This window comes from Blautia sp. DFI.1.216 (assembly GCF_020594215.1).
GTDB classification, from domain to species: domain Bacteria; phylum Bacillota; class Clostridia; order Lachnospirales; family Lachnospiraceae; genus Blautia_A; species Blautia_A wexlerae.
The window spans coordinates 1-57,671 of the sequence record NZ_JAJDML010000010.1; the positions used below are offsets into that span (position 1 = coordinate 1).

The window sequence follows — 57,671 nt, forward strand, 5'->3', positions numbered from 1 at the left end:
CATTGGAGGCTATTTGCTAATATGTCCCTAAGTTGACGCTAGGTTGACCACATTGAGGTCTGACCGATGTTACATCCGTCAAGACGTGCTGCCTCTTCCAGATCTTTCGGAAGTCCCATATAAGCCTGTTTGAGGAGAAATGTACCAAATGCAGTAACAATACCGGGAAATACCAAGGCAAAAATGGTATTGAGCATTCCCATTTTGCTTACCATTAAGTACTGTGGGATAATGAAAATCTGTCCAGGAACCATCATCTGGAAAAGGACCAGAGAGAACATCAGGTTTTTCCCCCTGAAGTTCAGACGTCCAAATGCATAGCCTGCCAGTGTTGCTGTCAGAACCGCACATACAACACGACCCAGAATCAGAAGTAAGGTATTGATATACAGATGTAAGAAATCCATATTTGCGCTTACTTCTCTAAAACTGTCCCATCTCCATGTAGACGGGAGGATTACGAACGGGTTGACAGAGGTTGCCTCTGTCATAGTTTTGAAAGCTGTCAGAATCATCCATAAGAAAGGAACCAGCATGGTAATAGATACCAGTATCAGGATAACATGGATCAGAACTCTGTTTGCTTTATCTCTTGCTGACATAATTATCCCTCCTTAGTTATAATGAACCCACTTCTTCTGCGCAATATTCTGGAATACTGTCATGATCATAATTACAACCAGAAGAAGTACGACGATTGTTGAACCATAACCTTTGTTATTCTGTACAAAGGAATTCTGGTAGAACAGGTAAACAAGTGACTGTGTTTTGTAAAGTGCAGGACTGTTTCTGTCCATAACCATGAAGATCAGGTCGAATACCTGCATGGCACCGATGACACGGGTAACCATTACAAAGAAGATGGTCGGTGAAAGCAGCGGGATTGTAATGTGGAAGAACTGTTTGATTCCGGTTGCTCCGTCAATGCTTGCTGCTTCATAATAATCTCTTGGGATTTCCTGCAGACCTGATAGGAAAAGTACCATATTGTAGCCAATGATGGACCATACACCGATCACTGCGATCGCATAGACTGCAATCTTCGGATCAGAAATCCAGTTAATCTTTGTATGAAAAATGTGATTGAGAAGACCAAACTCTGAGTTAAACAGCCATCTCCATACCATGGCGATCGCAGCCGGAGCAGCAACCATAGGCAGGAAGAAAATAGTTCTGTAAACAGCACGGCCTTTCATTTTACGGTTTAATAAAACTGCCAGTACAAGTGCGATAGCAATGGAAAACGGAACTTCCACAATGGCATATTTAAATGTATTTAATAATGCCTGCCATACTTCCGCATCGTGGAACAGCTTTACATAATTGTCAAAACCAATGAAGATATTTCCCTTACCGAAATCTCCGGTCTTGAAAAAGCTCTCATAAATGGTCTTAAAAATCGGATAGATATTTAAGATGATCAGACCAAGCATTGTAGGAAGAATGAACGCCCATCCCCAGATGAATTCATTCCGCGCCTGACTGGTACCTTTTTTTGGATTTGCCACGGCTCTCACTCCTTCTTATCATAGAATTTTGTTGCTGATTTGAATGGAAAACTGCCGCATATGAGCATACCCTTTGTGACTCCTGTGGTTATCACATGATCGGAATCTTTTCTGCGGCAGCTTTTCCGTTTCTTATTTTTTATGAATGGTTTTGTTAAACATTAATTAATAGGACTCTTCTGCGATGGCATCGTTCATAATAGTAACGATATTCTTGCATGCATCATCCATGCTTTCCTCATCATTCCATGGTTTCTTCAGTTCTTCGCACATTGGGTTCCACCATGCAAGTGTTGCATTTGTGTGTGGTCTGAATACGATATTGTCCATTGCATCCATGTATGGCTGTAAGTTAAAGCAATCAACACTGTTAACCCATCCATCGGACATTCCTTCGTAAGCTGCCATTGTTACACCAAGATCAGCCTGTTTCTTCTGCATATCTTTGGAACCGAACCACTCAATAAGCTGGAAAGCTTCGTCCGGCATATCTGTGTTTGCAGATGCTGCCCATCCAAGACCATTGTAAAGAGATACGCTCTCTCCTGTTTCAGCATCTTTCGGAAGTCTTGCCACATCACAGTGTTCTTTGATATAATCGTTGTCTTTGAAAGCAGATACCATCCAGGATCCCTGAGAAATCATAGCTACCTTGCCAGATCCGAAGAGTACGTCTGTACCTGTTTCGGACATTGTAGATGCAGGAGGCATTACATTTTTAACGCATTTGTCAACGAATTCCATTGCTTTGATAGTGTTTGGATCATCAAAACCGGATTTGTTGTCATCTGTCAGTACACGTCCGCCCATGGAGTAAACAATATTCATCCATGTATCCTGCTCGTTAGACGGGTTTGCTGCAAAACCGTACTGGCTTCCGTCTTCTTTTGTAAGTTTCTCTGCAATATCATAGAATTCATCCCATGTCCAGCTTCCGTCCGGATAGTCGATTCCTGCTTCATCAAACATATCTTTGTTGTACCACATAGCAATTGTATCGATGTCCTTCGGTACTGCGTATGTTTTTCCGTCCCACTGATACATTTCTTTGATATCTTCCGGGAATTTGTCCATTTCCAATTTGTCGCTGTCTGCAATCTTGTCTGTCAGATCAAGTAAGATATCATTGGACATATATCTTACAGCTTCATTGGAATGCATCCAGAATACGTCCGGCATGTCTCCGCCTGATGCACCTGCTTCAAGAAGTGTCCAGTAGCTGCTCCACTCTACTACCTGAAGTTCAGTTTTGATTCCGGTCTCTTTTGTAAACTCATCCATAATTTCCTGAAGTCCGGCTTTCTGTCCGTTATCCCAGATTGCAACTGTCAGAGTTTTGTCTTTCGCCTGTGCGCCTACTGGTGCAAGTGCAGTAACTGTCATAGCACCGATCACTGTTGCGACTGTGAGTTTTTTCATGTTTTTTCTCATATACATCCTCCTTTATTCGTCGTTTCGACGTGTTCCTTGTGATTCTTATTATACGTTTTTGTCTATTTTTTTAAATGGACTAATGAAATGAATTTATGTCATAATCGTTATGGAAAAACCGCTGAATTTATGGTAAAATGTCAACAACGACTTGAATTTATGCGTATTTGCAGGATATCAGTCCTTATGTCTTTATATCAACAATATCTGCAATCAAAGAAAATAGAAAAAGGAATTACCCAAATGCCAAATGTAAAATATACGGACAGCGCTACTTTCCGCTGTCTTGAAAATCTGAAAGAAGGCTCCCTTGATATCAGTCTGATCCATACGGGCAAAGAACACTGCCCGCCCGGACATATCTGTTCCATGCCAAGAGATGAGTTCATCATCCATTTTGTGCTGGACGGTACCGGATTCTATTCTGCCGGAGGTCAGACCTGGAGCCTTACTCCCGGACAGATGTTTGTAATTTATCCAAATGAACCAGTCACATACGGTGCTGATGAAACCAATCCCTGGACTTATGCCTGGATTGGTTTTCGCGGAATCCGAGCTCACTCAATGGTAAAAGAATGTGGATTTTCCAAAAATCAATTAGTACTTCCTGCACCGGATCAGAAAATAATCCTGAAACACATCGATTATATGCTGAATCATAAGCAGCTTTCCAAAGCCAATGACCTGAGGCGCCAGGCTTATCTGATCCTGTTGTTAGCCGAGCTTGCCGGCTTTCATGAAAAGCAGTCTGCACAGAACAAAAAAAATGCCAAATATGCCTACAGCACCAGTGTCTACGTGGAGCTTGCCATTGAATATATTAAAGATATGTATCAAAAGGGAATCGGGATTTCTGATATTGCAGATAATATCGGAATCAGCCGTGCCTATCTGAACAGTTCCTTTCAGAAAGAGCTTGGAATGTCCGCACAGACCTTCCTCATTGATTATAAGATGCATAAAGCAGCCAGTCTTCTGGTCAGCACCAGTCTGTCTGTTAAAGAGATTGCTAATAATGTGGGCTATGAAGACCAGCTTGTTTTTTCCAAGGCTTTTAAGAAGAAGTTTGGAATGAGTCCGAAGAATTATAAGACCCATAAAGAAATGATGGATAAATTTAACGAAAAGCAGGTAGACGATCCCGTGTGATCGTTCTGCCTGCTTTTTGTTGATTTTTTATTTCTGTCTATTGCTTTTCGCAACCTCCATAAGGAGCTTACCTGATTCGGTTATTATTTTGCAGTTAAAACATAAATTCTGGACTCATAGTCTGTGCATGGTTCGTCTTCACTTGTAGGTTCACCTGCTGTACAGTCTGTGGTGAGCAGTCCCAGATTCATCAGCTCATCCCCGTAGTTTTCTGTTTCATTATACTCATTTCTGTAGATAAGATCCGGATCCAGTCCCTGAAGCCGCACTCTGGTAAAATCTGCGTTTACTACATTTCTTTCCCTGTACCAGAATACCAGCGCTGTTTTTTTGTCCTCGCTGACTGTCATCCACACAGTTTCATTGCCCTCAAAAGGACTCTTCAGTCTGTAAAAAGTTCCAAACTGGATCAGTTCTCTGTATTCTTTCATAAAGGTAATCTGCTGTTTTACTTCACTGATTTCCTCATCAGACAGTTTATTCAGATCCAGCTCATATCCGAAAGTTCCAAAATAAGCTACATTTGCTCTTGTATGTAACGGAGTTTTGCGGTTTAACTGATGGTTTGGTACTACAGAAACATGACTTCCCATGGAGCTTACCGGATAACACATGCTTGTGCCGTACTGGATTTTCACACGCTCTGCCGCATCTGTATCATCACTGGTCCATCCCTGTGGCGCATAATAAAGGATTCCCGGATCAAAACGTCCGCCACCGCTTGCGCAGGACTCAAAGAGAATCTGCGGAAATGCAGTATTTAACCGCTCATACAGATCATAAACTCCGAGAATATATCTGTGGAACACTTCTCCCTGACGGTCTGCTGGAAGTGCAGCTGAGTAACATTCCGTAATACTTCTGTTCATATCCCATTTGATGTAGGAAACCTTTGCTTCTGAGAGGATTTTGTACATCATCTCATAAATACAGTCCACCACTTCTTTTCTGGAGAAGTCCAGCACATACTGATTTCTGCCATGACAGGAATGCCTCTGGGGTGTCTGCAGAATCCAGTCCGGATGTGCACGGTAAAGGTCGGAATCCTTATTCACCATCTCCGGCTCAAACCACAGACCAAATTTCATACCCATCTCTTCAATCCTGTCTGCGATTCCCTTGATTCCCTGCGGAAGACGCTCTCTGTTTGCCACCCAGTCACCAAGTCCTGCATAATCGTTGCTTCGTGCACCGAACCATCCGTCATCCAGCACAAATAATTCAACACCGCATTCCTTTGCCTTTGCAGCAATTTCCACCAGACGGTCCTCTGTAAAATCAAAATAAGTAGCTTCCCAGTTATTGTTCAGGATTGGCCTGGGACGGTCTCTCCAGTAACCTCTTGCCAGTCTCTTCTGATATAATTTATGGAAGGTCTGGCTCATTCCATTCAGACCCTTATCAGAAAATACTACTACTGCTTCCGGAGTCTGAAAGCTCTCACCACAGTCCAGCTTCCAGTCAAAATTCTGCGGATTGATTCCCACAGTGATACGGGTTGTATCATGAGTATCCACCTCTGCCTGCATTCTGTGATTTCCGCTGTAGATCAGGCTGAATCCCATCACTTCTCCTGCATTTTCTGTTGCCGACGGACGTCGGAGCACAATAAAGGGATTATGTTCATGGGAAGAATTTCCTCTGATGCTTCCCACAGACTGGATTCCCTGCTCTAATCTGCGTTCTTTCACATGACGTTCTCTGGACCATGCACCTGAAAACTGCATCCACACATAATCCTTGTCCGGCAGATCAAGACTGAGGCTCATTGCATTTAACAGATGTACTGATGATGTACCCTCGTTTGTAAATCTGGCACTTCTGGTGATGATTCCCCTCTGTGTAAAAATAGTATAAAGCAATTCCAATACCATTCCTGTTACTTCATCTTTCAATTTTACACATAAGGTCTGGGCTTCTTCGTCTTTCTCAGTATATGTAGCCGGAAGCCCCTGAAGTTTTGGTTTTCCAGCTGCAATTGTATAACTTACATAAGTAAAATCAGAAATCCTGCTGCCGTTTTCCTGAAGGATCTCCACTGCCGGATAACGGTAATCAGAACTACCATACACCGGATATTCCAGTTTCAGATGCTCCAGCGAAAATTTGCGGTTTCCCTCATAAACACAGGCTGTCATTGGTCGCTGCTTCATCTCAAGAAGATATGAAAAATCTTCTCTGTCATGGATTCTTTTCCCAAAATAGAGATTTCCAAGATGTCCATTTGAAAGTACGGTCATAATATAACTGATGTTATTGTTGTATAAATGGAATGTCTTTGAACTTTCGTGAAAAATAATACTCATAACTGTCCCCTTTCTATAATAAATTCAATATACATGAAGTTAGGGGCAAAAGTTTTTTTGACCCTAACTTGATATCACGGATTGCTCCGCGGCTGTGCTGATATCATATACATTATTATAGAGAAAGTTATCCTGAGGCGTTATGGCATTATGTTTGTCTGAACCTTCAAAATGTTAACTGTTGATCAGCTTTTCCAGCCCATCCTCTGACACTTCCAGGTTTCTTCGGTTTTTACTTCTGTCCTGCCTGCGAAACTGAGTTGGTGTCAGTCCTGTTTCATGTTTGAATGCCCTGGCAAATCGTTCTGCATTTCCATAGCCACAGGATTTTCCAATTGATTCTACAGACAGTTCCGTAAGAACCAGCAATTCTCTTGCCCTTGTAATACGGTATTTCTGCAGAAAGTCCTTTGGTGAAATATGAAGTTCATTCATGAAGATTGTGTACAGATAACTGCGGTTAACATTCAAATGCTCTGCCAGTTCCTGTACTCCGATTCCACAGGCATATTCATTTTTTATAAATGCCATGGCTTCTTTGATATATTCTCCATATCCGTTTTCTCTTCCATATTTCTTTTCTCTTGAATTACCCAGATAAGTGTCAATCACTACATCTTTTGTAAGAACTGAAAAGAAATCATATAATCGGCCCTGCAGATAATACAGATTTGAAGTAGTACTTTCTGTATGTTTCAGAATATCCAGCACAATTTTCTTTAACTCTTCTCCACTTTCCGAACGGAAGATCAACTGCTCGCTGTTTAATCCGATATCTCGAATATATTTTCCTGCATTGGTGCCGCCTACTCCGATCCAAAGATAACTCCAGGGATCATCTTTATCTGCCTGATAGAAAGTCTGTGTACCCGGCTCGATCAGAAACCCCTGTCCGGCAGTGAGATAATGTTTTTGTCCGGACACCTGATACATTCCTTTTCCTTTCACTACAAAATGGATCAGATAATGTGGACGGGATGCCGGGCCATAGCAATGCAGCGGCCCGCATTGTGCGTAGCCGCTGTAGCTTAGATAAAATTCTCTGAATTTTGGTTCCTGTAATTGTAAGACATATGAATCTTCCATAATATATAGTCTGCTCTCCTATTTTATAAACAACCATTAACTCCCGGCTATATCATAAGGCCAGTGAACACTCATCTATCTTCTTTAATTCCTCTTCACTGAAGGATGCACTGTCCAGCACTTTCAGATTCTCAAGGATCTGCTGTGGACGGGATGCCCCGATGAGAACGCTGGTTACGATTCCGTCGCGGAGAATCCATTTCAGTGCCATCTGAGCAAGACTTTCGCCTCTCTCTGCTGCAATTGCATTCAGACTGCGGATACTGTTAAGACGTTCCTCACTGAACTGGTCTGCATGGAGAAAACGTCCGTCTGTGTTGACACGGCTGTCTTTTGGGATTCCATTCAGGTATCGGTCTGTGAGCATTCCCTGCGCCAGAGGACTGAAAGAAATAATCCCCTTTCTCTTCTCTGCAGCAGCCTGCTTCAGACCATTTTTCTCAATCGTTCTGTTAAAAATATTATATGAATTCTGATTAATGATAAACGGACAGTGCAGTTCCTCCAGAATATCTGCGGCGCGTTTCATTGTCTCACCATCATAGTTGGAAATTCCAACATACAATGCCTTTCCGCTTCTGACAATCTGTGCCAGAGCCTCCATGGTCTCCTCAAGAGGAGTCTCCGGATCCATTCTGTGATGATAGAAGATATCTACATAATCCAGACCAAGACGTTTCAGGCTCTGGTCAAGACTGGCGATCAGATACTTACGGCTTCCCCAGTTTCCATAAGGTCCCGGCCACATATCATAGCCTGCCTTTGTGCTGACGATCAGCTCATCTCTGTATGCAGAAAATTCCTCTCTCAGGATTTTTCCAAAATTTTCCTCCGCACTTCCAGGCTGTGGGCCATAGTTGTTTGCAAGGTCAAAATGTGTAATTCCATTATCAAATGCTGTGAAGCACATCTGCTTCATATTCTCATAAACACCGGTGTCTCCGAAATTATGCCATAAACCCAGAGATAACTCCGGCAGCATCAGTCCACTGGCACCACAACGGTGATATTTCATAGTTTCATAACGTTTTTCATTTGCCTGATACATAAGATAATTTCCCCTTTTCGTACAGTATGTCAAATCTGAATATTATTGTTACTATTCTCTATCTAAATAGCTCGTCTACGCAATTAACACAGTTATTTACGCAACAATGCATTTGATTTATTCTTTCTCTGTAATCATACATCCTGTTCCACTTATTTTCAACAAATGTATCAGCATTATTTAAAAAGCCACTTTCTGACTGAAAATGGCTTTTTTAACAAATAAACTATATTAAATTCCTTTAAAGCTAAAGGAGAACTCCATCTTTCCGTCTGCATTCAGCAGATATTCCTGATGGGTATATGCTCCCCAGCTGTCGTCACCGCCGATTCCCATCTGGCCTTTGGCTACGCGTACTACTGTGTAATGAATCTGTGGGAGTTCATATGGATGCATGGCATTTTCCATCTCATGTGGAGTGTATGGGAGTGCAGAGAACATCATTGATTCTCTATCCATTTCAAAGTACATTCCTCTGCCCTTGCGATCTGTGACTTTCGCCCAGCGTACTTCCTCTTTTGCTCCACATTCCTGCGGTACCATGTATCTTGCTATGTTGTCCACAATTTTATTCTGGTAAATGCCCAGTTTTGCACCTTTTTTGCGATCTGCATAGGTCTCAGCTTCGCCCAGTCCATACCACTGAACATTGTCGTAATCTGCATTGAATTTGAAAATCACCCCAAATTCCGGCATATCACCAAGTTCTTTTACAGGATCATAAGTTAAAGTTGTCTTCACTTTTCCATCGCCGAATACTTCGTAGGTGAGCTGACACTCACTGGCTGGTGTGGTTGGCATCAGATAGGTAAATGTTACTTTTACAGAGTGGTCTGTTTCTTCTGCCTGTGGTAAATTGGATGGGCCATATGCACCTTTTCTATATTCTTTGTGGCTTAAATACATGCTGGCAATTTTCCACTGTGCGTAGCGCATCTGCATAAGATTTCCACAGTCATTATCTGTTGGTGCACGCCAGAAGTTTGGTTTCGGGATTGCCTCGATCATCTCTTTGCCCGCATATTTGTAAGAAACCAGACCACCATTGAGAACGGAGAATATTACTTCAAAGTGCTCGCCGCGGACACCAATGTTGTGTGTGCTTCGGATGATCTGTGGCTTCTTTACAAACGCATCTGATACACATACATCTTTTTCCGCTGTAATCGCTGTTTCTGCTGAATCTGATTTTCCATCCGGAACATCCTCTTTCACCTGATATACATACTGTCCAAATGCGATCTCATGGCCTGCAGATGCCCACACTTTTTCCTCTTTCAGATGGAAGGAAACAGTGACTGTATATTCTCCGACTGCTTGAGCCTTTCCAAAAGGCAGTTTATATTCTTTCGTACTCAATGGCTCAACTGCTGTTTCCAGTGCTTCTGTACAAATCACTTTTCCATTCTTTGCAAGTATTACCTTACAGTCAAAAATATTTGTGTTTACAAACAGATTCTTGTTAATCACTTTTACTGTATCCGCAGTTACTTCTGCAGTAATATTCTGATAATTAAATTTCACTTCCTGCATCTTTGGAGATGGCTCTCTGTCACCGCCATATGCGATTCCGTTACCACTGAAATTATAGTCTGTAGGGCGTTCTCCGAAATCGCCACCATATGCCTGAAACTCTTTTCCATAGCGGTCTTTCTTATAAATAGACTGGTCAATGTAATCCCAGATAAATCCGCCCTGATATTTGGGCTCTGTATCTGTCAGGTCAGTATATTTGTGCATGGCACCGCAGGAATTTCCCATGGCATGTGTATACTCACAGCAGATAAACGGTTTACTGTCATCCTTTGCCAGAAACTCTTTGATTGCTTCTACAGACGGATACATCTGGCTTTCCATATCACTGGTATCATTATAACTGCGGTCATGGAAAAGTCCCTCATAATGTACCAGACGGGTAGAGTCATTCTTACGGAAAAGCTGAGACATTTCATAGATATCTTTTCCGCCAAAAGATTCATTTCCACAGGACCAGATCAGGATTGCTGGATGATTCTTGTCTCTCTGATACATGGAGTTGGCACGGTCAAGCATCATATACAGCCATTCCGGTTTGTTGTTAGGAACAACATGAGTATAATCCTTTGTAAATTCCGCCACATCCCAGGAGCCATGGGATTCCAGGTTTGTCTCATCGATCATATAAATACCATATTCATCACAGAGTTGATAGATCAGTGATGTATCCGGATAATGACAGGTACGGATGGCATTGATATTATTCTGCTTCATAATGCGAAGATCCTTGCGAAGTTCTTCCTCTGAAACATGTCTTCCGCTGACAGAGCTGAACTCATGACGATTTACGCCCTTAAACACGATACGTTTTCCGTTCAGAGTCATAATACCGTTCTTCATTTCGAAACGGCGGAATCCAACCTTCTGAGGAATCACTTCCTGAATATTTCCTGCTTCGTCATAAAGTTCAATTGTAAGATCATAGAGTTGCGGATCTTCTGCACTCCATAATTTTGGATTATTGATTTTCCATGCAAAACTGTTCTGTACAGTCTTGCTGCTATTTGTTTTCTGAATATAAAATGGCTCTGCATTTGCTTCTTCATTTCCAGCTTCTGTAAGAGATTTTTTCTCTTCCAGCACACATTCTCCATCTTGCTCAAGTCTGAAAACAATGCTTCCTTTTCCCCATGTCTTTACCTTAATTTCAAGATCTGCTACATCCAGATTCTCTTCCGGGATTGCACGGATCTGGAGATCATATGCATGGGTATCTGGAACTGTATAAAGATACACATCTCTGTAAATTCCGGAGAAACGGAAGAAGTCCTGATCTTCGCACCAACTGCTGGAGGTCCATTTGAATACCTGTGCTGCCAGCTTATTCTGTCCATCTTTAAGATAATCTGTCAGTTCAAATTCAGATGGGGTGAAAGAATCCTCACTGTAGCCAACAAAGGCTCCGTTCAGCCACAGTGCAAGTCCGCTCTCTGCTCCCTGGAAAGAAATAAACAACCTCTTTCCCTTCATATGTTCCGGCACTGTAAAATATTTCGCATAGCTTGCAACCGGATTAAATCTCTCAGGAATCTGACCCGGATAAATTTCCTCATGTCCTTCCCATGGATACTGGACATTAGCATACTGGGGTGCATCATATCCTTCCATCTGGATATGTGCAGGTACATGAATGTCATCCCAGTCATAACAGCAGTAGTCCTCTTTCTCAAATCCCTGAACTGCACTTTTGTAATTGCGCGCATAATGAAACTTCCATAAACCGTTCAGACTATAGCGAAAAGAAGTTTCCGTCCCATCCTGCACAGCAGTCTGCATTTCATTCCCATCTCTATAATATACATGATCTGAATGAGCTTCCATTCGGTTATCGCAGAAATACTGTGGATCTTTTACCAGTGAATAATCAAATGCCTTCATACTCTTATGTTCTCCTCATGATTTGTTTTTTTATAACTGTTCTCTCTGCCTGCAATATTACATTTCGCCATGCATTTGTAAAATACTTCCAGCAAAATACTTTATATATGACTTTTTTCATAAAAATATCTTATACGATATTGCCAACAGCCAGTTATCTTTCATAAACAAAATTATAACATTATACCAATCCGCATAGTTTGCATATTTGACTATATAATATTCATTTTCGACTTTTATAGATTGATCCTTCGCAGCATTTTCTCAGCCTGCACAACACTCTCCCAGAAGAGGAATAATCGGACTTCTCTTTTATCCGAAAACTCCCTATACAAAAAAGGCAGGTGATCTTCACCTGCCCCACAATAGCACTGCATTTATTCAGCCTTCCGCTATCTTATTCCCCTTTAGTTTCCTTCTCTGCCATTCTTGAAAACACCATCTCATATCCGTCATTTCCATAATTCAATGAACGATTCACACGACTGATCGTTGCTGTGGAAGCTCCGGTTTTCTCCGAAATATCAAGATAGGTTCTCTTGTCCATCAGCATCTTGGCAACCTCAAAACGCTGTGATAAGGAAAGAAGTTCATTGATCGTGCATACATCTTCAAAGAAAGTATAGCACTCTTCTTTATCCTTCAGGCATAAAATCGCTTCAAAAAGCTGATCTACAGCCTCTGTTCTGATTTTTTTACTCATTTTCATGCTCCTTTTAGAACTCTGTACTTCACTGGACGGACATTTGTCTTTAAAATGTCCGTGTTATATTTCTAACAGTGATATTTTACCACGTTAAATTATAGGAAGCAAGCCTTTAACCTAAAAGAAATTACAGATTTTTTTATTTTCTCACAAAAACCTCTTTCGAAAAGTAAGGCAGATAAAATCATTCTCTTTGCGACACGGCTTTACACCAAATAACTGCTTCTCAGTTTATCAGAATTTACGATTCACATACTTCCTTATTGCATCCACAGACCGATTAAGAACCAGCTCTTCCGGAAAATCCAGTTTCTCCAGCAGATCTCTCGCCCGATCAAACTCCCCGATCAGAAGATCAAAATGAGCATCACTGTCCATCACCACCGGAACCTGATATTTCTTACACAGATTCAGCATCACAGTATCATTCTCCACAGCATTCTGCCGGTTACAGTCCGGATCCATAGAATGATTATTCAATTCCAAAACCTTCCCATATTCCTTCGCACCCTGAATCAGTGCCTCATAATCGATTTCATATCTCCCATCATCCGGATGCCCGATAATATTTACATACGGATTCTTCATCACATTCAGATAGCTTTCTGTATTCTCCAGCTTAGATCCCGGCTTCATGCATGGCATATGCAGACTGGCGATCACCACATCCATCCTCTCCAACGTCCGCTGCACCAGATCCACAGTCCCCTGTGCATCCAGAATATTCACCTCAGACCCCAGAAGAAGCTGAATCCCATACATCTCCCTGGGCACAATTTTCAGATTCTCAAAATAATACTTATGACAGGTCCCCGGCATAGCAGGCGCATGCTCCGTAATCCCCAGAACCTCCAGTCCCTTATCTGCAGCCGCTTTCGCCATCTCCCTCAGAGAACAATATGCATGACCACTCACCAAAGTATGTGTATGCAGATCCAACACTGAATTATATCTCATAACAACCCACTCCTCACTTCGTACAATATTCCCCCTCATTATACGACCATCCTTCTACCTCCACAAGCAAATTTTCCGTCCACCCATTTTTATCGTCCATTTTTACTCAATCCAATACCCCAAAAATCGCCAGCAGCCAGCGCAGAAAAATAGTGTGTTTGATGTGCATTTGCAGGTATCTTAGATATTCTTAGGTCAAAAAAATCTGCGTTATGAGCCGGCTGCATCACTGTCTGAGCGGAGTCTGCGACGGAGCGAGTTTGAGAAGCCGGCTCATGCCTTTAGCAGATTTTCTTGGCCTTAGAATATTTTAGATGCCGAAACCGCACATCAAACACACTATTTTTCTGCGCGTCCCCTGTCAAGTCAAACAGATATTCGCAATTAAAGCAGGAGACTTACTTGATTCGGTAAAAAAACAGGGCCTGCACCCTGCAAGCCCTGCAAAAAATTTCCATTTAAGAATGAATATACAATTTTTATTTTACGATAAAAGATTTTCTCTTACTAACAACATCAAAGATAACTGCTGCCAGCAGAACCAGACCTTTAACAACCTTCTGCAGGTTCTGGTCAATACCCATGATACTCATACCTAAGTTCAGAACACCCATCAGCAATGCACCAATGATAACCCCCGGAACTGTACCGGTTCCGCCATAAGCAGAAGCACCACCAATAAAACAAGCACCGATAGCATCCATCTCAAAGTTTGTACCTGCCTGAGGATTGGCAGAATTCAGACGGGCCATAGTAACCATACCTGCAATAGCAGCCAGAAGACCCATATTCAGATAAGCAAGGAAATAAACCTTATTTGTATTAATACCGGAAAGCTTTGTAGCCTTCTCATTACCGCCAACTGCATAGAAATAACGTCCTGTAGTTGTCTTGGAAGCAATATATGTATAGATTGCAATAATCACAGCTACCCAGATCAGAGAATTCGGAATACCTTTATACTGAGCCAGACGGAACATAAAAGCAATAACAACTGCACAGATCAGAATCATCTTAACTGCAACGCCACCAAAAGCATCTACACTGTACCCTTTCTTCACACGATCTGCACGATTCTTCAGAACAAGCAACACATATACAATACAAACAATAATACCAACTACAAAACAGATAAGATTAAATCCCTCTTTCCCAAATGGATCCGGAATATAATTGTTAAACAGTGCCAGGTAAGAATCAGGCATTGGTGCCAGTGTCTGTCCCTGTAAAACTACGTTTGAAAGACCACGGAACGCAAGCATACCAGCCAGAGTTACAATAAACGGTGGGATTCTTACATATGCAATCCAGAATCCCTGCCATGCACCGATGGCAATACCTGTAAGCAACATAACCAGCATTGTAAGATATGGGTTCATACTGTTGAGAACCATCATCTTACCGCCAACTGCTGCTACAAAACATACAACAGAACCAACAGAAAGGTCAATATTACCACCAGTCAGAATACAGAACAACATACCTGTTGCAAGGATAAATACATACGCATTCTGGGCTACAAGGTTATTCACATTCTGAGGAAGAAGCATAACCCCCTTTGTGTTTACAGCAAACATGATAACTACCAGAACAAGAACAAGCACCATGGTATATTTCTTTAATATCTCTGAAAAACTAATCTTTTTTTCCATCTTTATTACGCTCCTTTTCCTGATTTTACGATCTTGGACATGATCAGTTCTGATGTGGCCTCTTCTTTGCCGACCTCACCTACGAACTTGCCCTCATTCATGATATAGATTCTATCTGACATTCCAAGTACTTCCGGAAGTTCAGAAGAAATCATGATGACAGATTTTCCTGCTGCTACCAGATCGTTAATAATACAGTAAATTTCGTATTTCGCACCTACGTCAATACCACGGGTAGGCTCATCAAGGATCAGAATATCCGGTTCTGTAAACATCCATTTTGCAAGAAGGACTTTCTGCTGGTTACCACCACTTAAGTTGCCTACATTCTGCTCGACAGACGGACATTTTGTTTTCAACTTCTTTCTGTAATCCTCTGCCACCGCATATTCTTTATCTGCGTCAATAACCTTTCCATTACTGACTCCCTTCATATTTGCAAGAGAAGTATTCATCTTAATGGATTTGGAAAGGATCAGACCATTTCCTTTTCTGTCCTCTGTGACATAAGCAAGCTTGTTATCGATTGCTTCCTGTACAGTATTCAGCTTTACTTCTTTTCCGTTCATAAATACCTGACCGGAAATCTTAGTTCCATAACTTTTTCCAAAAATACTCATTGCAAGCTCTGTACGTCCTGCACCCATAAGTCCGGAGATACCTACTACTTCGCCCTTATGCACCTTAAATGATACATTATCTACTACTTTTCGCTCTGAGTACAGCGGATGATAGACATTCCAGTTCTTAACCTCCATGGAAACATCCCCGATCTTTACATCCGGACGTTTCGGGAATCGATCTGTCATCTCACGACCTACCATACCCTGAATAATACGCTGCTCGGAAAAGTCATCTTTTTTCTTATCCAGAGTCTCGATAGTAGAACCATCACGGATAACTGTAATCTTATCCGCAACATAAGAAATTTCATTTAATTTATGGGAAATGATAATAGATGTCATACCCTGTTCCTTAAACTTCAGAAGCAGTTCCAACAAAGCCTGAGAATCATCCTCATTTAAGGATGCAGTAGGCTCGTCCAGGATCAGAAGCTTAGCATTTTTTGCCAGTGCCTTGGCGATTTCTACCAGCTGCTGTTTACCTACGCCAATATCCTTGATCAAAGTTCTGGAGGATTCTTCAAGTCCTACTATTTTCAGATATTTATCTGCTTCTCCGTAGGTTTCATTCCAGTTAATAGATAATGAACTTCCTCTTTCATTGCCCAGATACATATTTTCACCGATCGTCATATATGGGATCAGCGCCAGTTCCTGGTGAATGATTACAATTCCTTTTTCTTCACTGTCTTTAATTGTATTGAATTTACAGATTTCACCGTTATAAATAATATTACCATCGTATGTTCCATACGGATAAATACCACTTAATACATTCATCAGGGTAGATTTACCGGCTCCATTTTCACCGACCAGAGCATGGATCTCGCCCTCTTCCACCTGAAGATTAACGTTATCCAGTGCTTTTACACCTGGGAAAGTTTTGGTAATATTTTTCATTTCCAGAAGTATCTTAGCCAATTTTGTTTCCCTCCCTTTTATAAATCATGCCTGCGACGGGCAGCCCTATAGCAATCCCAGGAAATACTGAATTACATTATTTTCTGGGATTGCTATAGATTAACACAGGCGGGTGGTATTCCCGCCTGTATGATCAATTTTTATTACTTAATCTGATCTTCTGTATAGTATCCGGAATCGATCAGCATTTCTTTGTAATTGTCAACCGTGACAACAACCGGATCGCAAAGGTATGTCGGGATAACACCTGTGCCATTATCATAGGATTCTGTATCATTAATTTCCGGTTCTTCACCTTTCATGATGGAATCAACCATTCCAACAACTGCTGTTGCAAGAGCACGTGTATCCTTGAATACGGACATAGCCTGTTTTCCTGCTACAAGGTTCTTAACATTTGGTGTATCACAGTCCTGACCTGTGATGATCGGATATTCTCCTGTGTAGGAAGCTGCAAGAGCATTTTCTACGCCAAGTGCTGTAGAGTCATTGGAGCAGAGAACTGCGTCAAGGTTGGAGCCATCTGAGTAGTTACCTGCGATAATTGTATCCATTCTGTCCTGAGCCTTTGCACTGTCCCAGTTAGCAGTTGCAACCTGCTCAAATTCTGTCTGTCCGGATTTAACTACCAGCTTACCTTCGTCAATATATTTCTGAAGTACATCCATTGCTCCGCCGAAGAAGAAGTTACAGTTATTGTCACCAGGATCACCTGTGAACAGCTCAATATTAAACGGTCCGTCCTGATTGTCGAGATCAAGTGCATCTACTAAATATTCGCCCTGTTTCTGACCTACCTTGTAATTATCAAATGTTGCATAATAAGTAACTGCATCTGAGTTCATAAGCAGACGGTCATAGGAAATAACCGGGATTCCTGCTTCTTTAGCCTGTTTCAGCGGCTCACCAAGACTGCTTCCGTCGATAGATGCCACAACCAGAAGATCACATCCGTTTGCAACCTGATTCTCAAGCTGTGAAACCTGTGTGCTTACATCGTTGGATGCATACTGAAGGTCTACTTCATAGCCGGCTGCTTCCAGCTCTTTCTTCATGTTCTCGCCATCCTGATTCCATCTCTGAAGATCTTTTGTAGGCATTGTAACACCGATCAGTTTCTTGTCATCCGCTTTAACAGCTACTCCCGGGATAACTACCATTCCAGCTACCATTGATGCACAAAGAATTGCAGATACGACTTTCTTTCTCATTGTAAAAATCCTCCATTTCTTTTTACGTTTCTCACGTTTTCTTGATAACGTTACTATAGCACAGGGCAATCTGGACATGGTTGGCAAGAAACAAGACATTTTAAGAAAAACAAAAAATGCCCTGCACAGGACAGGACATTTTTGTTGCAAGATAATGCTATATACTGATTTACTCTTACCTCTGCAAAAGCAGCCGGATAATCTCTGAATATTTTATTTAACTGTAATCCGCATTCAGATAAACTTCATCTCTGCGGTGGAAACCTCCTTCAATGATCACCTTATCTATATTCTCTTTTGTCACTGCAGTTGGTTCAAGGATGCAGGAAGGAATCTCATAAGTTCCGTCATTTACTGTTTCTGTCACATCTTCCAGTTCTGCAACTCCCTTTCCACTACCCATTTCCACTGCATATTTCGCTGCTTTTCTTGCCAGATCTTCAATTGGTTTAAAAGCAGTCATATACTGTGTTCCTTCTACTATTCTCTGACAGGCTGCAAGATCTCCATCCTGACCTACGACAACCACATTTCCGGCAAGCTGATTCTCTGCCAGTACCTGTACGACCTGACTGGCAATGTCATCATTTCCGCACATAATTCCCTTAACATGAGGATATTTTTCCAGGGCTTCCTCCACATATCCGGCAGCCAGTTCTGCTGTCCAGCCATCACAGTTAGCTTCATAAACCACATGCAGATCTGTGTCTGCAAGCATATCATCAAACCCCTGTTTCACCATCTGGACATTATTATCTGAAGAGGATCCCTGTATCATAAAGACATCTCCTCCCTGAGGAAGTGCATTGACAAGTGCCTGTGCCATGATCTCACCCACCTTACGGTTATCAAAGGAAATGTACAAATCTGTATTGGCATTATTGACCATTCTGTCATAGGAAATAACCGGAATTCCCGCACTCTGTGCCTTCTGTATGGCATCTGAAAGTGCTCCACAGTCTCTTGCGATCACAACGATCACATCCACCTGCTTATTTATAAAGTATTCAATCTGACTGATCTGCTCTTTGACATCTGCACCTGCATCCTGCACATTTACCTCTGCTCCCAGTTCTCTGGCAGTCGCCACAAATACATCTCTGTCGCGGATCCATCTTTCTATAACAAAAGAATCCACTGTAAGTCCGATCTGAACCTTATCCTCTTCCTTATTCTCTTCTGCTGTTTCTTCATTCTTATTCTGTTTTTGTTCTGAAGAGGAACCACATCCTGTCAGCAGTATCATCCCTGTACAAAATGCCAGTATTCCAAGCAGCAGCTTTCCGCAATTCTTTTTTGTCTTATATAATTTCATCAGCCTAACCTCTCTCTGAACTCACTAGGCGTAACTCCTTCATACTTCTTGAAAATCCTGCTGAAGTAATTGGGATCACTGTATCCTGACTGTGCACATATTTCCTTAATGGAAAGTCTGGAATCCTGCAGAAGTTCTCTGGCATTTTTCAGACGTATTTCTGTAAGATATTCAATAAAGTTCTTACCTGTTTCCTGTTTAAAAAGTTTACTGAAATAATACGGACTGATATCTACCTCTCTTGAAACATCATCCAGAGAAATATCCCTGCGGAAATTTTCATTGATATATTCCTTTGCTCTGTCAATAATACTGCCAGCTTCTTTTTCCTTGGAATTCTCCAGTTTCGTACAGATTTCTCTCGTCTTATCCAGAAACCACTTCTTCAGATTTTCTATATCCGTACAGGACTGAAGCTCCCGGATATAGCTTCTCCTGCTGTTAACATTATATTTCAAAGTTCCTGCAAAGAATGCCCTGCGTTCCGCATTCATCACCATCTCCAGGATTTTAATCTCAATGTCTTCTCTTGTGACGGCCTGCTGACTGTGCATCCATTCAAAAAATCCCTCTGCGCAGTTCATCGCTCCCGCAGCATCCTTCTCAAGGATCCTCTTCTGATATCTGATTTCCAGGTCTCTTGGATATTCCCCGTCATATTTCTGTGCCGCCGGTACATCCTCGATATGCACTACATGACTGATGCTCTCTCTCAGTGCGACCACCGCTTCCTTAAAAGATTCCTTCACGCTTCCAAGTTCTTTGACTCTTCCGATTCCACAGCGGAACATACTGTCGATCCGGTTTTCAAATTTATGTACCATATTTCTGGCTCTTGTGACAATTGCAACTCTGTCTTCGTAATCTTCTTTCGCATTTTCATAAGGAACAAGCAGTACGATCCTGTTTCCCATAATAGGACCTACAAGGCATTCAAAGAATCCCTGTGCGATTTCACGAAAAGTAGAATAAAATTTGTTTGCCTTTACACTTGCACCTACTGCATTACTGAGCACCCCATTTTCCATAGAATCTCCAAATTCTATGACCATCATATAACCGTATTTCTGACGGATATCAAGAAGCTGTGTATAATTATCCTGATAAGTAACAAAATCATCCTGCAGAAGAATATTATTGATATATCCACTCTCAATCATAGGTACCACTGTCTCCAGTTTCTCTCTGATCAGGAGATCATCGCTTCTCTTCTGCCGTATCTGATCTACCTTTGTCATCATCTTCGCGCAGGTTTCCAGAATTACTTTCTTATTTACAGGCTTTGTGAGAAACTCCTGAACTCCCAGGTTCACTGCTTCTTTTGCATAATTAAACTTATCATATGCAGTTATGATCACAAAAACTGCTGAGCTGTTAAATTTCTGAATTTCCCTGATTGCCTGGATTCCGCTTATTCCCGGCATCTGGATATCCATAAAACAGATATCCGGCGGATATGCCTGTGCCATCTCCACCACAACTCTGCCTGACTTTGCACAGTGAATTTCACATTCATTTCCATATTCAGTTTCAATAATTTTCTTTAATGATTCCAGCATGATACCTTCATCATCTGCCAGCAAAATTCTATACATCTTCTCTCACTCCCATAATACTTCTCTTAGTTTTCATGCACAGGTATATAGATTACTGCTTCTGTGCCTTTTCCTTCACCTTCACTGTTAATCTCCATAAGCCCTGATTCCTCATAATAAAGTTCCAGACGACTGATCACATTATTCATACCGATTCCTGTAGAATCACCTTCTTCATTTCTGCGCTCTCTGTTTCCTGACAGAACACCCTCTATCTGTTCCTGCGTCATTCCCTTTCCATTATCTTTCACGCTGATACGTATATAATCTGCATCTCCTGTAACTGTGAGATGTATTTTTCCTTCCCATTCAATGTCACGTATTCCATGATTGACTGCATTTTCCACAACCGGCTGCAAGATCATACTTGGCATACGCACATTCTCCAGTGATTCATCCACCTCCTTGCTGAAATGGATATCTCCGGCGAACCGGACATTCAGAATATAAATATAGTTATCAACAGCCTCCAGTTCTTCTCCCAATGTGGCGTCTTCCTGTCCTTTTTTTACATTATAGCGAAAAAAATCCGCCATTTTCTCTACAAAAATCCCGGTCTGCTCTGCATCCTCCATCATTGCAAGCTGTGCTCCTGCATTCAGGGAATTAAACAGAAAGTGCGGATTGATCTGTGACTGAAGATATTTCAGCTGTGCTTCTTTCAGATGATTTTCCATAAGAAGCTCCCTCTCCATCATCTGCTGCTCTTTCTCCATACTTGCTTTCGTCCTTGCCATATACAGATCAAGATTCTCTACCATTGTATTAAACGCTCTGGTTACTGTTCCCAGTTCATCCTGTGCATCTGTATCGTGCATCTTTACATGGAAATTTCCCTGACCTACCAGTTGTGCTGTCTCTGCCATATTTGAAAGGGGAACAAACATATTTCTGGTGGCCTGGATGAGCAGAAGCATTCCACCGGCTACAATTATGATCATAATAACTGAATTGCTTATCTCCAGATATCTCATCACTGCACGAAGTACTGCATAAGTACTGGAGTTCTCCTGAAACATCAGGTTATTCAGTTCGTCAATAGATGACTGGATATATCTGTAAAGCTTTGTTGCATCATCATATTTACGCTTATACTGCTCAACGTTCCTTCCTCGTTTGGCAGCTACCGTTTCCGCAGTACAGTCCAGATATGTTTCCGACATTTTCCGGATATTCCGTTCCAGAAGCTTTACGGGATCATTGATATTATCTTCATTAAGTTTCTCAAGTTCATTTCTGTATTTTGCCTCATTCTGATAATAATCAAGAAGTGTCTGAGAATTCTTAACCTTAAGATACTTATACATATTATCCTGTACTTTCTCAAATACCTGTGAAAGTTCGGTAAGCTCTGCATTACTGGCATAAACATTATCCATCTTTTGCATGGAATTATTGATCCGCACATAAAAAAGCATATTCATGGCAAAAAGAAGGACAGCGATCATACCCACCTCTATAACGATTTTACTGACCAGTGAAAAATCTTTCCAGCGCAGCTGCTTCATCCGGACACCCCCTTCCTTCTCATTTCCCGTACTGCATTTTTGTCCAGGAAATTAATATCTACATTATAATAGGAATTGGTCCTTCCATCCTTCTGATATGCTGTCAGAGCTTCTATACAGTATCTGCCAAGCTGCTCTGTATCCACATCACAGGTAACAGAGATTACTCCCTTTTCCACTGCTGTAAGAATATCTTCGGAACTGTAATATCCTATGATCGTAACCTTTCCTGCAAGATTAAAGTCCAGTACTGCCTGACGTGCGCATTCTGTAGTTTCCTCATCCATACACACAAGAATATCCGGTACTTTATCTCTCTGCTGAAAAATATCTGTTACCGCTTCTTCTGTCTCAAAAGTCCCTGTTAAGCGAAGATTTTTTCCTGTTATCTGGATATTTTGCGAAGGACCCGCCTTTGCCTGGACTGCGTTGCTAATCTGTGTATATATCTGGCTCTGGTTCATATCATCAATATTTTTCTTCAACAGAATAAGAATACTTTCCGTATCCTCAGTCACATATTCCGCTACCTTTTCGCCATAGACACTTCCAAGCTGATAATCACTGACACCCACGAAACTCTGACGCTTGCTGTGAACTGCATCTCCCATTACAGTAACAACCGGAATTCCTTTCTGAACAGCCTCATTTATCTTCGCTTCCAGTCCCTGCTCCCCACTGTATTGCAGGATGATCCCGTCTGAATTTGAAGCAATACTCATATTCATATAATCAAGCTTACTGTAATCGCTCTCTCTTCCACTGCCTCTCAGTTCAAGAATTGCATCATTCTTCTGCGCCCATTCCTGTGCACAATCATAAACCGCTTGCCAGAAAGAAGAATTCGGACTGTCTACGATCATATCGTATTTATATCTACACATAACTTCATTCTTCTCTTTCAGACTACTCCCCCCGGACAGTCCCTCACAATAAGACTCTCCTATCATATAAAAAAGCACTAAAATTCCTGCCAGTGCAAAGAAAACCAGCAGTTTTGTCCGTTTCTTTTTCATCTCAATCTCCGTAAATTCTTTCTTCGATATTTTGCAGAATCTATTATACAATAAATCGGTATGAATTGCTTTATTTTTTTCATATACTGTAATGATTACATCTGCCACCTGCTGTCTCTTTCATTCTGACACAGATATTCACGCCCTGTGTTCCGGAGTCAGAGGGATATTTTTATGAGGAGTATCTTTGCATGAAGCGGACTTTAATATTTTTTGAAATATTATGCATGATTTTTTTTCTGCTCTTTTCTTCTGTTTACAGACGCACACAGTTCCTTACTTCACTGGCAGGTCCCGGTATGCTTTCCCTTGTAAAACAGGCATCTGCAAAAGCTACAGCTTCTGAGAATTTTTCAACTGACACCACCGCCGGGCTTCCCGTCGAAGAACCTCCCAGAATCGCACTGACCTTTGATGACGGTCCTAATGCCCGGTATACCCCCATGCTTCTGGATGGATTAAAAAAAAGAAACATCAGGGCATCTTTCTTTCTGATAGGCGAGAACATTGAAGGAAACGAAGATATACTCCTGCAAATGCGAAAAGACGGACATCTTATCGGAAATCACACCTGGGATCATGTACAGCTTGACAAGATCCCGGCGGAGAAGGCCCGACTGGAAATTGAAAAAACAAATAACAAAATCTATGAAGCTTCCGGAATTTACCCTTCTTATGTGCGACCGCCTTTCGGCGCATGGATCAAGGATATGGAACTTTCTGTCACCATGCTTCCCGTATTCTGGGATGTAGACACTCTGGACTGGCAAAGCAAAAACATCGATTCTATCCTGTCTATCGCCCAGAAACAGGTGCATGACGGTTCTATCATCCTGATGCATGACGGCTATCAGACATCTGTGGATGCAGCCCTGAAAATCGCTGATCTTTTTACTGAAAAAGGCTATGTTTTTGTCACTGCAGACCAGCTCCTGCTCACATAAAAGATTTGCTTTTTCCTGCCTGATTCGTTATACTGTTATACAAAGCTTGTACAGATTTCTCTGTAGCAGGATTATCCGCAGAGTATGCTGTACATCATTATATACAAAAGGAGTAATTAAACGAATGGACAGACTATTTAACATGGACAACAAATTCTTCACCGTCATGGGACGCGTGGCTGATCTTATTATGCTTAATGTGGTCTTTCTGATCTGTTGTCTGCCAATCGTGACTATTGGTGCGTCACTGACTGCACTCCACTATGTCACACTTAAAATGGCACGTAACGAAGAATCTTATATTATCAGAAGCTTCTTCAAATCCTTTAAGCAGAACTTCAAACAGGCAACTGTCATCAATCTTATCATGCTTGCAGTTGCAACTATCCTTTACATGGATCTGCGTATTGTAGGTAATATCGACGGAACAATGTCTCAGGTATTGTATATCGTTTTCTTTGCATTTGGTATCCTTTATATGATGGTATTTCTGTATATTTATCCGGTGCTTGCCAAATTCTACAACTCCATCAAAAACACCTTCCGCAATGCATTCCTGATGGCTATCCGTCATCTTCCATATACAGTCCTGATGGCAGTCATCACTCTGTTACCTGCAGGCGTGTTTTTTATCAAAAGTTTCCGCATACAGTCCATGGCCATCATGCTCCTGTGCATGTTTGGATTTGCACTGGAGGCATTTATCAACGGACATTTTCTGGTAAAGATTTTTGATAATTATATTCCGGCTGATGCAGATACCCAGGATACAGACCTTCAGAACGGAAACTCTGCTGAAACTTCATCAGCAGAAAATGATCACACAGTATGACCAAATGGGGAGAGAAACCATACCACTCTCTGGACTATATGCTGAGAGAGCGGTTTGGAGAAAAGGTTTATAAGGTCACGCTAAATGGCGGCATGTCCTGTCCCAACAGGGACGGTAAGATTGGAACCCGCGGCTGCATCTTCTGCAGCGCAGGAGGAAGCGGAGATTTCGCTGCAGATGCCGCACTTTCCATCACTGACCAGATAGAAAGCCAGATCAGTATCCTTTCACAGAAACGTCCGATTCATAAATATATTGCCTATTTCCAGGCGTACACAAATACCTACGCACCTGTGGAATATCTGGAGAAAATTTTTACAGAAGCAATCTCTCATCCAAAGATAGTTGCTCTTTCCATCGGCACCAGACCAGACTGCCTCAGTCCTGAAATCGTGACACTTTTGTCCCGGTTAAATAAACAGAAACCTGTCTGGATTGAACTTGGACTTCAGACGATCCATGAGTCCACTGCCAGGTATATCCGAAGGGGATATCCTCTCTGCGTTTTTGATGATGCCGTAAAACGCCTGCGAAAAGAAAATATCGAAGTAATCGTGCATACAATCCTCGGATTGCCCGGTGAAAACACAGCAGATATTCTGAAAACTATGGAATACCTCAACCATATGGATATTCAGGGAATCAAACTGCAGTTACTTCATGTGCTTCGCGGCACTGATCTGGCAGCAGATTACGAGAAAGGACTGTTTCAGACTTACGAACGGGATGAATACATCTCTCTCCTTATAAACTGTCTGGAACATCTCAGACCGGATATGGTTATACACCGCATCACAGGCGACGGCCCCAAAGATCTGCTGATCGCACCACTGTGGGCAAGCCGTAAACGTGAAGTATTAAATATGCTGCATCACAGGATGAAAGAAGAACAAAGCTACCAGGGAAGACTGTTTTCACACTAAAAGATTCTCTGCTACTCTATGCAAAGGAGGGATAAAATGGCAACACCATTCACAGTTTACAAATTAATCGTGTTATACATGCTTCAGAATACCGAAAATACCCTGACAAATTCGCAGATTTCAGAATTTATCCTGGACCGGGAATATACAAACTATTTCCATCTCCAGCAGGCAATCTCAGAACTGGTAGAGGCAGAACTGATCACCATGGACACCCGTTCCAATGTCTCCCATTACCGGATTACCGAAGATGGCATAAAGACTCTCTCCTTTTTCCAGAAAGATCTCTCTCCTGAGATCAAACAGGAAGTCAGAGAATACCTGAAATCTACCGGCTTCAAAGCCCAGGAGCGAATCGTCACTCCTGCCGATTATTACATCACCAAACAGGGAACCTATTCTGTAAGATGCCAGCTCATCGAAAAGGGCAACTCCCTCATCGACCTGAACATCGCAGCTCCTAACCTTGAGGCAGCACAGTCGATCTGTAAAAAATGGTCCACACATTACCAGGAAATATACGGTAAAATAATGGAAGAGCTCTTATAATGCTCTTCCTTTTTATTTCCTAATCTTTACAAAAAAACAGGGATACGTTATACTAAAACAAATATACGTTCTATAGCACTCCTCGTAAATAATGTATATTGATTAAGAGACTTGCTATAATTTGTCAGAAATGCTTTATGTTACTATAAACACGAAATGAAATGTGACTGTTTTATCATCATATTCTATGGAGAAAAAACTATGGATTTATTTGAATACGCCAAATCAAAAACCCTGGACCAGGAATCCCCTCTGGCATCCAGACTACGCCCCACAACTCTGGATGAAGTTGTAGGACAGCAACACATCATCGGAAAAAATACCTTATTATACAGGGCTATCAAAGCTGACAAACTGACCTCCGTCATCTTCTACGGCCCTCCCGGAACCGGCAAGACCACCCTGGCAAAAGTAATCGCCAACACTACCAGTGCAGAATTCACCCAGATCAACGCCACTGTAGCAGGCAAAAAAGATATGGAAGCAGTTGTAAAAGAAGCCCAGCAAAACCTGGGTATGTACGGCAAAAAAACAATCCTCTTCATAGACGAGATCCACCGCTTCAACAAAGGCCAGCAGGACTATCTCCTCCCATTCGTAGAAGACGGAACCATCATCCTCATCGGTGCCACAACAGAGAATCCATACTTCGAAGTCAACGCTGCTTTAATCTCCCGTTCCATCATCTTCGAACTGAAATCCCTGGAGATCTCCGAAGTCAAAGAACTCATCCTTCGCGCAGTCAACGACAAAACAAAAGGAATGGGAAACTATAAAGCCCGGATAGATGAAGACGCCCTCGACTTCCTTGCAGACATGGCAGGCGGCGACGCCAGAAATGCCCTCAATGCCATCGAACTGGGCATCCTCACTACCCCCCGTAGCGAAGACGGTCTCATCCACATCACCTTGGATGTGGCATCTCAGTGCATCCAGAAACGCGTCGTCCGCTACGACAAAAACGGAGACAACCACTACGACATCATCTCCGCCTTCATCAAAAGCATGCGTGGCTCAGACCCTGACGCAGCAGTCTACTACCTTGCAAAAATGCTCTACGCCGGAGAAGACGTCAAATTCATAGCCCGAAGAATCATGATCCTCGCCTCCGAAGACATCGGAAACGCCGATCCACAGGCCCTCTGCGTAGCAGTCGCCGCAGCCCAGGCAGTAGAACGCGTAGGAATGCCCGAGTCCCAGATCATCCTCTCCCAGGCAGTCACCTACATGGCCTGCGCCCCCAAAAGCAACTCCGCAGTCAACGCCATCTTCGCTGCCATGGACTCCGTCAAACGCACAAAAACCACAGTCCCGCCACACCTCCAGGACGCCCACTACGGCGGCCACGAAAAACTGGGCCACGGCATCGGCTACAAATACGCCCACGACTACCCAAACCACTACGTACACCAACAATACCTCCCCACCGAAATCCAGGGAGAACACTTCTACGAACTCTCCGAAATGGGCTACGAGAAAACCTTAAAAGAATACCAGAACAAAATCAAATCCCAGTCTTAATCCAAAAAAGGGCAGCCTCCAAAGAGAGACTGCCCTTTTCATCATTTAATTCCCATAACGTTCATCTGCGCCAAAATCGCATCCACACACTTCTCAAATCCAAGCTTTCCTGCATTCAGACACAGATCATAATTCGTCGCATCACTCCAGTCCCCACCGGCAAATTTACGATAATAATCCTGCTTTCTCTTATCATCCCTACGAAGAAACTTCTCAATCTCCTCATCACTGCCGCTGATCTTCTCTCTGGACTTCTCCACACGAAACTCCCAGGGTGCATGAATAAACACTCTCAAAGTATTCGGTCTGTCCTTAAACACATAATTCACACAACGCCCAACGATCACACAGGATTCCTTCTCTGCCAGATCCGTTGCAATCTTCGCCTGATAATTAAAAATATTCTCATCAGAAACAAACCCCTTCTGATCCGGTGCGATCAGATCTCCTTTATATAACCCTGTCTTATTAAACAGAGATGCCTTCACACTGGAGCCTTCTTCCACCTGTCCAAAAAGCTTCACATCAATCCCGCTCTCATCAGAAGCCATCTGAATGATCTGCTTGTCATAGAAAGAAACTCCCAGTTTCTCTGCCAGCATCTTACCGACGGTACGTCCGCCACTTCCATACTGTCTCGCAATGGTAATTACAAAATTCTCCATAAAATCCCTCCTGTTTACTCTCCAAGATAAGCTTTCTGAACAGATTCATCATGAAGAAGATCACTTGCCTTACCTTCCAGTGTAATCCTTCCGGTCTCAAGGACATAAGCTCTGTCAGCGATAGAAAGAGCCTTCTTCGCATTCTGCTCAACCAGAAGAACCGTTGTGCCACTCTCACTTACCTCTTTAATGATATCAAAAATCTCATTTACAAAGATCGGTGAAAGGCCCATGGACGGCTCGTCCATCAGAATAATCTTCGGCTGGCTCATCAGCGCACGTCCCATGGCGAGCATCTGCTGCTCACCACCACTTAAGGTACCTGCAGTCTGATTCTGACGTTCCTTCAGACGCGGAAAACGTTTATATACTTTCTCAATGGTCGCATCAATCTCATTTTTATCAGATCTTGTAAAAGCACCCATCTTCAAATTCTGAAGAACAGTCATATTTGCAAACACACGTCTTCCTTCCGGAACATGTGCCATACCCATTGTTACGATCTTGTGAGGCGGAACCTTTGTGATATCCTGTCCGTCATAAATAATATGTCCTGATTTTGCCCGGAGAAGCCCTGTCACTGTATGCAGGGTAGTTGTTTTACCTGCACCGTTTGCACCGATCAGAGCAATAACTTCACCTTCATTTACAGAGAAAGAAACACCCTTCAATGCCTGAATCATTCCATAATAAACCTGTATGTCCTGTACTTCCAGTAATGCCATCTGTCTCTCCTCCTATTCTCCAAGATATGCCTTGATAACTTCCGGATCATGGAGCACATCTGAAGTCTTGCCCTGTCTCAGAACATGACCGAAGTTCAGTACAGTCAGCTCCTCACAGATACCTGAAACCAGCTTCATATCATGCTCGATCAGAAGAATGGTCATATCAAAGTTATCACGAACAAAACGGATGGTATCCATCAGTTCCTCAGTTTCATTGGGGTTCATACCTGCAGCCGGCTCATCCAGAAGAAGAAGCTTCGGCTTTGTTGCCAGTGCTCTGGCAATCTCCAGCTTTCTCTGTTTACCATAAGGAAGGTTGGATGCAAGGATATCTGCCTCTTTGTCCAGATCAAACACTTTAAGAAGCTTCATTGCTTCCTCATTCATGGTTTTCTCAACCTTAAAGTATTTCGGAGTATGTACAATACCTGTAAAAAGGCTGTATTTATCATGATTGTGAAGTCCTGCCTTTACATTGTCCAGCACACTCATCTGATGGAACAGACGGATATTCTGGAATGTTCTGGCGATTCCCGCCTTGTTGATATCAATGGTACTCTTTCCGGTGATATCCTGTCCGTCCAGATTGATGATTCCCTCATCCGGCTTATACACACCTGTAAGAAGGTTAAAGATTGTAGTCTTACCGGCACCATTCGGACCGATCAGACCATAAAGCTGTCCTTTCTCGATGGAGACATGGAAATCATCCACTGCATGAAGACCGCCGAATGAAATATTTAAATGATTTACTTCCAGCAATGCCATAGCTTATGCCTCCTTTTTCTTAAATTTACTGAAAAGACGTTCTCTCATCTCGATTGCCTTAGGTGCCCAGTTGATCAGCATCATTACGATCAGCACGATTGCATAGAACAGCATACGGTAATCACTGAGTCCACGCAGAAGCTCAGGAAGAAGGTTCAGAATCACTGCCGCAATAATAGAACCACGCATATTTCCAATTCCACCGAGAACTACGAATACCAGGAACATGATAGACATGTTATAACCGAAGTTCTTCGGAAGTGCTGTTAAAGTTGCAAGATTATGAGCATAAAGCACACCGCCGATACCGGCTAATGCTGCTGAGATTGCAAATGCTTTCAGTTTATACTTTGTGATATCAATACCAATTGATTCCGCTGCAATACGGTTATCACGGATTGCCATGATCGCACGTCCGTCTCTGGAATTGATCAGGTTCAGAACTACGAATAAAGTAACCAGGATCAGAATCACACCTATAGTAAAGGTTGACTGTCTCGGTGTACCTGTGATACCCATGGCACCACTGATGATCATTTTTCCACCAGGCTCCATTCCAAGAGACATCTGGTCTTTCATGGAAAAATGGATTCCGTTGCTGTCAATTCCTACATAAAGCACATTGATGATATTCTTAATGATCTCACCAAATGCCAGTGTTACGATAGCAAGGTAGTCACCTTTCAGACGAAGTACAGGAATACCGATCAGGAATCCAAAGATACCTGCACATACAGCTCCGATGATCAGAGCAACGAAGAAACGAAGTCCTGCATTTGTAAATGTATCCATAGTTGCCTTTGTAAATGCTGCACTGGTGAAAGCACCGATACACATAAATCCAGCATGTCCAAGACTTAACTCACCCAGAATACCAACCGTCAGGTTCAGGGAAAGAGCCAGGATAATATATACACAAAGAGGCACCAGAAGACCCTGCATCAGGTTGGAAAGCAGATTCCCTGCGATCATTCCCTGTACGATCAGATATGCTGCAAGAACCATTCCGTATGTAATGAGATTGCTTTTTGTTGTTTTGTTTAATTTCTTCTTTTCCATGTCTGCCACCTCACACTTTCTCCTGAATGTTCTTACCAAGAATACCGGTAGGTTTCACAACCAGAACTACGATCAGAACACCGAATACAATGGCATCAGCCATCTGTGAAGAGATATAAGCTTTACCAAAAATCTCCAGGATACCCAGAACAACACCTCCGATAAAGGCTCCCGGGATAGATCCGATACCGCCAAATACAGCTGCAACGAATGCTTTGATACCAGGCATAGCACCTGTATATGGTGTCAAAGACGGGTATGCAGAGCAGAGAAGCACACCTGCGATTGCTGCAAGTCCGGAACCGATTGCAAAAGTAATGGAGATTGTTTTGTTTACGTTAATACCCATTAACTGGGCAGCGCCTTTATCCTCAGATACGGCAAGCATTGCCTGTCCTGTTTTTGTCTTGCTGATAAAGAGCATCAGACCTGCCATGATCAGGATACCACCGATAATGGTTACGATGGTTACACCAGTGATCACGATAGAACCACCTGCAAGTTTCAGGGATGGAAGACTGATCACGTTACTGAATGATTTGGTATCTGCTCCCCAGATCAGAAGGGCCACGTTCTGAAGCAGATAGCTGACACCAATTGCTGTGATCAGAACAGCCAGAGGTGAAGCTGCATTACGCAGTGGTCGATACGCAACGCCTTCGATCACAACGCCCATGAGTGTACAGATGATAATGGACAGCAGGATGGCTAAAATCGGATTTAATCCCATGCCGCTGACTGCGACATAAACTACATAAGAGCCGACCATGATAACATCTCCATGAGCGAAGTTCAGCATTTTAGCGATTCCGTATACCATGGTATAACCAAGAGCGATGATCGCATATACACTTCCGAGGCTGATACCACTGATAAGATATGATATAAAACTACTCATAGAAGTCTTTCCTTTCTTATATTTAAATAATTTTATTGTGTGTAAAACTGGCAGATTTGCCTTTAGCGAAATCTGTCTTGTTTATTTTGCCAAAAGTAAATCTGTCATTAACGCATTAATGTAATAACGTATTAGGCAACAGGGCTGTCTGCATAATTCAGACAGCCCCGTTGGCATGCAACCATTGTCCACTCCAGGAACAATCGCATTTTATTTCTTATGAAATCTTTTCAGTTATTTCAATTTCATTATTCCATTGCTGCGTAAGCACCATCTTTGATTTCTACAGCTTTCGGAGCTTTGTTCGGCTCACCGTCTTCTGTCCATGTGATCTCGTCACCTGTAACACCTTCAAGTGTGATCTCGGTCATGCCTTTTTCAAGTGCTGCACAGATATCTGCAACATCCATGTCTGCTTTTACATCTTCTTTTTCTGCTGCTGCTTTGACTGCGTATACTGCATCATAAGCATCTGCTGCGAACTGGTTTGGTGTGTCTTTGTAAGCATCTTTGTATGCTTTTACAAAGTTCTGGGTTTTCTCATCTGTAGAATCTGCTGCAAATGGTGTAAGAAGCATCAGCCCCTCTGCAAGAGATGTATCAAAGTTTTCTACACCAAGGATACCGTCCATACCGTCGCATCCGAAGAATTTAGTTTCAAATCCCATGCTGTCTGCCTGTGCAAGGATCAGGGAAGCTTCTGTATAATAAATCGGAAGGAATACTAATTCAGCACCACCGTCTTTTGCTTTCTGAAGCTGTACGGAGAAGTCTTTATTGTTATCAGCAGTGAATGCTTCGGAAGATACGATTTCAATACCCTGATTAGCTGCTTCTGCTGTGAAGTTCTGTGTGATACCTGATGAATATACATCAGAGCTATCGTAGATAATAGCTACTTTTGTAGCAAGTTTATGCTCTCCAATGTACTGAGCTGCTGCAGTACCCTGGTTCGGGTCAGAGAAGCATACACGGAATACGTTCGGATTAGCAACACACTCTGTTGCAGATCCGGATGGAGTAAGCTGGAACATATTGTCTGCTGCTGTTTCATTTGCTACAGCTACACAAGGTGTGGAAGTAACTGTACCAACCAGGATGTTCATTCCCCAGTCTTTTAATGCGTTGTAAGCGTTCAGGGTTTTCTCAGCATCGTTTTCATCATCTTCAAATTTGAACTCTACCTGATATCCGTTGATTCCGCCGTCTTCGTTTACTTCATTGATTGCAAGCTCTGTTGCATTCTTTACAGCCTGTCCATAGATTGCTGCTGCTCCGGTTACAGGTCCGATTCCACCGATCTTAAATGTAGCATCGTCTGCAAATACAGATACAGGTGCAACTGTTGACATTACCATTGCTGCTGCCGCAGTAACACTGATGATTTTTTTCAGGTTTTTCATAATAAAATCCTCCTTATATTTTGTCAGTCCTTTCGTCCCTCTTACGGCTCATAAGGTTAGCTTCCGTTACCATTCATTCCACCTGGTACATCATTTTTGATGTGCTAAATTCCGCAAGTTCATTTATTATGTAGAGGAACTGAAAAGTAACAAAAAGCCAACTGGGTTCCCAGCCGGCTTTGGCTTCCACTGACACTTTAATATGTTGCTGTTTTGAATTATATCACCATATATTTGACCATGCAAGAAAAACTTTATGGAAATTTAAGATTTTTCCGTCTTTCATGGACACTTGACCGCACCGCACACGCAATTTTATCCCATTCATCGAAAAATACATCAAAAAAGGTACACACAGAAACCGTAACAATTTCTATGCGTACCTCAAAATTCTGATTTAATTTATCAAATCTTATATCTCTCTAAAACCGCCAATTATGCGATTGCTTTTTTAGCGATCTCAGCAAGTGCTGCAAATCCTTCTGCATCGTTCACTGCAAGTTCAGCAAGCATCTTTCTGTTGATGTCGATGTTTGCAACTTTCAGTCCATGCATCAGTTTGCTGTAGGATAATCCGTTCATTCTTGCTGCTGCATTGATACGTGCGATCCAGAGCTGTCTGAACTGACGTTTTTTCTGTTTTCTTCCTGCGTAGGAGCTTGTAAGTGCTCTCATTACAGACTGCTTAGCAACTCTATACTGTTTGGAACGGGCTCCTCTGTAACCTTTTGCCAGTTTTAATGTACGATTATGTTTTTTCTTTGCGTTTAATCCGCCTTTAATTCTTGCCATTTCTTAAATTTCCTCCTGTACGTCTATCTTCAAATGATGAATGCTTCTTATAAATACGGTAATGCTTTCTTCATGCTCTTAACATTAGTAGCATCAACAACAGTAGATTTTCTCAGATTTCTTTTTCTCTTCTGAGATTTCTTTGTTAAGATATGGCTCTTATAAGCTTTATTTCTTACTAATTTTCCTGTACCTGTTTTTTTGAAACGCTTTGCTGCTGCTCTGCAAGTTTTAATTTTTGGCATTGTTAATTCCTCCTTAAACTGTATCTCTATTATATTTAACGTTTTTCCGTTAAAAACATGGTCATGCTTCTGCCTTCAACCTTCGGTGCCTTCTCCACTGTTGCCACGTCTGCAAGCTGTTTTGCAAAATCATCGAGTACATGTCTGCTGCTTGCCATATGTGCCATTTCTCGTCCACGGAAACGTAATGTTACCTTTACTCTGTCACCCTTGGAGAGGAACTTTCTGGCGGCGTTGACTTTCGTATTCAGGTCATTGGTATCAATGTTTGGAGAAAGTCGCACTTCTTTGACATCGATGGTCTTCTGCTTCTTCTTGGCTTCTTTTTCTTTTCTTGCAAGCTCATAACGGTATTTACCATAATCGATGATCTTACATACCGGCGGTTTCGCCTGCGGGGCAATTTTTACCAGGTCAAGCCCTGCCTCCTGAGCTTTGAACATTGCTTCTTTCGCGGACATGATTCCAAGCTGTTCTCCGTCCGAACCGATTAAGCGTACCTCTTTGTCTCTGATCTGTTCGTTAATCATTAAATTGCTAATTGTAGTGCACCTCCATACCTGTTAGATAGATTCTAATGACTTCTCGTCGCCCTCATTTACATAAAAAAAGCGTGGACAAAATCCACACTCCGCTATCACACTGCTGATATCTTTTCTTCTTAATCTGCGGAACAATCTCCTTATTCCTGCCAACCTTAAATATCAGCCTTCTCTGTGCAATATAAACCCAAGCCGCTAAACTAAATGCGCTGAGGTGAGAGTGGAACTCTGCTTTGTTTTCTTACGTACTTGTATAAGATACCATGTTCAGTCTGCTATGTCAAGTACTTTTTACATTTTCTTTATTTTTTTCAACCTCATGTATATTTTCTCTCAAACTGCACATCCTATCTCCGAAACTTATTCAATGTAACTGTTCAGTACTCTTGCACTACAGCAGTATTGAATAGTTATCTCAGATTTTCTCAGGAGGGTAACTCTATGACAATTCTTAAATGTTCAGCAATGACCTGTGTTTACAACAAAGAACAGCTCTGTTCAAAGGGTGATATTGACGTGACAGGCGAAAATGCTACTTCTGCAAATGAGACAAGCTGCGGCAGTTTCCGAGAGAGAACCGGCAGTTCCATGAAAGACAGCTATACAGATGACTGTGGCTGCGACAAAATCCAGATCGACTGCAAAGCCCATAACTGTACCTATAATGATAACTGCAAATGTACAGCATCCTCCATTCAGGTAGACGGCTCTAATGCACATGCATCTTCCGATACAAGATGTGACACCTTCCAGTGCCATTGTGGCGCATAATATCAACACCATGGCAACAGGATTTTCACCCGTATATCAGGGATAATGAACTTCCCTGATTCGGTCAAAAAAAGAGACATGTCCATCTATATGGAATATGTCTCTTTTGTCTGTCTGTAAATTATTTCACTGCAAAACAGATAATCCTATCTGTTTCTTAAGAAATCCGGAATCTGGATATCCTTCTTCTGAACAGTGCTTGACGGAGTCTTAGATGCTCCAAATGGTGTGGCATTCATAGTTGGAAGGCTGAAGCTAGGCATGTTCATACCGCTTCCTGCTGCAGTTCCGGCTGTTGCTGTACCTGTCGTTGCTGTGGAAGAAGGTCTTCTTGCACCAAAGGAAGAAGCTGTGCTTCTTTTTCCGAAAGGGGTCTGCTGAAGGTTATCATCATTCAGACCTGTTGCAATCACTGTGATTCTGCAGTAGTCAGCAACTGTATCATCATACATGGCACCAAAGATGATGTTTGCTTCCTCACCTGTAAGCTCCTGTACATAGCTTGCGGCATCATTGGCATCCATAAGAGAAATATCTCCGGAAATATTAATGATAACATGTGTAGCACCTTTGATGGTTGTCTCAAGAAGTGGAGAAGATACGGCCTGCTGTACAGCTTCCATAGCTTTGTCGTCTCCTCTTGCTTCACCGATACCGATATGGGCAATTCCCTTGTCTGTCATTACAGTCTGAACGTCTGCAAAGTCAAGGTTAATCAGAGCCGGCAGATTGATCAGGTCTGTAATGCCCTGTACTGCCTGCTGCAGAACTTCATCAGCCTTCTTCAGAGCTTCCGGCATGGTTGTTCTGCGATCTACAACTTCCAGTAATTTATCATTCGGGATAACGATTAATGTATCCACTGCTTTCTTCAGATTCTCAATGCCTGCAAGTGCATTATTCATACGAGTTCTTGCTTCAAAACGGAAAGGTTTTGTAACAACGCCAACTGTAAGGATACCCATTTCTTTCGCTGCTGCTGCGATAACAGGTGCAGCTCCGGTTCCGGTTCCGCCTCCCATACCACAGGTAACGAATACCATATCCGCACCTTCCATTAACTGTTTTACTTCTTCAATGCTCTCCTCTGCTGCTTTCTGTCCAACCTCAGGCTGGGCTCCTGCACCAAGACCTTTGGTAATCTTCTCGCCAATCTGAAGTACAGTTGGAGCTTTGCACAGAGTTAAAGCCTGCTTATCAGTATTAACACCTACAAACTCTACTCCGCCGATGGCCTCTTCCACCATTCTGTTTACTGCATTATTTCCGGCTCCACCTACACCGATCACTATGATCTTGGCAGATGATTCAGCCTCGTTTGACATAATCTCTAACAACGTACTTCCTCCTTTATTTATACCTGATATCCTTTTCAGTGATTTATATCAAAGTTACATATAGATATATCATATATTTTTTTTGGGAATTAATCAACCATTAATTTTGTTTTTTTATACTTTTTTCACTCTTTTTCGGCAATTCCGGTAAATATGTTGTATCAGTGTACGGAGCCTTCTCTGATCTCAAAGTTTCCATATACTATCAATATCCCTCAGAATCATCCCCCTGATAATCACTGTTATCTTCTGTATAATCACCATATCCATCTGAATCATCTGAGTTTCCGTCGTCATATGATGAATCACTTTCTCCATCTTCTGAAGTTTCAGAACTCTGGTCATCTGCGGAACTTTCATCTCCTGAACCGTCTCCCGACTCATCAGATGCCGCATCCAGAGATTCCTGTGTAGGCTTCGGTCCCACATAATTACCGGATTCGTCATACTCACCTGCTCCGGTATAATCCCCTTCCTCATCATAACCGCCATTCCAGTTCTCAATTGCTTCCTCAAGAGCAGTCTTCGGTTTTGCACCTACATAATTACCATCCTCGTCATACTCGCCGTCTCCGGTATAATTGCCATCTTCATCATAACCGCCATTCCAGTTCTCAGCAGTAACTTCTTCCTGTTCCAGTTCTTCTTCAAAGGTATTGGACTCCGTAGCCACACTCTCCATATGAAGAATACCTTTTTTTCCCTGAATTTTGGGCAGAATCGCTATCACTCGGTTCATCTTCTCTTCCAGATCAGCATCTTTTCCAAGCTGAACAGTTATATCCCCATAGATGAGGCTGATAGAATAGCTGCTGTCAAACTGGATATGATCGGGGATCATATCATTTTTCTGAAAGATTGTAGACAATGCTACAGCTGTATTCAGTACAGTATCTCCTTTAATATCCAGTTTCTCATCCATCACGATGCTGTTCACCTGAATTCCGTCAAAATACGGAACCGTCTCATCTCTGTTCTGAGAACCCTCCACAAAAATGCCATTTCTGTCAAAATAAATGTAACTGTCAAGATATCGGATGCATCCGACTGTTTTTTTCTCTTTTACGCTGATACAGATGGTATTTCGGTTCAGCTGGGTAACTTTAAATGCATCTACATATGCAATGTCCTCTGTATTTGTAGTGCTGTAGAGCAGTGGTGCAAGGACCGAATTGGAAGCCATCGGTCCCCGAAGCACCATATTCTTTACTTCTTCGTCTGTATAATGGGAAGTTCCCCTCACCTCAACAGTATCTACTTTATAATAGGAAAAAAATACTATCACAGCGACCATAACTCCGGCGCCTATCATACCTGCCAGCATCTTCTTCGTCCTTTTACTCATAGGAGGTCTTTTCCCATAATTACTTTCTCTCATAAATCCTCAAATCCTCTGTCCCCGGCTGCCATATTCTGCAGCCCAAAGTCCGTAAATCTTCACAGATATGCTCATAGCCCCTGCTGATAAACCCGGCTCCTGTAACACAGGTTTCTCCCTCTGCCATAAGTGCGGCAATGAGCAGGGCTGCACCACCTCTGAGATCTCCTGCCTGTACCTGTGTTCCCTTAAGAGTTTTTCCCCCTCTTATGATTGCCTGGTTTCCGCTTACGGAAATATCTGCGCCCATTTTTTTCATCTGAAAAGCACTGCCAAATCTCCGGTCAAAAATATTTTCCCGTATGGTACTCTGTCCCTGTGCACCTGTCAGCACCGCCATCAACGGAGCCTGCAGATCTGTGGGAAAACCCGGATAAATTTCTGTTTCTACTAAAACAGCCGGTCTGACAGCATTCTTTCCATTGACCTCTAGTGTACCACCATTTACTTGATATTGTCCACCTATTTTCCGATATACTTCCATAAACGACTGCAGCTCCTCCACAGGTACATCATGAAGAATAATCTTACTTCTTGCTGCCGCAGCCGCACACAGATAGGTACCTGCAACAATACGATCCGGAGGAATACGGTAGTCTCCGCCTTTCAGTTCATCCACTCCTCTGATCGTAATTTCACCGGTTTCTTCTCCTTCTATCAGTGCTCCCATTGTTTTCAGATATCTGCAGAGCCAGAAAACCTCCGGTTCTTTCGCACAATTATAAAGATGTGTTACACCTTTTGCAAGAACTGCTGCCAGTATTGCCTGTTGAGCAGCTCCCACACTCGATTTCGGAAACACAATATCCTGCCCTTCAAATCTGACACATTCTCCATCCAGGCCTGATGCATTTTCCCGGACATCCGCGCCAAGTGCTCTCAGTGCCATAAGATGGAAATCTATTGGTCTTTTCCCGATTGTACATCCGCCCGGATACCCTATCCTGCATTTTCTGTTTCTTGCAAGCACCGCACCTGCCAGAATGATCGAAGAACGCATTCTGCCTGTATAGACTGCAGGAATTTCTGTTCCGTCTGCGCAGGAACAATCCAGATAAAGATCGTGATCGTCCCACCAGGTCACTGCACCAAGACTTTTCAAAATCTCTTCCATACAAAAAACATCTGAAATTCTGGGACATCCCCTCAGAATGCTTAGTCCTCTGTGCATCAGAGATGCGGCTATCATTGGAAGTGCTGCATTTTTAGATCCCTGTATAAAAATCTCCCCGCTGAGAGATGCTTTACCTGTCACATGGATTTCATCCAACCTTTTGCTCCCAAAGAGTCTCTTACTTTACAGTTTATGGCTTTTTCTATTATATGTTACGCCATTCTGAAACCTGTAATTCAATTTATCCTGTCACATTTCCCAACATTCATCGCAAGTCCCATTTCCCCAAGAAGAAACACTGCCGAAGTTCCTCCATAGCTGATAAAAGGCAGCGTAATGCCTGTATTGGGGATTGTATTGGTCACCACTGCAATATTCAAAATAACCTGAAGAGCCAGATGCCCCATAATTCCACAACAGATAAGAGCTCCGGCCAGATCTTTTGCATGCATGGCAGCCACACCCAGCCGCCACAGAAGCATTGCAAACAGAAAAATCAGAAAGATAGCTCCGGCTGCTCCCATTTCCTCACATATAATCGAAAAAATCATATCATTCTGCGCTTCCGGAACAAATCCAAGTTTCTGCAGACTGTTTCCAAATCCTCTGCCGAATATTCCGCCGCTGCCGATGGCATACAGTCCCTGGATCGTCTGAAATCCTTTTTCATATTTCTCCGGATTTCTCCAGATTGCAAGACGTTCCAGACGATAACTCTCTGCAGCAAGAAAAACAGCTATGAAACCTGCACCTGCGCTGCCAAGCCCGATAAATTCCAGATATCCCGGATTGGATACAAAAATCAGAATTCCACCGATACCCAGAATAATGATCGCTGTACTCAGATTATTTGAACCTACAAGACCAATGATCGGCAGCAGGGTCAATATTGTCCTGCACATAAATCCAAAGCCCATGGTTGCTTTTTTTGTACGCTCGATCTGCCATGCAAGAAAAAGGATTACAGCAACTTTCGCAAACTCTGAAGGCTGAAAAGATAAAGGTCCAAGATTCAGCCATCTTTTTGAGCCGTTGATCTCCTGACCTACAAAAAGTACTGCGCCGGACAAAAACATTGAAATCAGATATGCCACTGGTCCCAGCCTCAGAAAAAAATGATAATCAATGGAAGAAACCATATACATTACTCCCATACCCAATGCTGTGGCAAATAACTGTTTCTTAAAATAACAGGCAGAGTCGCCGAAACGTACTCTGCCATTATATTCACTGGAGCTGAATAATACTGCCAGGCCAAAAATCACAAGCAGTACTATCAGTACCAGCATCGTCATATCTGTTTTTGATAAATCTGTCGCTCTTTTTCGCGCCATCTGTTTCTCCGCAAAATTATCTATAGCCGGTCACTGCAGCTTCGTCTTTCTCTGCCGGACAGCTATAATTCTTACTTATAGATATTCTACAGATTTCTTACATATTCCTTGAACATATCTCCACGCTGTTCATAGTTATCAAACTGTCCCCAGCTTGCACATGCGGGAGAAAGCAAAACAGCATCTCCAGGCTGTGCTTTCTCCTCACATACCTTTACTGCCTCTTTCAGATCTTCGCAGAGGATGATGTCATGGAAACCATGTTTCTCAGCAGCTTCTTTGATTTTCTCCTTTGTCTGACCGATCAGCACCAGATAACGTACCTTTCCGTCAAATGCCTCAATCCATTCATCATAACCGGACTGTTTATCATAACCGCCGCCGATCAGAAGTGTCGGACGGTTCATTGCCTGGATTCCTTTAATTGCCGCATCCGGGTTAGTTCCTTTGGAATCATTATAATATACAACGCCTTTTTTCTCTGTCACATATTCGATTCTGTGTGCAACAGCTGTAAATTCACAGATGCTCTTACGGATGCTGTCCAAGGATACTCCATCGTAGTAAGCCATTGCAACTGCGGCCATAACATTCTCAAAATTGTGTTTTCCAAGAAGCTTCAGATCTTCTGTCTTAACTACTTCGATTTCTTTTTCTCCGTCCTTCAGGATGATTTTATTTCCATCCAGATAAATTCCCTCATCCAGTTTACGTCCGCTGGAGAAATATACCACTCGTGGAGTCAGATGTTTTCCAAACTCACGCAGAACCTCATCTTCATAATTCAGCACGCATACATCTTCTGTACCCTGATTCTCAGTGATCAGTTCTTTCACACGTATATACTCTTCCATTGTATGATGACGGTTCAGATGGTCCTCTGTAATATTCAGGATTGCAGATACCTTTGGTGCAAACTCATCAATCGTTTCTAGCTGAAAACTGCTGATTTCTGCAACAGTTATAGAATTTGGCTTCATCTCCAGTGCTTTGGAAGTATATGGGGTTCCGATATTGCCGACTACAAAAACAGACTCACGTGCATCCTGCATAATTTTTCCAAGAAGTGCTGTTGTAGTAGTTTTTCCGTTTGTTCCTGTGATGGCAAGCACTTCACCGTCACCTACTCTGTATGCCAGTTCCACCTCTCCCCATACCGGAAGCCCCTGCTCATAAAAACTCTTTACAAGTGGAAGATCTGTCGGTACTCCGGGGCTTAAAACTACCAGATCAAGACTGTCCTGTACTTCTTTCGGAAGTTCTCCTGCATATACAGTGACTGGATATGTCCCATCTGTTTTATGTACAACTGCGTCTTTATCTGTTTCGGCATTTCCGTCATAGATAACCGGAAATGCTCCTACCTTTGCCAGAAGGTCAGATGCTCCGATTCCGCTTTTTCCGGAACCGAATACAAGTACCTTTTTTCCCTGTAATTCCATAATAATTTTCCTCCCTTTTATCAGCATAACGCTGAAATCTGCTTAGCCAAAATCTTACAGTGCCAGCAGTGCGACCATACACATAACCGCTGTAATAACTGAGAATACCGCAACTACACGTGTTTCAGACCATCCGCATAACTCAAAATGATGATGGATCGGTGCCATCTTAAAAATACGCTTTCCATGTGTTGCCTTGAAATAAGTTACCTGAATGATAACGGAAAGTACTTCTATCAGATAGATCAGACCCACAAGCAGGATAAATAACGGCATCTGCATCACATAAGCCGTACCTGCAACAAAACCGCCCAATGCCAGAGAACCTGTGTCTCCCATAAACACTTTTGCCGGATATACATTAAACAACAGAAATCCCATCAGACCTCCCACAACTGCACCTGTAATCGGCTCGATCCCCGATTTCATTCCAATAGAAACTACTGTAAAAAATACTGCAACGATCAGAGTCACACTGGAAGCAAGACCATCCAGACCATCCGTAAAATTAACTCCATTCACAGTACCGATCACAGCAAAGAAAAGAACCGGAACTGCCAACCATCCAAGATTCAGAAAATGTCCGCTCCAGAATGGGATTCTCATAGTCAGTGAGATATCTGTATACTTAACAATATAAAATACAAAAATCGCAGTCAGAACTACCTGAAGTAAAAATTTCTGCCATGGCAGCAGTCCGTCTGAGCGTTTCAGCACAACCTTCAGATAATCATCCAGAAATCCGATAATTCCAAATCCAAGAGTCAGGAACAGTACCGGAATGATCTTCGGATAATCCCCTACATAAAATAATGCAGTTATCGCTGTGGCGATCAGAAAGATCACTCCACCCATTGTAGGTGTTCCTGCTTTCTTTAAATGGGACTGTACGCCCTCTGTTCTTTCTGTCTGGCCCATCTTCAGTCTCCGAAGAAAAGGAATGATGACCGGTCCTAATACAACGCTGATTGCAAAAGAAATCAGCACAGGGATTACAACTTGAAATTCCATCTTACACCTCATTCATTCTTTCGTTTTTTCCTGAAAGTTTTTTACTTTCAGATTTCTTTTAGTATAAGGCTTTTTTGCTTATTTATCAACCCTGCCTGCGGAATTTCCCTAATTGCCTTCTGCAGAAAAATCAGAAACATCACTTTTTTCAATTCCAAGATATGGCAAGATATTCTCAAAAATACCACGTATCACAGGTGCAGCTACTGTCCCTCCATAATAGATTCCTTTCGGATCATGAATAATACACAGTCCCAGTATCTGCGGATCTTCTGCAGGTGCAAATCCCAAAAAAGAGGAAATATAACGATTTGCACTTCTTGGCAGTGTCTGAGAAGTGGCAGTTTTCCCACCGATGGCATATCCTTCAATTTTTGCATTTTTTCCGGAGCCCTGAGATACTACTGTTTCCAGGATTTCTCTTATTTCCTTCGAAGTCTCTTCAGAGACAATTCCTTCCTTTACCGGAAAAATCAGTTTCTCACCCTCTGTTCTGTCAGGATTTAACACTGCGACTCCAAAATGCGGTGTCACCCGTCTGCCTCCGTTTATAAGTGAACTTACTGTTGCAGCCAGCTGAACAGGCGTAATCTGAAAAGACTGTCCAAAAGAAACCGTTGCCAGTTCCACTTCTCCCATATTTTTCTTCTGATGCATAATAGTTCCTGCCTCTCCCGGAAGATCTGTCCCGGTTTTATCCAGAAGTCCAAACTGTCTGAAATACTTATAATAACGTTCTACCCCAAGGCGAAGCCCCACCTCTATAAACACAGGGTTACAGGAATTCTGTGCACCTTCCACAAAATTCTGGGATCCATGTCCTGTTCTTTTTGCACAGTGGATTCTGCGATCCTCCACCACTTTATATCCGGGACAATAAAAACGGTCCCCAGGTGAAACAACACCAGCCTCCAGTCCGGCTGCCATGGTGATGATTTTAAATGTGGAGCCCGGTTCATAAGTATCATTCAAACAGGGATTTCTCCACATCTGATTCAGTAATTCCTGCTTTCTTTCTGTATTTGTTTTTCCTGATGCTGTCTGCACTGCCAGTTCACTTTGTTCATTGTGATCTTCCGACGGTATTGTTATCCCGGATTCATTTAACTGCATATTCAGATCATCTGTCAGGGTAAAAGGATCATTCAGGTCAAATTCCGGCACATTGACACATGCATATATTTCGCCGTTCTGTGGATTCATCAGCAGGATAGATACACGTTCTGCCTGCTTTTCCTCCATTACTTTCAAAGCTGACTGCTGCGCAAATTCCTGAATATTTACATCAAGGCTGATCATCAGGCTTTTCCCCTCTATCGGTTTTTCCCTTGTCTCACCCAATTTATCAATTTCCACACCCCTGGCATCTGTTGTTGTCAGGATTTTACCCGGCTGTCCCCTCAGGACTTCTTCATATTTCACTTCCAGACCGATAATTCCCTGATTATCACCTCCCGTAAAGCCAATGACTTTTGAAGCCAGACTTCCACATGGATAGTAACGCTTATAATCCTCATCAACTTTCACCCCTGCCAGACTGCACTCTCTTATCTCATCACCTGTACTTTTTTCCACATTTGTCTTTACTATTTCTATGGAAGAGATTTTCTCCACTCTTTTTCTCACTTCTGCCTCATCTATTTTCAGTTTTTCAGACAGCAGGGCGATTACTTTTTCAGGTTCTTTAATCTGACTGTGGATCACAGAAATTGTACATACCGTCCTGTTTGATGCCAGAACTTTTCCCTTTGCATCCAGAATCTCTCCTCTGGCCGCTTTGATCTCTCTCTCTCTTTCGTGAAGTTCTTTTGCTTTCTTATAATAATAGTCTGATCTGAAACACATAAGATATACCAGTCTTCCGATAAGGCCTGTCATCATTAAAATACAGCAGAGTAATACCACCCATATTTTTCTCTTGTGAAACGTCATATTTTTTTTCATAAAAAAAGCTCCGCAGAGATTGTCATAACAATATATGACCATTCTCTGCGGAGCTATAACTATACGTTTTTATTCCAGACCTGCTTCTTCATTGGTAATACCGTCTGTCTCTTCGTCATTATCCTCAGTCGTCTCAGCTTCATCATCCTCCAGAGGTGCAGGTGCATCAGGATTGGATACTGCATCTCCTGAAGAATCTGCATCCGTACTTCCCGAAGCACTGACAAGATTTGTAGACATCTTATAATTGCCTTCCTCATCCAATATGTGATCTCCATTGGCATCCAGCAGATATCCGTTTTCATCAATCCGGTTTCCATCCCAGTCTATCAGATTGCCATCTGCATCCACTAGATTACCGTCACTGTCAAGTTCACTGTCCGATATGGAAGTACTCTTTAAATGTCCCTTAAACCCTTCCCACAATTCTGTCTCCGGCACTGTTCCATCTTCAGATTCATCCGGCACTACATTCAGATACGGAAGAAGCTCCGAAAGGATTCCCTGTGCAATATACTGCGGATAAGTACTGTTTGCCTGATCCTCTACATTCGGTTCATCTACAACTACATAAATTACCACAGCCGGGTCATCTACAGGAGCAAATCCAATAAAAGAAACCAGATATTTTCCGTTTCCTCGCGGGTATTTCTCCGCTGTACCTGTTTTACCGCCTGAACTGTAACCCTGCACTTTGGAATGACGGCTGGTACCCTGCTGTACACTCAATGCCATATAGCTTCTGATATCACTGGAAATCCTGGAGGAAATCGTCTGCTTCAGAAGTATCGGCGAGATTGTTTTTATAGTTCCACCATTACTGTCAAGAACCTTTGTCACAAGATGCGGCTGATAATAATATCCGCCATTGATAACGGAACTCATCGCATTGATTTCCTGGATCATGGTACAGGTAAAACCCTGTCCAAAAGCAGAACATGCAAGTTCTGTTTCCCCCATACTGTCCTTAGTATGGATAATACCTGCGCCTTCATTCGGCAGGTCAATCCCTGTCCTTGTTCCGAAATTAAACAGACTCTGTGCTTTGATAAACTGAGTAGCTCCCATCTTGGCACCAATCTGCATCATTGCATCATTACAGGAGTTTGCAATTACCTCTCCCAGTGTCTCTGTGCCATGTGCGCTCGGATAAACCGCACACTTGATCATAGTATCTCCAAAAGTCTGCGATCCATCGCATACAAATGTATCTGTTTCCTGTATCGCACCCTTTTCCAATGCAGAAGCCATGACGATCGGCTTTACAACAGATCCCGGCTCATAGGCATCTGTGACGCAGAAATTACTCCACATACCATTCAGAGCCTCCACTGTTTCCACATCATTCATCGCTTTGATTTCATCTTCTGTATATACAGCGGAAAGATCTCTCGGATTATTCAGATCATAACGGTCACCACCATCCATGGCAATAATCTCACCGGTGGACGGATTTTCAACAATGACACCTATATTCTTGGCCCCCATTGCCTCTTTAAATCCATTAACATATTTCTCAACAATCTGCTGTGCACCGATGTCAATGCTGGTCTGAATGCTTTTTCCATTCACCGCAGCAATAATGGTCTGCTCCACATCTGAATCATCATTGATATACCCATACTGTCTTCCGTCTACGCCTGTCAGTGTGCTGTTATAGTACCCTTCCAGTCCGATATCTGCCACATCTCTGTCCAGTGCAAAACCAATTGTATCGCATGCTGTTTCATTAAACGGGTAACTTCTCAGATAATCCTCTTCAAACCAGACGCCTTTGATATTTGCCCGTTCCTTTGCCTGCGCTTTAGTAAGACCGGAATCTTCATCCTCTGCCTTATATTTTTCAAATTCTTTCTTTTTGTCCATAGACAGCTGTTTTGTCAGTACCTGATACTGACTCTGGCTGGTTCTTGAATCGGCCAAAAGAGAACGCACTGTTTCTTCATCAATCCCCAGCACCTCATTTAAGGCACGTATTGTTGGCTCTACATAGTCCTCATCTGAATTTACAGTTTTACAGTCCAGGATCACATTATAAACTTTATTGCTGGTAGCCAGTATATTTCCGTTCTTGTCATAAATATCGCCTCTCTTTGCCGGCAGTACCTGGCTCTCATATTTCTGCTGTGCCTGACTTAACACCTGTTTTTTGTATTTGCTTCCACTGGTAGCATTAATATAAGTAATTCTCAGCACTAATATTACCAGAAGCAGTAACACAATTCCAAACAATATCAGCAGCTTTTCTTTCATGTTTTGATTTATTTTTCTCTGTGGTCTTCTTCGACTCTTTCTTCCCGTATTGCTCAATTAATCACCTACTTTGAATCTGGTATATCCTGATACTGTCTTACATAGCTGTTACCCGATGTAGAATAGGTTACTGTCTGATCATCTGACGGATATTTCATCCCCAGTCTTCCCAATGCAGTCTGCTTAATCTTATTCAGATCCACATTTGATGTCACCTGGCTGTAATATGCATCATTGTCTTCTTTTAAATCTGCCAGTTCCTCCTCAAGAGATGCAACTGTACTCATCTTTGCGGTAATCTCTGATTTGTAACGAAGATATTTCACAGAGCAGAATAATATCGCCACACATACAACTGCCAGAAACGCTACAAATCCCCAGTTCATTGCAGTCGCCTTCTGCCTGTTCTTCTGTGCTTCTTTACTCAACTGATGTTTCTGCCTTGGTACCTGCGCAGGACTCGCCTGCACTCTTCGGTTTCGATTGGTCTGCTGCCTTCCCGGATTCTGTCTTCCCGGCTGCCTCTTTCTCTCCGGAACTTCTGCAAGACGTCTGACCGTATTTCCGTCAACATACATTCCTCTGTTTGTTCTGGCACTGGTTCTGCTTCTTCTTGCTGTTTCACTCCTGGTCGTTCTCGCCATTTCATGCCTCTCTAATTATAATACTCTCTCAAAAATCCGAAGCTTTGCACTTTTGGAACGCGGATTCTCTTCCATCTCTGTCTCCCCCGGAAGAATCGGCTTTCTTGTGATCACTTTTCCTTTGGATTTCTTCCCGCATACGCATACAGGAAAATCTGAAGGGCAGGTACACGGATTCTCATTTTTTCTGAAAATCGTCTTTACAATTCTGTCCTCCAGAGAATGAAAAGTGATAATGCAAAGTCTTCCGCCATCATCAAGGATATCGATCATTCCATCCAGAGAATCCCGCAGCACATCGAGCTCTCTGTTAAGCTCAATACGGATTGCCTGAAAAGTTCTCTTGGCCGGATGTCCTGACTTCACCTGCATCTTCATGGGAATGGATTCTCTGATGATCTCTGTCAGTTCTCCGGTGGTTGTGATCGGTTTCACCTGTCTGGCGGCAACAATATGTTTTGCAATATTTTTTGCAAATTTATCTTCACCGTAATCACGAATAATACGGTATAATTCTTTTTCTTCATAGCCATTGACAATATCGCCGGCTGTCTGCGTCTGGCGCTGGTCCATGCGCATATCGAGCGGTGCATCTACCCTGTAGGTAAAACCGCGTTCTTCATTGTCAAGCTGATAGGAAGATACTCCAAGATCAAGGAGAATCCCGTCGACTTTATAGATGCCTCTTGCTGCCAGTTCCTGTACCATGTAACAATAATTGCTGCGAATGATCGTCGCCTGTTTATAGGGGGCTAACCTCTCACTCGCAGCAATTATCGCATCCTGGTCTTGATCTATGCCAATAAATCTCCCCTTGGCAGAAAGTTTCCTGCATACCTCACCGGCATGCCCTGCACCTCCTAAAGTACCATCCACGTAGATTCCGTCCGGTTTGATATCCAAACCTTCAATGGTCTCTTCCAGTAATACAGATTTGTGTTTAAATTCCATCTCCGTCTCCTGTCTGGATTTACTTTGCAAGATACTTCAAACGAGACCTGTCAGATTGTGATTCCCATGTCCTGCATGCTCTCTGCAATGCTGTCCATGTCATCATAATCACAGATCTCATTCCATTTTTCTTTGCTCCAAACTTCAATTCTGTTCAGATTACCTGTCAGAACCACATCTTTCTCCAGACCGGCAAATTCGCGCAGTGTCTGCGGTACAAGGATTCGTCCCTGCCTGTCCAGTTCACATGTAGTTGCTCCAGCTACAAAGAATCGTGAAAAAGTTCTGGCATTTTTATTTGTAAGTGGTAAAGATCTGAGCTTCATTTCAAAGGATTCCCATTCATCCATCGGATAAATGTAAAGACAGCCATCAAGCCCTCTTGTCAGAACAAACTCTTCCCCTAAGAGCTCCCTGAATTTAGAAGGAATGATCAGACGCCCCTTCGCGTCGATCGTGTGGTTATACTCTCCCATGAACATGTTACTCACCTACTCTCGCAAAATCTGAATCTCCCCTTCAGATTTCTCAGGTGGTAATGGACTCTGCCGTTATTCCCCACTCACCACCACTATTCACCACTTTCTACCACTTATGTGCTTATTCTAAACTATTTAGGCTGAAAAAACAAGGGGGAGAAAAAGATTTTTAAAATTTAGAACTCTGTTAACATTTATGAAACAACCTTATTTTTACGAGAAAAATGGGCTTTTATACACAAAAAGTGGGTTGAATTTCCACTTTCAACCCACTTATCTTTCAGATATATGTTTTTTTACTGTTCTTCTTTTGAATTTGTGGGAGAAGTTCCCACATCTGGCTTTACCTGTTCATCCATCTCCGGCCGGATTTCCGGTTCCGGTTTCATTTCAGAAGTCTCAGGAAACATCTGTTTTTCTTTCACTGACTCATCCAGAAATCTTTTTTTCCTCTGCCGGCGTATAGTATCTCTTTTCTGTGCCATCACTCTGCGTATGATCACTACAGGCATAAAAACAGCAAATAATATAGCGGAAATTACCAGCGAAATCCCCACTTTTGTCCCCGGAATATAAAGCTTATCTGTTCTGAACCATTCAAAGAAAAACCTTCCCAGACCATAACCTGCCAGATAGATCATAAACAATTCGCCTTCATATTTCTTTTTTCGGCGCATGGCCATCAACAGCAGAAATAGCAGCAGACACCACAGACTTTCATAAAGAAAAATCGGCTGAACCTGAATATATGAAATCCCATTTATAGTCAGCAGATTATCTCTCATTGCTCCCGAAACTTCTCCTGACCGCACAGCTGAAACCGGTATCTGCATTGCCCATGGCAGATCTGTATATTCTCCGAAAGACTCTCTGTTAAAAAAGTTACCCCAGCGCCCTATAGCCTGTCCCAGAAGTATTCCGGGACACGCAATATCGGCACTCTGCCAGAATGACATTTTGGTAATCCTGCAAAATACCGCTGCCGCAAGAAATCCAAAGAGCAGACCACCATATAAAGCGTAACCACCATTTCGAAAGTCCAGTATGGCATTCAGATTTTCTTTATAAAATCCCCATGAAAAAGCCACATAAAATAATCTGGAACCTGCCACTGAAACCATCAGGGAAATAAGTATCATATCGAGATACCTGTTCTGATCTTCCCCATTTCGTTTCGCTTCAAGTGTCACAAGTCCCATTCCAAGAAGAGCACCCACAGCAATCAGTACTCCATATATGGTAAATTCCATTCCAAATATCTGAAATGAGCGCGGCACATAATCAAAGACCAGGCCGGGTCCCGGAAAACGTATCGACATTTCCATAAATCACCTGTTCATCATACATTGAATCGGAATAAGATCACATCTCCATCCTGTACAACGTATTCTTTACCTTCCATTCTTACAAGACCTTTCTCTCTGGCACCTGCATAGGAACCACAGTCCAGAAGATCCTGATAATTTACAACCTCAGCTTTAATAAATCCTCGCTCAAAATCTGTATGGATCTTACCTGCTGCCTGCGGAGCCTTTGTTCCGATTTTAATCGTCCATGCTCTTGTCTCATCCTCACCTGAAGTAAGGAAACTCATCAGTCCAAGGAGATGATAGCTTGCTTTTACAAGTTTCTCAAGTCCTGATTCTGTCAGTCCCAGATCCTCCAGGAACATTTTCTTCTCATCATCATCCAGTTCAGAGATCTCTTCTTCGATTTCTGCACAGATAACGAAAATCTCACTGTTCTGCTCTGCCGCATATTTGCGCACTGCCTGTACATGACTGTTGCTTTCACCGTCATCAGCCAGATCTCCTTCTGCTACGTTTGCTGCATAGATCACAGGCTTCCAGGTAAGCAGATTATAAGTAGACATCCAGGCTTCTTCATCTTCATTTTCCATTTCCATAGTGATTGCCATCTTGCCATCTTCCAGATGTGTTTTTACCTTCTGAAGGAAATCAAGCTCCTTGGCAGCCTCTTTGTCCATGCGTGCTGTTTTTGTAACTTTTGCAATTCTTCTCTCAAGGATCTCAAGGTCTGAGAAGATCAGCTCCAGATTAATAGTTTCAATATCACGGATAGGATCAATACTTCCATCTACATGGATAACATTGGAATCTTCAAAGCAGCGGACTACATGAACGATTGCATCTACCTCACGGATATTTGCAAGGAACTGGTTTCCAAGGCCTTCTCCTTTGGATGCTCCCTTTACAAGTCCTGCAATATCTACGAATTCAATTACAGCAGGTGTCACTTTCTTAGAATGATAAAAGTCTCCGAGAAGCTTCAGTCTCTCATCCGGCACTGTAACAACACCTACATTAGGGTCAATGGTACAGAACGGATAATTTGCAGATTCTGCGCCTGCCTTTGTCAATGAATTAAATAATGTACTTTTTCCAACATTGGGTAATCCGACGATTCCTAATTTCATTTTTTATATTTCCTCCTATAAATCCTTTGATTTTATCCCAGTCCAATAGCTAAATCTTTGATTGACCAACATATCAAATGACAATCAAGTGGATATTCACAATCCAAGCTCTTTGCCTTTTAAATCTTTTCCCATATTTCAGCTTCTCTCATCAGAAGTCCTAATACAGTACTTTGTATTATACCATAGCATCTTATCTTTGTGAATATTCATTTTCATCTCATCTTCTGCTAATATTTCCACACTTTTCGAAATGAATTTTTCAAATTCTTCTCTCGCCTTATTTCTATTTCTAATTTTTGTAAAAATCATTTTTATGCCGGCTCAAAAAATGTCCTTACACATATTCAAAAGATGAAGGGCATAAATACAGTCTCTTATAGAATACTTGAAAACAAAAAAGCACTCACCTATTTCAGGTAAATGCCTTAGTCAAGCGGATATTCACAATCCGCTCTGCTACTTGCTCATAACCGAATAACTGCTCCGCAGTTTATCAGAAAGATTCAGCCTTCCCCTCCGGGAAAATAATTTTAAACACAAAGAAAAAAATCACCATGGAAACTCCACCTGTAATAATTGTCACAAGCATGTTATAGACTGCCGGTGCCACATATGCAGATGCAACTGGCATCCACAGATTATTAAATCCATTACAGATCAGTGAAATTACCACCCATGCTATAAAATACCAGATTGCCTGATATACAGGATTTCCATGGCTTTTAAAAGTAATATTTCTCTGAAGCGGAAAATTGATACACTGTGCAAGAAATGACCCCAATTCATAACTGATAAAATAGCCAAGTCCACCACCGATCAGTATATTCCCCGTTGCATCACGCAATACATTATACCCCAGCAAGCTCCATGTAAATTTTACTCCAAACAGATTCATTGAAACCTTTGGCCACATAAATTCTGTACCAGCCAGACCAATTCCCAAAATCCCTGGTAAAAATGTAAATACAAGATACTGGAATACTGTCACGCCCATACTGAATATAACAAAATAGAATATCTGATAAAGCCATTTTGCAAAAGTAGCATGTTTCTCTTCAAAACATTTCCATATATTTTTTATATGATTCATCTGCACTTCCCTCCGGCTCCTTTTAATAATTTTTCATATTTCTTATTATTTCTTCTGTTTCTGAAATATCCGCCAACTACTTTTTTTACTCCAAGCATAAAATGGCCATTCACAGCATCGACAATTCCATATACCATTTCCATACTGACGGCCCCGCCGGTCATCTTGGCAATCCCCCGAAACGGCATATTGTAAATAAAAAGAATATTCAGATCTGGCTTTCCCTGTGCCTCACTCTTCTTTTTCATTTTTGTGAGATATCTATATATCAGCCTTGCAAGTCGACTTTTTGCATAATACATCTGACAGATTGCATCATTGATTTCCAGATTTCCACTCCATCTCCCGTTCGGTATCTCATGGCCAAGAAGTTCACGAAATTCCTCATCTGATATTTTCTGCACGATTCCTGTATAATAGTAAGGCATTTTTGCCGGATTATACGGATACCCTTTACTATTTCCTATTCTCTCAGTCATACCTGTTAAACGAATATCTGCAACACTGGCTCCTACCATAATCTGATAAGTTCCTGTTTCTATTTCCCACTGTCCCGTTTTTATATTCCAATAACGGAATGTCTTATCATCAAACGGAATCCTGAGCTGTCTGCTTTCTCCTGCCTTTAGATAAACTTTTACAAAACCTTTCAGTTCTTTTTCCGGTCGGAACACGATTGCATTAGGAAGTCCTACATACATCTGAACAACCTCTGCTCCATCTCTGTCACCTGTATTGGTAACCGAAACTTTGATTCCATCCTCTTCTATGATAAGATCAGAATATGTAAATTCCGTATAGGAAAGTCCAAAGCCAAATGGATATTGCACCCGGACTTTTGAAGTATCATAATAGCGATATCCCACATAAACACTCTCTCGGTATTCCGATGTTTTCTCATTACTTGGATAATATCGGAATGCCGGTGTCTGTTCATAAGATATGGGATATGTTTCTGCCAGTCTTCCTGATGGATTCACTTTTCCGGTCAGAATATCCAATGTTGCAGAAGCGCCTGCCTGTCCATTCAGATAGCCATGCAAAATCGCTTTGCAGCAGGTGTGCCATGGCATTTCTATCGCAGATCCTGCACTCAGTATTCCAATAATATTTTCATTCACTTTACTGATATCCTGCAGAAGATCTATCTGATTCTGCGGAATACGCATATGGGTTCTATCCAGTCCTTCTGATTCACTGATCTCATCAAGACCAAAGCAGAAAATCACAATATCTGCGTTCATGGCCAAATTTAATGCAAACTTTCTATCATTCTCATCTACATCTCCATTTCTCTGATAGCCTCTTGTCATCCCCAGAATATTCAGATCATATTGTTGCAAAATCGATGACATATCTTCTACTTTTGTTGGATTGACCATAGAAGACCCTGCCCCCTGATATCTGGGTGAAAAAACAAAATCTCCAATAACAGCGATGGATTTTTTTGTATCCAGCGGAAGAATCTGTTTTTCATTTTTCAGAAGAATCATGCTTTCTGCTGCTGCTTTCCTTGCCAGTTGATGATGTGCATTTCTGTCAAAGTTTTTATCTGAAAGCTTCTTCCCTGATGTCAGTTCCATCACTGCATCCACCAGTTCTCCAACTCTTTCATCCAAATCCGCTTCCTTCAGCGTTCCATTTCGGACAGCAGCAATCACTTCTCTTGCAGAATCGTACCCACAGGACGGCATCTCCAGATTTGAGCCGGCAGCAACACCTTTCACATGGTCATTGCTTCCGCCCCAGTCTGTTACTACAATTCCATCAAATCCCCATTCTTTGCGCAGGATATCTGTCAAAAGATGTTTGTCCTCATTAGCATAAATCCCATTAATCTGGTTGTAACTGCTCATGATTGCTTTTGCGTGTCCTTCTTTAACAGCTATCTCAAAACCGGTCAGATAAATTTCTCTTAATGTCCGTTCGTCAACAACTGCGTCCATTGCCATTCTCCGAAGTTCCTGACTGTTAACCGCCAGATGCTTCGGGCAGGCATAAACGCCTTTACTCTGTATTCCACGAATATATGACGCTGCCATCTTCCCGGAAAGATATGGATCTTCTGAAAAATATTCAAAATTTCTTCCACATAACGGGCTTCTTTTAATATTTAATCCCGGACCAAGCAGGATATTTACATCCATACTTGCTGCTTCCTCTCCAAGAGCCTGTCCAATCTCTTCCCCCAGATCCTGATTCCAACTGTTTGCTATCGTCGCTGCTGTGGGAAAACAAGTTGCATTCAAGGATGCATTCAGTCCCAGATGGTCTCCTGCCCCTGCCTGTTTTCTGATTCCATGCGGTCCATCTGAAAGAAAGATGGACGGGATGGAAAGCCTGTCAATTTCTCTGGTCTGCCAGACAGTTTTTCCACTGAGGATTGCTGCCTTTTCTTCTATTGTCATCTTTTCAACCAATTTTTGCTGTTTCATAACTGTTTTCCATCCCACTTTCATCTTTATTCAGCATTCTTTCTTTTCTTATATCCTCTGATTACCAGTACTTCCATTCCTGCCATGAAAAGTGCTATTACAATGTCGATACCAATTCCTGCTTTTTTCCAGTTTTCCATACCTGTTTCTTCGTGTTCTCCGTCATAAGCCCAGCTGCTTACAACTGTATACATGACATTTTTGCAGGCATTTCTCATCTGAAGTACAGATGTCGGATGCTCCGGATTGGCTACATTGTTCTCTTCTCCGTTGAATGTGGACAACATTACATCTACTCCATTTGCCAAAGCTGCATCTGCATTCATAAATCCATGACCATTGTTTCGGAAGAAGTCTGTAAGCGCCATTCCCCTGAATCCCCATTCCTCTCTGAGTACTGTGTTAATAAGGTTACTGCATTCTCCAGTCCATTTATCTCCAAGGAAGCTCCAGGAAACCATAACTGCATTTGCGCCACCCTGTTTTACAGAAATTTCAAATGGTTTCAGATAGATTTCCCGGATTGCCTGCTCATTTGACCAGACACTTACCATCTTTGCATTTCCCTCATACAGAGCAAAATGTTTGATATAAGAATAAACTCCATATTTTCTTGCTCCTTCTACTGCTTTTGCTCCCATATTTCCTGCAAGAACTCCATCTTCTGAAAAATATTCATAGTTTCTTGCTCCAAATGCGGTTCTATGAGTATTCATACCTGGTGCATACCAGCCCTCTGCACCCATTTCCTGACTGATCTTGCCCATGCATTCACCCCAGGCCTGTGCAAGTTCCTTATTCCATGTGGAAGCAACCACAACTTCAATTGGAAATCCAATAGAACCAACTCCTGTAAAGTTGTTATTAATTGCTGCTGGTCCATCGAAATCAAGTGTAGCCACTTTTCCCACAGAATCCATGGCTGCTGTCTGATAACCTGCCATTGCAATCATATTTGCCATTTCATCAACAGTAAGCTGATCCAGAAGTTTTTCCCAACGAGGATCGTCATAATCAGCATCACGCATATCAGCTAATGTAAGTCCATTATCTGCTCCCGTTGTCGGCATTACATCCTCATCATTGAGATATGTAGTCTTATCAAAGTTGCTGTTCAGATGATATTCAGAAACATATGGCTCACCCAGCTCTGCAGATGCCGGTGCTGCTGTAGCCTCTTCATAATTTGCAAAATGATCTGCACGTGACAGATATGTTATATCTCCTTTTGCATCTTCAAATACATTTGTTGCTGCAGTATCATCTGATGCTCTTTTATTTTCTCCCTTATATACTACATCTTTATCTGCAGTATAAGTTTTCTGATCCAGCACAGTATGTGAATCGCTGTTGATAGAAATCACATAATCGCCTTTTTCAAGAACATATGCTTTTGCATTATTCTCATCATAAGAGGCCATATCTTCTATACTGAATGTAACTGTAACAGTCTGAGATTCTCCCGGCTGAAGCAGATCTGTTTTTGCAAACTCAATCAGATTTGCAGAAGATTTCTCAATTCCCCCATTTGTATATGGCGGTTTATAATACACTTCTACTACATCTTTTCCGGCAACATCTCCTGTGTTGGTTACTTCTACATCTACAGAAATCTGTCCGTCTTTTTCCTCCAGTTCACCCATTTTCTGTTCAAATTCCGTATAACTCAGACCATATCCAAATGGATACTGTACAGTCTTATCGTAATCAATCGCACCTTCCTGTGCAGCTGT

The 57,671-nt window shown here is 42.2% G+C and carries 48 protein-coding genes and 1 pseudogene (1 of these 49 running past the window's edge); 7 read left to right on the plus strand and 42 right to left on the minus strand.

Features of this window, described 5'->3' with window-relative positions; all coding sequences use genetic code 11:
• Positions 1-47: 47 nt before the first annotated feature.
• The 3 genes and pseudogenes from LJE11_RS05645 to LJE11_RS05655 form a co-directional block, all read right to left on the minus strand.
• Positions 48-602: pseudogene (locus LJE11_RS05645) on the minus strand (carbohydrate ABC transporter permease); the annotation flags it as partial.
• Positions 603-614: 12 nt separating this feature from the next.
• Entirely contained in the window at positions 615-1,508 is an 894-nt protein-coding gene (locus LJE11_RS05650; RefSeq protein WP_020993601.1) for a carbohydrate ABC transporter permease, read from the minus strand.
• Between the two features lie 165 nt (positions 1,509-1,673).
• Complete coding sequence (locus tag LJE11_RS05655; RefSeq protein WP_020993602.1) at positions 1,674-2,939, minus strand: ABC transporter substrate-binding protein; 1,266 nt, start codon at positions 2,937-2,939, stop codon at positions 1,674-1,676.
• A 243-nt stretch (positions 2,940-3,182) separates the two neighbouring features.
• Between LJE11_RS05655 and LJE11_RS05660 the strand changes: the two genes are divergently transcribed.
• Positions 3,183-4,088, plus strand: a complete 906-nt coding sequence (locus LJE11_RS05660) for an AraC family transcriptional regulator (protein WP_008706567.1) — start codon at positions 3,183-3,185, stop codon at positions 4,086-4,088.
• Positions 4,089-4,171: 83 nt separating this feature from the next.
• On the opposite strand, the gene LJE11_RS05665 is transcribed toward LJE11_RS05660, so the two are convergent.
• From LJE11_RS05665 to LJE11_RS05725, 13 genes are all read right to left on the minus strand, one after another.
• Positions 4,172-6,394 carry an alpha-galactosidase gene (locus LJE11_RS05665; protein ID WP_008706565.1) on the minus strand — a complete coding sequence of 741 codons (2,223 nt, stop codon included), beginning with the start codon at positions 6,392-6,394 and terminating at the stop codon, positions 4,172-4,174.
• Positions 6,395-6,568: 174 nt separating this feature from the next.
• Positions 6,569-7,480, minus strand: a complete 912-nt coding sequence (locus LJE11_RS05670; RefSeq protein WP_008706563.1) for an AraC family transcriptional regulator — start codon at positions 7,478-7,480, stop codon at positions 6,569-6,571.
• Between the two features lie 52 nt (positions 7,481-7,532).
• Entirely contained in the window at positions 7,533-8,528 is a 996-nt protein-coding gene (gene mgrA / locus LJE11_RS05675) for an L-glyceraldehyde 3-phosphate reductase (protein WP_008706560.1), read from the minus strand.
• Positions 8,529-8,759: 231 nt separating this feature from the next.
• A complete protein-coding gene (locus LJE11_RS05680; RefSeq protein ID WP_120062124.1) occupies positions 8,760-11,942 on the minus strand; it encodes a glycoside hydrolase family 2 TIM barrel-domain containing protein in 3,183 nt (1,060 codons plus the stop codon).
• Between the two features lie 397 nt (positions 11,943-12,339).
• Positions 12,340-12,645: a YerC/YecD family TrpR-related protein gene (locus LJE11_RS05685; protein WP_008706557.1), complete on the minus strand. Its 306-nt coding sequence runs from the start codon at positions 12,643-12,645 to the stop codon at positions 12,340-12,342.
• 237 nt (positions 12,646-12,882) lie between these two features.
• The gene (locus tag LJE11_RS05690; RefSeq protein ID WP_055059356.1) at positions 12,883-13,605 is read right to left on the minus strand and encodes a phosphatase; all 723 of its coding nucleotides are present in this window, start codon (positions 13,603-13,605) and stop codon (positions 12,883-12,885) included.
• Positions 13,606-14,084: 479 nt separating this feature from the next.
• Positions 14,085-15,257 carry a multiple monosaccharide ABC transporter permease gene (gene mmsB, locus LJE11_RS05695; RefSeq protein ID WP_025578094.1) on the minus strand — a complete coding sequence of 391 codons (1,173 nt, stop codon included), beginning with the start codon at positions 15,255-15,257 and terminating at the stop codon, positions 14,085-14,087.
• Positions 15,258-15,262: 5 nt separating this feature from the next.
• Positions 15,263-16,801 carry a multiple monosaccharide ABC transporter ATP-binding protein gene (gene mmsA, locus LJE11_RS05700; protein ID WP_118569026.1) on the minus strand — a complete coding sequence of 513 codons (1,539 nt, stop codon included), beginning with the start codon at positions 16,799-16,801 and terminating at the stop codon, positions 15,263-15,265.
• 143 nt (positions 16,802-16,944) lie between these two features.
• Positions 16,945-17,961, minus strand: coding sequence for a multiple monosaccharide ABC transporter substrate-binding protein (chvE, locus tag LJE11_RS05705; RefSeq protein ID WP_420313643.1), 1,017 nt, complete (start codon positions 17,959-17,961; stop codon positions 16,945-16,947).
• A 268-nt stretch (positions 17,962-18,229) separates the two neighbouring features.
• Entirely contained in the window at positions 18,230-19,327 is a 1,098-nt protein-coding gene (locus tag LJE11_RS05710) for a sugar ABC transporter substrate-binding protein (protein ID WP_020993603.1), read from the minus strand.
• Positions 19,327-20,922, minus strand: coding sequence for a helix-turn-helix domain-containing protein (locus tag LJE11_RS05715; RefSeq protein WP_055052672.1), 1,596 nt, complete (start codon positions 20,920-20,922; stop codon positions 19,327-19,329). Before LJE11_RS05715 ends, LJE11_RS05710 begins: the two co-directional genes overlap by 1 nt.
• 26 nt (positions 20,923-20,948) lie before the next feature.
• Positions 20,949-22,430, minus strand: a complete 1,482-nt coding sequence (locus LJE11_RS05720) for a sensor histidine kinase (RefSeq protein ID WP_055059352.1) — start codon at positions 22,428-22,430, stop codon at positions 20,949-20,951.
• Positions 22,427-23,554 (minus strand): sugar ABC transporter substrate-binding protein, encoded by a 1,128-nt coding sequence (locus LJE11_RS05725; protein ID WP_227295624.1) that lies wholly within the window; start codon positions 23,552-23,554, stop codon positions 22,427-22,429. Before LJE11_RS05725 ends, LJE11_RS05720 begins: the two co-directional genes overlap by 4 nt.
• 83 nt (positions 23,555-23,637) lie before the next feature.
• Between LJE11_RS05725 and LJE11_RS05730 the strand changes: the two genes are divergently transcribed.
• The 5 genes from LJE11_RS05730 to LJE11_RS05750 all read left to right on the plus strand — a co-directional run bounded on the left by LJE11_RS05730 (position 23,638) and on the right by LJE11_RS05750 (position 28,215).
• On the plus strand, positions 23,638-24,390 hold the full coding sequence (locus tag LJE11_RS05730) for a polysaccharide deacetylase family protein (protein WP_227295635.1): 753 nt from the start codon (positions 23,638-23,640) through the stop codon (positions 24,388-24,390).
• Between the two features lie 124 nt (positions 24,391-24,514).
• A complete protein-coding gene (locus LJE11_RS05735) occupies positions 24,515-25,222 on the plus strand; it encodes a YesL family protein (protein ID WP_165858215.1) in 708 nt (235 codons plus the stop codon).
• A complete protein-coding gene (locus LJE11_RS05740; protein WP_118565978.1) occupies positions 25,219-26,145 on the plus strand; it encodes a TIGR01212 family radical SAM protein in 927 nt (308 codons plus the stop codon). Before LJE11_RS05735 ends, LJE11_RS05740 begins: the two co-directional genes overlap by 4 nt.
• Positions 26,146-26,181: 36 nt before the next feature.
• Positions 26,182-26,694 (plus strand): DUF4364 family protein, encoded by a 513-nt coding sequence (locus tag LJE11_RS05745; RefSeq protein ID WP_008706534.1) that lies wholly within the window; start codon positions 26,182-26,184, stop codon positions 26,692-26,694.
• Between the two features lie 201 nt (positions 26,695-26,895).
• On the plus strand, positions 26,896-28,215 hold the full coding sequence (locus LJE11_RS05750; RefSeq protein ID WP_026648237.1) for a replication-associated recombination protein A: 1,320 nt from the start codon (positions 26,896-26,898) through the stop codon (positions 28,213-28,215).
• Positions 28,216-28,256: 41 nt separating this feature from the next.
• Here the strand turns inward: LJE11_RS05750 and LJE11_RS05755 are convergent, their stop codons facing one another.
• The 9 genes from LJE11_RS05755 to infC form a co-directional block, all read right to left on the minus strand.
• On the minus strand, positions 28,257-28,880 hold the full coding sequence (locus tag LJE11_RS05755; RefSeq protein WP_118408383.1) for a cytidylate kinase-like family protein: 624 nt from the start codon (positions 28,878-28,880) through the stop codon (positions 28,257-28,259).
• Between the two features lie 14 nt (positions 28,881-28,894).
• The gene (locus tag LJE11_RS05760) at positions 28,895-29,605 is read right to left on the minus strand and encodes an ABC transporter ATP-binding protein (RefSeq protein ID WP_020993607.1); all 711 of its coding nucleotides are present in this window, start codon (positions 29,603-29,605) and stop codon (positions 28,895-28,897) included.
• A 12-nt stretch (positions 29,606-29,617) separates the two neighbouring features.
• On the minus strand, positions 29,618-30,376 hold the full coding sequence (locus LJE11_RS05765; protein WP_022380173.1) for an ABC transporter ATP-binding protein: 759 nt from the start codon (positions 30,374-30,376) through the stop codon (positions 29,618-29,620).
• A gap of 3 nt (positions 30,377-30,379) precedes the next feature.
• A complete protein-coding gene (locus tag LJE11_RS05770; RefSeq protein ID WP_020993609.1) occupies positions 30,380-31,435 on the minus strand; it encodes a branched-chain amino acid ABC transporter permease in 1,056 nt (351 codons plus the stop codon).
• 10 nt (positions 31,436-31,445) lie between these two features.
• Positions 31,446-32,333, minus strand: a complete 888-nt coding sequence (locus tag LJE11_RS05775) for a branched-chain amino acid ABC transporter permease (protein ID WP_008706530.1) — start codon at positions 32,331-32,333, stop codon at positions 31,446-31,448.
• Between the two features lie 248 nt (positions 32,334-32,581).
• Positions 32,582-33,736: an ABC transporter substrate-binding protein gene (locus LJE11_RS05780; RefSeq protein WP_020993610.1), complete on the minus strand. Its 1,155-nt coding sequence runs from the start codon at positions 33,734-33,736 to the stop codon at positions 32,582-32,584.
• A gap of 435 nt (positions 33,737-34,171) precedes the next feature.
• Positions 34,172-34,528 carry a 50S ribosomal protein L20 gene (gene rplT / locus LJE11_RS05785; protein ID WP_008706527.1) on the minus strand — a complete coding sequence of 119 codons (357 nt, stop codon included), beginning with the start codon at positions 34,526-34,528 and terminating at the stop codon, positions 34,172-34,174.
• Positions 34,529-34,575: 47 nt separating this feature from the next.
• On the minus strand, positions 34,576-34,773 hold the full coding sequence (rpmI, locus tag LJE11_RS05790; protein WP_008706525.1) for a 50S ribosomal protein L35: 198 nt from the start codon (positions 34,771-34,773) through the stop codon (positions 34,576-34,578).
• Between the two features lie 35 nt (positions 34,774-34,808).
• Positions 34,809-35,303, minus strand: a complete 495-nt coding sequence (gene infC, locus LJE11_RS05795; RefSeq protein ID WP_008706524.1) for a translation initiation factor IF-3 — start codon at positions 35,301-35,303, stop codon at positions 34,809-34,811.
• A gap of 453 nt (positions 35,304-35,756) precedes the next feature.
• On the opposite strand from infC, the gene LJE11_RS05800 reads away from it, so the two are divergent.
• Complete coding sequence (locus tag LJE11_RS05800; RefSeq protein ID WP_008706523.1) at positions 35,757-36,086, plus strand: DUF1540 domain-containing protein; 330 nt, start codon at positions 35,757-35,759, stop codon at positions 36,084-36,086.
• Between the two features lie 146 nt (positions 36,087-36,232).
• Here LJE11_RS05800 and ftsZ read toward each other — a convergent pair whose 3' ends face one another.
• The 17 genes from ftsZ to LJE11_RS05885 all read right to left on the minus strand — a co-directional run.
• Entirely contained in the window at positions 36,233-37,411 is a 1,179-nt protein-coding gene (ftsZ, locus tag LJE11_RS05805) for a cell division protein FtsZ (protein ID WP_008706522.1), read from the minus strand.
• 217 nt (positions 37,412-37,628) lie between these two features.
• Positions 37,629-38,768 (minus strand): cell division protein FtsQ/DivIB, encoded by a 1,140-nt coding sequence (locus LJE11_RS05810; RefSeq protein WP_026648241.1) that lies wholly within the window; start codon positions 38,766-38,768, stop codon positions 37,629-37,631.
• Positions 38,769-38,787: 19 nt separating this feature from the next.
• A complete protein-coding gene (gene murA / locus LJE11_RS05815; protein WP_020993613.1) occupies positions 38,788-40,071 on the minus strand; it encodes a UDP-N-acetylglucosamine 1-carboxyvinyltransferase in 1,284 nt (427 codons plus the stop codon).
• Between the two features lie 80 nt (positions 40,072-40,151).
• Entirely contained in the window at positions 40,152-41,249 is a 1,098-nt protein-coding gene (locus tag LJE11_RS05820; RefSeq protein ID WP_008706519.1) for an FtsW/RodA/SpoVE family cell cycle protein, read from the minus strand.
• Between the two features lie 86 nt (positions 41,250-41,335).
• On the minus strand, positions 41,336-42,691 hold the full coding sequence (murD, locus tag LJE11_RS05825; protein WP_008706517.1) for a UDP-N-acetylmuramoyl-L-alanine--D-glutamate ligase: 1,356 nt from the start codon (positions 42,689-42,691) through the stop codon (positions 41,336-41,338).
• Between the two features lie 54 nt (positions 42,692-42,745).
• Positions 42,746-43,702 (minus strand): phospho-N-acetylmuramoyl-pentapeptide-transferase, encoded by a 957-nt coding sequence (mraY, locus tag LJE11_RS05830; protein WP_020993614.1) that lies wholly within the window; start codon positions 43,700-43,702, stop codon positions 42,746-42,748.
• 108 nt (positions 43,703-43,810) lie between these two features.
• On the minus strand, positions 43,811-45,646 hold the full coding sequence (locus LJE11_RS05835; RefSeq protein WP_020993615.1) for a peptidoglycan D,D-transpeptidase FtsI family protein: 1,836 nt from the start codon (positions 45,644-45,646) through the stop codon (positions 43,811-43,813).
• Between the two features lie 69 nt (positions 45,647-45,715).
• A complete protein-coding gene (locus LJE11_RS05840; RefSeq protein ID WP_008706513.1) occupies positions 45,716-47,899 on the minus strand; it encodes a peptidoglycan D,D-transpeptidase FtsI family protein in 2,184 nt (727 codons plus the stop codon).
• Between the two features lie 65 nt (positions 47,900-47,964).
• Entirely contained in the window at positions 47,965-48,543 is a 579-nt protein-coding gene (locus LJE11_RS05845; protein ID WP_020993617.1) for a hypothetical protein, read from the minus strand.
• Between the two features lie 15 nt (positions 48,544-48,558).
• Positions 48,559-49,494: a 16S rRNA (cytosine(1402)-N(4))-methyltransferase RsmH gene (gene rsmH / locus LJE11_RS05850; RefSeq protein WP_008706511.1), complete on the minus strand. Its 936-nt coding sequence runs from the start codon at positions 49,492-49,494 to the stop codon at positions 48,559-48,561.
• A gap of 50 nt (positions 49,495-49,544) precedes the next feature.
• Positions 49,545-49,976, minus strand: coding sequence for a division/cell wall cluster transcriptional repressor MraZ (gene mraZ, locus LJE11_RS05855; protein ID WP_020993618.1), 432 nt, complete (start codon positions 49,974-49,976; stop codon positions 49,545-49,547).
• A 293-nt stretch (positions 49,977-50,269) separates the two neighbouring features.
• The gene (gene lgt, locus LJE11_RS05860) at positions 50,270-51,292 is read right to left on the minus strand and encodes a prolipoprotein diacylglyceryl transferase (protein WP_118593039.1); all 1,023 of its coding nucleotides are present in this window, start codon (positions 51,290-51,292) and stop codon (positions 50,270-50,272) included.
• Positions 51,293-51,312: 20 nt separating this feature from the next.
• Positions 51,313-52,410: a redox-regulated ATPase YchF gene (gene ychF, locus LJE11_RS05865; protein WP_008706507.1), complete on the minus strand. Its 1,098-nt coding sequence runs from the start codon at positions 52,408-52,410 to the stop codon at positions 51,313-51,315.
• A 138-nt stretch (positions 52,411-52,548) separates the two neighbouring features.
• Positions 52,549-52,722 (minus strand): hypothetical protein, encoded by a 174-nt coding sequence (locus LJE11_RS05870; protein ID WP_172730318.1) that lies wholly within the window; start codon positions 52,720-52,722, stop codon positions 52,549-52,551.
• A 184-nt stretch (positions 52,723-52,906) separates the two neighbouring features.
• On the minus strand, positions 52,907-53,503 hold the full coding sequence (locus tag LJE11_RS05875; RefSeq protein WP_055059339.1) for a hypothetical protein: 597 nt from the start codon (positions 53,501-53,503) through the stop codon (positions 52,907-52,909).
• The gene (locus LJE11_RS05880; RefSeq protein ID WP_173698816.1) at positions 53,500-55,938 is read right to left on the minus strand and encodes a glycoside hydrolase family 3 C-terminal domain-containing protein; all 2,439 of its coding nucleotides are present in this window, start codon (positions 55,936-55,938) and stop codon (positions 53,500-53,502) included. The genes LJE11_RS05875 and LJE11_RS05880 overlap by 4 nt, the downstream gene beginning before the upstream one ends.
• 26 nt (positions 55,939-55,964) lie before the next feature.
• Positions 55,965-57,671, minus strand: the 3' portion of a protein-coding gene (locus LJE11_RS05885) for a glycoside hydrolase family 3 C-terminal domain-containing protein (RefSeq protein ID WP_227295637.1). It continues 1,155 nt past the right edge of the window; the window shows 1,707 of its 2,862 coding nt (coding positions 1,156-2,862); the start codon falls outside the window, past its right edge — the gene reads right to left on this strand; its stop codon occupies positions 55,965-55,967.

What these genes read in the sequence shown, in the direction of transcription:
- LJE11_RS05655 (WP_020993602.1), bottom strand. Translation starts at nt 2,939, where the DNA reads ATGAGAAAAAACATGAAAAAACTCACAGTCGCAACAGTGATCGGTGCT.
- LJE11_RS05660 (WP_008706567.1), top strand. Translation starts at nt 3,183, where the DNA reads ATGCCAAATGTAAAATATACGGACAGCGCTACTTTCCGCTGTCTTGAA.
- LJE11_RS05665 (WP_008706565.1), bottom strand. Translation starts at nt 6,394, where the DNA reads ATGAGTATTATTTTTCACGAAAGTTCAAAGACATTCCATTTATACAAC.
- LJE11_RS05670 (WP_008706563.1), bottom strand. Translation starts at nt 7,480, where the DNA reads ATGGAAGATTCATATGTCTTACAATTACAGGAACCAAAATTCAGAGAA.
- mgrA (WP_008706560.1), bottom strand. Translation starts at nt 8,528, where the DNA reads ATGTATCAGGCAAATGAAAAACGTTATGAAACTATGAAATATCACCGT.
- LJE11_RS05680 (WP_120062124.1), bottom strand. Translation starts at nt 11,942, where the DNA reads ATGAAGGCATTTGATTATTCACTGGTAAAAGATCCACAGTATTTCTGC.
- LJE11_RS05685 (WP_008706557.1), bottom strand. Translation starts at nt 12,645, where the DNA reads ATGAGTAAAAAAATCAGAACAGAGGCTGTAGATCAGCTTTTTGAAGCG.
- LJE11_RS05690 (WP_055059356.1), bottom strand. Translation starts at nt 13,605, where the DNA reads ATGAGATATAATTCAGTGTTGGATCTGCATACACATACTTTGGTGAGT.
- mmsB (WP_025578094.1), bottom strand. Translation starts at nt 15,257, where the DNA reads ATGGAAAAAAAGATTAGTTTTTCAGAGATATTAAAGAAATATACCATG.
- chvE (WP_420313643.1), bottom strand. Translation starts at nt 17,961, where the DNA reads ATGGTAGTTATCCCGGGAGTAGCTGTTAAAGCGGATGACAAGAAACTG.
- LJE11_RS05710 (WP_020993603.1), bottom strand. Translation starts at nt 19,327, where the DNA reads ATGAAATTATATAAGACAAAAAAGAATTGCGGAAAGCTGCTGCTTGGA.
- LJE11_RS05715 (WP_055052672.1), bottom strand. Translation starts at nt 20,922, where the DNA reads ATGTATAGAATTTTGCTGGCAGATGATGAAGGTATCATGCTGGAATCA.
- LJE11_RS05720 (WP_055059352.1), bottom strand. Translation starts at nt 22,430, where the DNA reads ATGAAGCAGCTGCGCTGGAAAGATTTTTCACTGGTCAGTAAAATCGTT.
- LJE11_RS05730 (WP_227295635.1), top strand. Translation starts at nt 23,638, where the DNA reads ATGAAGCGGACTTTAATATTTTTTGAAATATTATGCATGATTTTTTTT.
- LJE11_RS05735 (WP_165858215.1), top strand. Translation starts at nt 24,515, where the DNA reads ATGGACAGACTATTTAACATGGACAACAAATTCTTCACCGTCATGGGA.
- LJE11_RS05740 (WP_118565978.1), top strand. Translation starts at nt 25,219, where the DNA reads ATGACCAAATGGGGAGAGAAACCATACCACTCTCTGGACTATATGCTG.
- LJE11_RS05745 (WP_008706534.1), top strand. Translation starts at nt 26,182, where the DNA reads ATGGCAACACCATTCACAGTTTACAAATTAATCGTGTTATACATGCTT.
- LJE11_RS05750 (WP_026648237.1), top strand. Translation starts at nt 26,896, where the DNA reads ATGGATTTATTTGAATACGCCAAATCAAAAACCCTGGACCAGGAATCC.
- LJE11_RS05755 (WP_118408383.1), bottom strand. Translation starts at nt 28,880, where the DNA reads ATGGAGAATTTTGTAATTACCATTGCGAGACAGTATGGAAGTGGCGGA.
- LJE11_RS05760 (WP_020993607.1), bottom strand. Translation starts at nt 29,605, where the DNA reads ATGGCATTACTGGAAGTACAGGACATACAGGTTTATTATGGAATGATT.
- LJE11_RS05765 (WP_022380173.1), bottom strand. Translation starts at nt 30,376, where the DNA reads ATGGCATTGCTGGAAGTAAATCATTTAAATATTTCATTCGGCGGTCTT.
- LJE11_RS05770 (WP_020993609.1), bottom strand. Translation starts at nt 31,435, where the DNA reads ATGGAAAAGAAGAAATTAAACAAAACAACAAAAAGCAATCTCATTACA.
- LJE11_RS05775 (WP_008706530.1), bottom strand. Translation starts at nt 32,333, where the DNA reads ATGAGTAGTTTTATATCATATCTTATCAGTGGTATCAGCCTCGGAAGT.
- LJE11_RS05780 (WP_020993610.1), bottom strand. Translation starts at nt 33,736, where the DNA reads ATGAAAAACCTGAAAAAAATCATCAGTGTTACTGCGGCAGCAGCAATG.
- rplT (WP_008706527.1), bottom strand. Translation starts at nt 34,528, where the DNA reads ATGGCAAGAATTAAAGGCGGATTAAACGCAAAGAAAAAACATAATCGT.
- rpmI (WP_008706525.1), bottom strand. Translation starts at nt 34,773, where the DNA reads ATGCCAAAAATTAAAACTTGCAGAGCAGCAGCAAAGCGTTTCAAAAAA.
- infC (WP_008706524.1), bottom strand. Translation starts at nt 35,303, where the DNA reads ATGATTAACGAACAGATCAGAGACAAAGAGGTACGCTTAATCGGTTCG.
- LJE11_RS05800 (WP_008706523.1), top strand. Translation starts at nt 35,757, where the DNA reads ATGACAATTCTTAAATGTTCAGCAATGACCTGTGTTTACAACAAAGAA.
- ftsZ (WP_008706522.1), bottom strand. Translation starts at nt 37,411, where the DNA reads ATGTCAAACGAGGCTGAATCATCTGCCAAGATCATAGTGATCGGTGTA.
- LJE11_RS05810 (WP_026648241.1), bottom strand. Translation starts at nt 38,768, where the DNA reads ATGAGTAAAAGGACGAAGAAGATGCTGGCAGGTATGATAGGCGCCGGA.
- LJE11_RS05820 (WP_008706519.1), bottom strand. Translation starts at nt 41,249, where the DNA reads ATGGCGCGAAAAAGAGCGACAGATTTATCAAAAACAGATATGACGATG.
- murD (WP_008706517.1), bottom strand. Translation starts at nt 42,691, where the DNA reads ATGGAATTACAGGGAAAAAAGGTACTTGTATTCGGTTCCGGAAAAAGC.
- mraY (WP_020993614.1), bottom strand. Translation starts at nt 43,702, where the DNA reads ATGGAATTTCAAGTTGTAATCCCTGTGCTGATTTCTTTTGCAATCAGC.
- LJE11_RS05835 (WP_020993615.1), bottom strand. Translation starts at nt 45,646, where the DNA reads ATGAAAAAAAATATGACGTTTCACAAGAGAAAAATATGGGTGGTATTA.
- LJE11_RS05840 (WP_008706513.1), bottom strand. Translation starts at nt 47,899, where the DNA reads ATGAAAGAAAAGCTGCTGATATTGTTTGGAATTGTGTTACTGCTTCTG.
- LJE11_RS05845 (WP_020993617.1), bottom strand. Translation starts at nt 48,543, where the DNA reads ATGGCGAGAACGACCAGGAGTGAAACAGCAAGAAGAAGCAGAACCAGT.
- rsmH (WP_008706511.1), bottom strand. Translation starts at nt 49,494, where the DNA reads ATGGAATTTAAACACAAATCTGTATTACTGGAAGAGACCATTGAAGGT.
- mraZ (WP_020993618.1), bottom strand. Translation starts at nt 49,976, where the DNA reads ATGTTCATGGGAGAGTATAACCACACGATCGACGCGAAGGGGCGTCTG.
- lgt (WP_118593039.1), bottom strand. Translation starts at nt 51,292, where the DNA reads ATGTCGATACGTTTTCCGGGACCCGGCCTGGTCTTTGATTATGTGCCG.
- ychF (WP_008706507.1), bottom strand. Translation starts at nt 52,410, where the DNA reads ATGAAATTAGGAATCGTCGGATTACCCAATGTTGGAAAAAGTACATTA.
- LJE11_RS05870 (WP_172730318.1), bottom strand. Translation starts at nt 52,722, where the DNA reads ATGATTTTTACAAAAATTAGAAATAGAAATAAGGCGAGAGAAGAATTT.
- LJE11_RS05875 (WP_055059339.1), bottom strand. Translation starts at nt 53,503, where the DNA reads ATGAATCATATAAAAAATATATGGAAATGTTTTGAAGAGAAACATGCT.
- LJE11_RS05880 (WP_173698816.1), bottom strand. Translation starts at nt 55,938, where the DNA reads ATGAAACAGCAAAAATTGGTTGAAAAGATGACAATAGAAGAAAAGGCA.